This window comes from Cupriavidus sp. H19C3, assembly GCF_049393815.1.
Lineage (GTDB): Bacteria > Pseudomonadota > Gammaproteobacteria > Burkholderiales > Burkholderiaceae > Cupriavidus.
On sequence record NZ_CP184985.1, the window covers coordinates 3,248,893 to 3,304,385 of the forward strand.

55 protein-coding genes (2 of these 55 only partly in view) are annotated in these 55,493 nt (G+C 67.1%); 23 read left to right on the forward strand and 32 right to left on the reverse strand.

What is annotated here, in order from left to right; all coding sequences use genetic code 11:
• The 9 genes from DFLDMN_RS14965 to DFLDMN_RS15005 all read right to left on the reverse strand — a co-directional run.
• A protein-coding gene (locus tag DFLDMN_RS14965) for an N-acyl-D-amino-acid deacylase family protein (protein ID WP_423198429.1) crosses the window boundary here: on the reverse strand, positions 1–1,339 show its 5' portion. It extends 137 nt beyond the left edge of the window; 1,339 of the gene's 1,476 nt are visible here — the first part of the coding sequence; the start codon lies at positions 1,337–1,339; the stop codon falls past the left edge of the window.
• 17 nt (positions 1,340–1,356) lie between these two features.
• Positions 1,357–2,343 carry a Bug family tripartite tricarboxylate transporter substrate binding protein gene (locus DFLDMN_RS14970; RefSeq protein ID WP_423195706.1) on the reverse strand — a complete coding sequence of 329 codons (987 nt, stop codon included), beginning with the start codon at positions 2,341–2,343 and terminating at the stop codon, positions 1,357–1,359.
• 135 nt (positions 2,344–2,478) lie between these two features.
• Positions 2,479–3,189 carry a helix-turn-helix domain-containing protein gene (locus DFLDMN_RS14975; RefSeq protein WP_423195707.1) on the reverse strand — a complete coding sequence of 237 codons (711 nt, stop codon included), beginning with the start codon at positions 3,187–3,189 and terminating at the stop codon, positions 2,479–2,481.
• 147 nt (positions 3,190–3,336) lie between these two features.
• Positions 3,337–4,269, reverse strand: a complete 933-nt coding sequence (locus DFLDMN_RS14980; protein WP_423195708.1) for a PDR/VanB family oxidoreductase — start codon at positions 4,267–4,269, stop codon at positions 3,337–3,339.
• Positions 4,270–4,320: 51 nt separating this feature from the next.
• Complete coding sequence (locus DFLDMN_RS14985) at positions 4,321–4,815, reverse strand: MOSC domain-containing protein (protein ID WP_423195709.1); 495 nt, start codon at positions 4,813–4,815, stop codon at positions 4,321–4,323.
• Positions 4,812–5,213, reverse strand: a complete 402-nt coding sequence (locus tag DFLDMN_RS14990) for a Rid family detoxifying hydrolase (protein WP_423195710.1) — start codon at positions 5,211–5,213, stop codon at positions 4,812–4,814. Before DFLDMN_RS14990 ends, DFLDMN_RS14985 begins: the two co-directional genes overlap by 4 nt.
• Positions 5,214–5,344: 131 nt before the next feature.
• Positions 5,345–6,664, reverse strand: a complete 1,320-nt coding sequence (locus DFLDMN_RS14995; protein WP_423195711.1) for an MFS transporter — start codon at positions 6,662–6,664, stop codon at positions 5,345–5,347.
• A gap of 354 nt (positions 6,665–7,018) precedes the next feature.
• Entirely contained in the window at positions 7,019–7,450 is a 432-nt protein-coding gene (locus DFLDMN_RS15000; protein WP_423195712.1) for a DUF6691 family protein, read from the reverse strand.
• Between the two features lie 2 nt (positions 7,451–7,452).
• Positions 7,453–7,899, reverse strand: a complete 447-nt coding sequence (locus DFLDMN_RS15005) for a YeeE/YedE family protein (RefSeq protein ID WP_423195713.1) — start codon at positions 7,897–7,899, stop codon at positions 7,453–7,455.
• A 195-nt stretch (positions 7,900–8,094) separates the two neighbouring features.
• Here DFLDMN_RS15005 and DFLDMN_RS15010 point away from each other — a divergent pair, with 195 nt between their 5' ends.
• The 3 genes from DFLDMN_RS15010 (at position 8,095) to DFLDMN_RS15020 (ending at position 10,934) form a co-directional block, all read left to right on the forward strand.
• Positions 8,095–9,276 (forward strand): cytochrome P450, encoded by a 1,182-nt coding sequence (locus tag DFLDMN_RS15010; RefSeq protein ID WP_423195714.1) that lies wholly within the window; start codon positions 8,095–8,097, stop codon positions 9,274–9,276.
• 15 nt (positions 9,277–9,291) lie between these two features.
• Entirely contained in the window at positions 9,292–9,639 is a 348-nt protein-coding gene (locus tag DFLDMN_RS15015) for an antibiotic biosynthesis monooxygenase family protein (protein WP_423195715.1), read from the forward strand.
• A 203-nt stretch (positions 9,640–9,842) separates the two neighbouring features.
• Complete coding sequence (locus DFLDMN_RS15020; protein WP_423198430.1) at positions 9,843–10,934, forward strand: alpha/beta hydrolase family esterase; 1,092 nt, start codon at positions 9,843–9,845, stop codon at positions 10,932–10,934.
• Positions 10,935–11,047: 113 nt separating this feature from the next.
• Here DFLDMN_RS15020 and DFLDMN_RS15025 read toward each other — a convergent pair whose 3' ends face one another.
• From DFLDMN_RS15025 to DFLDMN_RS15055, 7 genes are all read right to left on the reverse strand, one after another.
• Positions 11,048–11,338: a 2Fe-2S iron-sulfur cluster-binding protein gene (locus DFLDMN_RS15025; protein WP_423195716.1), complete on the reverse strand. Its 291-nt coding sequence runs from the start codon at positions 11,336–11,338 to the stop codon at positions 11,048–11,050.
• A complete protein-coding gene (locus DFLDMN_RS15030) occupies positions 11,335–11,961 on the reverse strand; it encodes an IMPACT family protein (RefSeq protein WP_423195717.1) in 627 nt (208 codons plus the stop codon). The genes DFLDMN_RS15025 and DFLDMN_RS15030 overlap by 4 nt, the downstream gene beginning before the upstream one ends.
• A 137-nt stretch (positions 11,962–12,098) precedes the next feature.
• Positions 12,099–13,499: an FAD-binding oxidoreductase gene (locus DFLDMN_RS15035; RefSeq protein ID WP_423198431.1), complete on the reverse strand. Its 1,401-nt coding sequence runs from the start codon at positions 13,497–13,499 to the stop codon at positions 12,099–12,101.
• Positions 13,500–13,569: 70 nt separating this feature from the next.
• On the reverse strand, positions 13,570–14,373 hold the full coding sequence (locus DFLDMN_RS15040; RefSeq protein WP_423195718.1) for an aldolase/citrate lyase family protein: 804 nt from the start codon (positions 14,371–14,373) through the stop codon (positions 13,570–13,572).
• A 62-nt stretch (positions 14,374–14,435) separates the two neighbouring features.
• A complete protein-coding gene (locus tag DFLDMN_RS15045; protein ID WP_423195719.1) occupies positions 14,436–15,905 on the reverse strand; it encodes an NAD-dependent succinate-semialdehyde dehydrogenase in 1,470 nt (489 codons plus the stop codon).
• Between the two features lie 60 nt (positions 15,906–15,965).
• Complete coding sequence (locus DFLDMN_RS15050) at positions 15,966–17,489, reverse strand: UxaA family hydrolase (RefSeq protein WP_423195720.1); 1,524 nt, start codon at positions 17,487–17,489, stop codon at positions 15,966–15,968.
• A gap of 20 nt (positions 17,490–17,509) precedes the next feature.
• On the reverse strand, positions 17,510–18,538 hold the full coding sequence (locus DFLDMN_RS15055; protein WP_423195721.1) for a tripartite tricarboxylate transporter substrate binding protein: 1,029 nt from the start codon (positions 18,536–18,538) through the stop codon (positions 17,510–17,512).
• 137 nt (positions 18,539–18,675) lie between these two features.
• Between DFLDMN_RS15055 and DFLDMN_RS15060 the strand changes: the two genes are divergently transcribed.
• Complete coding sequence (locus DFLDMN_RS15060) at positions 18,676–19,692, forward strand: LysR substrate-binding domain-containing protein (RefSeq protein WP_423195722.1); 1,017 nt, start codon at positions 18,676–18,678, stop codon at positions 19,690–19,692.
• Here the strand turns inward: DFLDMN_RS15060 and rclC are convergent.
• Positions 19,604–20,179 carry a YkgB family protein gene (rclC, locus tag DFLDMN_RS15065; protein WP_423195723.1) on the reverse strand — a complete coding sequence of 192 codons (576 nt, stop codon included), beginning with the start codon at positions 20,177–20,179 and terminating at the stop codon, positions 19,604–19,606. The two genes, DFLDMN_RS15060 and rclC, sit on opposite strands and share 89 nt — an antisense overlap.
• 330 nt (positions 20,180–20,509) lie before the next feature.
• On the opposite strand from rclC, the gene DFLDMN_RS15070 reads away from it, so the two are divergent.
• On the forward strand, positions 20,510–21,121 hold the full coding sequence (locus tag DFLDMN_RS15070) for a DUF938 domain-containing protein (RefSeq protein WP_423195724.1): 612 nt from the start codon (positions 20,510–20,512) through the stop codon (positions 21,119–21,121).
• Between the two features lie 471 nt (positions 21,122–21,592).
• Positions 21,593–21,856 carry a hypothetical protein gene (locus DFLDMN_RS15075; protein WP_423195725.1) on the forward strand — a complete coding sequence of 88 codons (264 nt, stop codon included), beginning with the start codon at positions 21,593–21,595 and terminating at the stop codon, positions 21,854–21,856.
• A gap of 131 nt (positions 21,857–21,987) precedes the next feature.
• On the opposite strand, the gene DFLDMN_RS15080 is transcribed toward DFLDMN_RS15075, so the two are convergent.
• Both DFLDMN_RS15080 and DFLDMN_RS15085 read right to left on the reverse strand, forming a co-directional pair.
• Positions 21,988–22,962 carry a Bug family tripartite tricarboxylate transporter substrate binding protein gene (locus tag DFLDMN_RS15080; protein WP_423195726.1) on the reverse strand — a complete coding sequence of 325 codons (975 nt, stop codon included), beginning with the start codon at positions 22,960–22,962 and terminating at the stop codon, positions 21,988–21,990.
• An 88-nt stretch (positions 22,963–23,050) separates the two neighbouring features.
• A complete protein-coding gene (locus tag DFLDMN_RS15085; protein ID WP_423195727.1) occupies positions 23,051–24,013 on the reverse strand; it encodes a LysR substrate-binding domain-containing protein in 963 nt (320 codons plus the stop codon).
• Positions 24,014–24,156: 143 nt separating this feature from the next.
• Between DFLDMN_RS15085 and DFLDMN_RS15090 the strand changes: the two genes are divergently transcribed.
• The 5 genes from DFLDMN_RS15090 (at position 24,157) to DFLDMN_RS15110 (ending at position 32,234) form a co-directional block, all read left to right on the forward strand.
• Positions 24,157–25,329 (forward strand): CaiB/BaiF CoA transferase family protein, encoded by a 1,173-nt coding sequence (locus tag DFLDMN_RS15090; protein ID WP_423195728.1) that lies wholly within the window; start codon positions 24,157–24,159, stop codon positions 25,327–25,329.
• Positions 25,330–25,346: 17 nt separating this feature from the next.
• Positions 25,347–26,180, forward strand: a complete 834-nt coding sequence (locus tag DFLDMN_RS15095) for an HpcH/HpaI aldolase/citrate lyase family protein (protein WP_423195729.1) — start codon at positions 25,347–25,349, stop codon at positions 26,178–26,180.
• A gap of 385 nt (positions 26,181–26,565) precedes the next feature.
• Positions 26,566–27,897, forward strand: a complete 1,332-nt coding sequence (locus DFLDMN_RS15100) for a TolC family protein (RefSeq protein WP_423198432.1) — start codon at positions 26,566–26,568, stop codon at positions 27,895–27,897.
• 22 nt (positions 27,898–27,919) lie between these two features.
• Positions 27,920–29,098 (forward strand): efflux RND transporter periplasmic adaptor subunit, encoded by a 1,179-nt coding sequence (locus tag DFLDMN_RS15105; protein ID WP_423195730.1) that lies wholly within the window; start codon positions 27,920–27,922, stop codon positions 29,096–29,098.
• A 13-nt stretch (positions 29,099–29,111) separates the two neighbouring features.
• Positions 29,112–32,234: an efflux RND transporter permease subunit gene (locus tag DFLDMN_RS15110; protein WP_423195731.1), complete on the forward strand. Its 3,123-nt coding sequence runs from the start codon at positions 29,112–29,114 to the stop codon at positions 32,232–32,234.
• Positions 32,235–32,319: 85 nt separating this feature from the next.
• On the opposite strand, the gene DFLDMN_RS15115 is transcribed toward DFLDMN_RS15110, so the two are convergent.
• Positions 32,320–32,673 (reverse strand): DUF883 family protein, encoded by a 354-nt coding sequence (locus DFLDMN_RS15115; protein WP_423195732.1) that lies wholly within the window; start codon positions 32,671–32,673, stop codon positions 32,320–32,322.
• 253 nt (positions 32,674–32,926) lie between these two features.
• Complete coding sequence (locus DFLDMN_RS15120; RefSeq protein ID WP_423195733.1) at positions 32,927–33,325, reverse strand: hypothetical protein; 399 nt, start codon at positions 33,323–33,325, stop codon at positions 32,927–32,929.
• A gap of 367 nt (positions 33,326–33,692) precedes the next feature.
• On the opposite strand from DFLDMN_RS15120, the gene DFLDMN_RS15125 reads away from it, so the two are divergent.
• From DFLDMN_RS15125 to DFLDMN_RS15140, 4 genes are all read left to right on the forward strand, one after another.
• Positions 33,693–34,679: a tripartite tricarboxylate transporter substrate-binding protein gene (locus DFLDMN_RS15125; protein WP_423195734.1), complete on the forward strand. Its 987-nt coding sequence runs from the start codon at positions 33,693–33,695 to the stop codon at positions 34,677–34,679.
• Positions 34,680–34,705: 26 nt separating this feature from the next.
• Positions 34,706–35,236 (forward strand): carboxymuconolactone decarboxylase family protein, encoded by a 531-nt coding sequence (locus DFLDMN_RS15130; RefSeq protein WP_423195735.1) that lies wholly within the window; start codon positions 34,706–34,708, stop codon positions 35,234–35,236.
• 10 nt (positions 35,237–35,246) lie between these two features.
• Positions 35,247–36,062: an SDR family NAD(P)-dependent oxidoreductase gene (locus tag DFLDMN_RS15135; RefSeq protein ID WP_423195736.1), complete on the forward strand. Its 816-nt coding sequence runs from the start codon at positions 35,247–35,249 to the stop codon at positions 36,060–36,062.
• A 94-nt stretch (positions 36,063–36,156) separates the two neighbouring features.
• Positions 36,157–36,942 (forward strand): SDR family NAD(P)-dependent oxidoreductase, encoded by a 786-nt coding sequence (locus DFLDMN_RS15140; protein ID WP_423195737.1) that lies wholly within the window; start codon positions 36,157–36,159, stop codon positions 36,940–36,942.
• A 117-nt stretch (positions 36,943–37,059) separates the two neighbouring features.
• Here the strand turns inward: DFLDMN_RS15140 and DFLDMN_RS15145 are convergent, their stop codons facing one another.
• Both DFLDMN_RS15145 and DFLDMN_RS15150 read right to left on the reverse strand, forming a co-directional pair.
• A complete protein-coding gene (locus DFLDMN_RS15145) occupies positions 37,060–37,386 on the reverse strand; it encodes a hypothetical protein (RefSeq protein ID WP_423195738.1) in 327 nt (108 codons plus the stop codon).
• A 355-nt stretch (positions 37,387–37,741) separates the two neighbouring features.
• Complete coding sequence (locus DFLDMN_RS15150) at positions 37,742–38,194, reverse strand: hypothetical protein (RefSeq protein ID WP_423195739.1); 453 nt, start codon at positions 38,192–38,194, stop codon at positions 37,742–37,744.
• A 255-nt stretch (positions 38,195–38,449) separates the two neighbouring features.
• On the opposite strand from DFLDMN_RS15150, the gene DFLDMN_RS15155 reads away from it, so the two are divergent.
• The 3 genes from DFLDMN_RS15155 (at position 38,450) to DFLDMN_RS15165 (ending at position 40,961) form a co-directional block, all read left to right on the forward strand.
• The gene (locus tag DFLDMN_RS15155) at positions 38,450–38,770 is read left to right on the forward strand and encodes a DUF3175 domain-containing protein (protein ID WP_423195740.1); all 321 of its coding nucleotides are present in this window, start codon (positions 38,450–38,452) and stop codon (positions 38,768–38,770) included.
• 119 nt (positions 38,771–38,889) lie between these two features.
• Positions 38,890–39,816 carry a LysR family transcriptional regulator gene (locus DFLDMN_RS15160; RefSeq protein WP_423195741.1) on the forward strand — a complete coding sequence of 309 codons (927 nt, stop codon included), beginning with the start codon at positions 38,890–38,892 and terminating at the stop codon, positions 39,814–39,816.
• A 149-nt stretch (positions 39,817–39,965) separates the two neighbouring features.
• Positions 39,966–40,961, forward strand: coding sequence for a Bug family tripartite tricarboxylate transporter substrate binding protein (locus DFLDMN_RS15165; protein WP_423198433.1), 996 nt, complete (start codon positions 39,966–39,968; stop codon positions 40,959–40,961).
• 169 nt (positions 40,962–41,130) lie between these two features.
• Here DFLDMN_RS15165 and DFLDMN_RS15170 read toward each other — a convergent pair whose 3' ends face one another.
• From DFLDMN_RS15170 to araD, 4 genes are all read right to left on the reverse strand, one after another.
• Positions 41,131–41,769, reverse strand: a complete 639-nt coding sequence (locus tag DFLDMN_RS15170) for a LysE family translocator (protein WP_423195742.1) — start codon at positions 41,767–41,769, stop codon at positions 41,131–41,133.
• 47 nt (positions 41,770–41,816) lie between these two features.
• Entirely contained in the window at positions 41,817–42,755 is a 939-nt protein-coding gene (locus tag DFLDMN_RS15175; protein ID WP_423195743.1) for a 2-hydroxyacid dehydrogenase, read from the reverse strand.
• 120 nt (positions 42,756–42,875) lie between these two features.
• Positions 42,876–43,607: a ribonuclease activity regulator RraA gene (locus DFLDMN_RS15180; RefSeq protein ID WP_423195744.1), complete on the reverse strand. Its 732-nt coding sequence runs from the start codon at positions 43,605–43,607 to the stop codon at positions 42,876–42,878.
• A 27-nt stretch (positions 43,608–43,634) separates the two neighbouring features.
• Positions 43,635–45,374 carry an L-arabinonate dehydratase gene (araD, locus tag DFLDMN_RS15185; RefSeq protein ID WP_423195745.1) on the reverse strand — a complete coding sequence of 580 codons (1,740 nt, stop codon included), beginning with the start codon at positions 45,372–45,374 and terminating at the stop codon, positions 43,635–43,637.
• Between the two features lie 259 nt (positions 45,375–45,633).
• Here araD and DFLDMN_RS15190 point away from each other — a divergent pair, with 259 nt between their 5' ends.
• Positions 45,634–46,335 (forward strand): GntR family transcriptional regulator, encoded by a 702-nt coding sequence (locus tag DFLDMN_RS15190; protein ID WP_423195746.1) that lies wholly within the window; start codon positions 45,634–45,636, stop codon positions 46,333–46,335.
• A gap of 28 nt (positions 46,336–46,363) precedes the next feature.
• Here the strand turns inward: DFLDMN_RS15190 and DFLDMN_RS15195 are convergent, their stop codons facing one another.
• From DFLDMN_RS15195 to DFLDMN_RS15205, 3 genes are read right to left on the reverse strand one after another with little or no spacing between them, the layout of a single operon-like run.
• Positions 46,364–46,753 (reverse strand): VOC family protein, encoded by a 390-nt coding sequence (locus tag DFLDMN_RS15195; protein ID WP_423195747.1) that lies wholly within the window; start codon positions 46,751–46,753, stop codon positions 46,364–46,366.
• A gap of 11 nt (positions 46,754–46,764) precedes the next feature.
• On the reverse strand, positions 46,765–47,319 hold the full coding sequence (locus tag DFLDMN_RS15200) for a BON domain-containing protein (protein WP_423195748.1): 555 nt from the start codon (positions 47,317–47,319) through the stop codon (positions 46,765–46,767).
• Between the two features lie 5 nt (positions 47,320–47,324).
• Positions 47,325–48,176, reverse strand: a complete 852-nt coding sequence (locus DFLDMN_RS15205) for an SDR family NAD(P)-dependent oxidoreductase (protein ID WP_423198434.1) — start codon at positions 48,174–48,176, stop codon at positions 47,325–47,327.
• A gap of 377 nt (positions 48,177–48,553) precedes the next feature.
• On the opposite strand from DFLDMN_RS15205, the gene DFLDMN_RS15210 reads away from it, so the two are divergent.
• Complete coding sequence (locus tag DFLDMN_RS15210; RefSeq protein ID WP_423195749.1) at positions 48,554–48,784, forward strand: helix-turn-helix domain-containing protein; 231 nt, start codon at positions 48,554–48,556, stop codon at positions 48,782–48,784.
• Here the strand turns inward: DFLDMN_RS15210 and DFLDMN_RS15215 are convergent.
• On the reverse strand, positions 48,772–50,250 hold the full coding sequence (locus DFLDMN_RS15215) for an SLC13 family permease (protein ID WP_423195750.1): 1,479 nt from the start codon (positions 50,248–50,250) through the stop codon (positions 48,772–48,774). The two genes, DFLDMN_RS15210 and DFLDMN_RS15215, sit on opposite strands and share 13 nt — an antisense overlap.
• A gap of 208 nt (positions 50,251–50,458) precedes the next feature.
• Between DFLDMN_RS15215 and DFLDMN_RS15220 the strand changes: the two genes are divergently transcribed.
• The gene (locus DFLDMN_RS15220; RefSeq protein ID WP_423195751.1) at positions 50,459–51,256 is read left to right on the forward strand and encodes an AraC family transcriptional regulator; all 798 of its coding nucleotides are present in this window, start codon (positions 50,459–50,461) and stop codon (positions 51,254–51,256) included.
• Positions 51,257–51,297: 41 nt separating this feature from the next.
• On the opposite strand, the gene alkB is transcribed toward DFLDMN_RS15220, so the two are convergent.
• Positions 51,298–51,966: an alpha-ketoglutarate-dependent dioxygenase AlkB gene (alkB, locus tag DFLDMN_RS15225; RefSeq protein ID WP_423198435.1), complete on the reverse strand. Its 669-nt coding sequence runs from the start codon at positions 51,964–51,966 to the stop codon at positions 51,298–51,300.
• 302 nt (positions 51,967–52,268) lie between these two features.
• Between alkB and DFLDMN_RS15230 the strand changes: the two genes are divergently transcribed.
• Together DFLDMN_RS15230 and DFLDMN_RS15235 are read left to right on the forward strand one after the other, a co-directional pair.
• Positions 52,269–54,659: a di-heme oxidoredictase family protein gene (locus tag DFLDMN_RS15230; protein WP_423195752.1), complete on the forward strand. Its 2,391-nt coding sequence runs from the start codon at positions 52,269–52,271 to the stop codon at positions 54,657–54,659.
• Positions 54,656–55,493, forward strand: partial view of a glycoside hydrolase family protein gene (locus DFLDMN_RS15235; protein WP_423195753.1) — the 5' portion only. 167 nt of this gene lie beyond the right edge of the window; the window shows 838 of its 1,005 coding nt (coding positions 1–838); the start codon lies at positions 54,656–54,658; the stop codon falls past the right edge of the window. Before DFLDMN_RS15230 ends, DFLDMN_RS15235 begins: the two co-directional genes overlap by 4 nt.

Sequence of the window (55,493 nt, forward strand, 5' to 3'; positions counted from 1 at the left end):
CGCCCACTGCCGGCTGCCGCGGATCTTCGAAGGTGGCGCGATCCTGGATCGTGGCGGGATCGAACACGGTGATGTCCGCGACATGGCCGATGCGCAGTTCACCGCGGCGTTCGAGCCCAAAGCGTTGGGCCGCCAGTCCCGTCATCTTGTGTACCGCGCGTTCCAGCGGAAACAGGCCCAGCTCCCGCGAGTAAAGGCCAAGCACGCGCGGAAACGTGCCCCACAGCCGCGGATGCGGCGTCTCGTCGGATGGAATCCCGTCGGAGCCCACCATGGTGTCCGGGTACGCGAGGATATCGCGCACGTCGCCTTCATCCATGATGAAGTACACGGCTCCGCCCGGCAGCAGGGCCTGCGCAACTTCCCGGCGCGGACGACCCCATTCCTCCGCGAGGTCTTCCAGATAGCGCCCGGCGGCCTCGGGATGCGTGGCCGACCACGTGATGAGAATGCGGTCGCATTGCGTGACGCGCTCGGGGCGCAGCATGGTGGACGATGCCGCATAGGGATAGCAGTCGAGGCAGAGCGGCATGGTGCGAGCCAGCTCGCCGATCTGGGCCAGCGTTTCGCGACTGCGTCCATGGTTCTGCTTGCCGACCAGCTTGTGATGCGAGATCACCGTGGAGACCCCGAGTGCCTTGCCGATGCGCGCGGTTTCGTCGATCGACTCGCGCACCCGGTCGCTTTCGTCGCGCATATGCGAGACCAGCACGCCACCGAGGCGTCGCATCGGCTCGCACATGCGCACGATTTCGTCTTCCGGCGCGGCCGAGGACGGCGGATAGAAGGTGCCGGTCGACACGCCGATCGCGCCCTCGCGCAGCGCGGTTTCCACATCGCGGCGCATCAGCTCGGTCTCGTGCGCGCTGGCCGGCGCGACCAGTTGCTTCACGTGCCGGGCGCGCAGCGTGGATTGACCGACCAGCACCGCGACGTTGACGGCTGCCGGATGTTCGGCAAATGCTTCGCGGTAGGCCTGCACCGATTCGAACCGGTAGCCGCCGCGCATGATGTCGAGCGGCGCCGGCGGGATGGTGTCGGTCACCAGCGGAAACAGGCTGATGCCGCAATTGCCGGCGATGATGGTGGTGACACCCTGGGTTACCTTCGACAGCATCTCGGGGGACTGGAACACCATCCAGTCGTCGTGCGTGTGGGTGTCGATGAATCCTGGCGCCACCGCGAGTCCGCGCGCATCGATTTCGGTTTGCGCGTGCGCGCCGCCAAGATCGCCGATCGCTGCGATTTCGCCATGACGGATGGCGATATCGGCGGTGCGCCGCGGGGCGCCGGTGCCGTCGATCAGGTCGCCATGGCGAATGATGAGGTCGTATTGCATTGCCATCGTGCGTTTCCTCAGTCGACCTTGGCGCCGCTCTTGCGCACGAGTTCGCCAAACTTCACGGTCTCGGACGAGATCAGGGTCTGGAAGTCGCGCTGGCTGCCACCCAGTGGCTCGAACGACAGCTTGTCCAGCTGGGCACGAAACGCGGGATCGCGAATGACGGCGTTGACTTCGCGGTTCAGACGCTCGGCCGCCTCGGCCGGTATGCCGGGGGCGGCGACGAGGCCCGCCCAGGCGGTCAGCTCATAGCCGGCCAGGCCGGCCTCGGCCATGGTCGGCAGATCGGGATATTGCGGCGACCGCCTGCTCGATGTCACCGCGAGCGCGCGCAGCCGATGCGAGGCGACATACGGTCCGATCGACGGCACGTTGTCGAACATCAACTGCACGTTGTTGCCCACGAGGTCCTGCAGGGCCGGCGTGCTGCCCTTGTATGGCACGTGGGTGATATTCAGGTTGGCCATGACCTTGAACAGTTCGCCGCCCAGATGGCTGGTGGTCCCGTTGCCGGCCGAGCCCATCGACAGCTGGCCGGGATGCGCGCGCGCGTAGGCGATCAGCTCCTGCGTCGACTTCACTGGCAGCGAAGGATTGACGGCAAGGATGTTGAACGTCGTCACCAGTCCGACGATCGGCACCAGCTTGTCCGGGTCGTAGGGCAGCTTCTGGTACAGGAAACGGTTGGTGGAGAGCGTTGCATTGTTGCCATAGGCGATGGTGTAGCCATCGGCCGGCGCGGCCATCAGGGCTTGCATGCCGATGTTTCCGCCGGCGCCGGGACGGTTCTCCACCACCACGGTCTGGCCCAGCCGTCGCGACAGCGCATCGCCAAACAGCCGCGCCACGATGTCGGGCGCGCCGCCCGGTGCGGTCGGCACGATCAGGCGCACCGGCTTCTCCGGCCAGGCAGCATGGGCCACCGCCGACCCCAGCGCCGACCCCAGTGCGAACAGGCCCATGGCGGCACAGGCCACCGCTTTCCTTGCAGCATTCTTCATTCCATCCTCCCCTTGTTTCCGGACTTGGTCGCAACGAGTATCCGCGACGGATGGCACGGGGGCTAATGAAGTTTTATGCGCAATAGTTTCCGCCACGGAATACTGGCTGGTGGATCCGGGGTTGCGATCCGGCGTTCAGGCCAGGGTCTCCTTGTCCGTAGCCGGTGCGTACATCACCATCAACGCCTTGGTGGAGCCGGACAGGCTGCGGCCGCGGTGGGGGATGCGTGAGTCGAAGTGGATGGTGTCGCCGGGCTCCAGCACGTACTTGTCCATGCCGATCTGCCATTCGAGCTTGCCTTCCAGCACGTGGATCAACTCCTCGCCGTCGTGCTCGAAGAACACGTACTTGTCGATTTCCTCGGGAAAACTGAACAGGAACGGTTGCAGCGCGCGGCCGTGCGAGGCGTTGCTGACGGACAGGTAGTTGTAGCCGAACGCGGTGCCGCCGAGCACGGTGGGACGATGTTCGTCGTGCCTGACCACACTGACACCGCGCCATGCGGGCGCTGGCGCTCCCTGGCCGCCGCTTTCCGCCAGCAAGGTGCCGGGCTCGACGTTCAGTACCGCCGCGATGCGGGCCAGGGTGGCGATCGGCGGTACCTTCCTGCCGTTCTCGATCCGCGACAGGTAGGCCTTGCCGAAGCCGCAACGCTCGGCAACTTCGGCCAGCGTCATCCTTGCCTCGAGCCGATGCTGCCGCAGGCGCCGGCCCAGCGCGCCATGGGCCGAGTCGCTGCCGCCATCCTGACCGACGTCGCCGTCGTTGGAGGCGACGGCAGGCGCGGATGTTGCCGCCGCCGGCGATGACCGTCGTTTGCCTTTTGGGATACGGGCTGGTTTCATGCGTGCACTGCGGGTTGCCTGAGTTGCACGCAAGTTTACCGCCTCCCGCGCGCACCGCCAAAATCCCGGTCGCTGCCGCAGGTGGGGAAGTCCGCGCGCCGCGGGCCGCGCGTGCCGGACCGCCCGCGTTCGGCGAAGCGACCCCCGCTAGACGTCCAGCGTAACGCTGACGCGCGCGCGGGACACGCACAGGGCCAGCTTTTCCTGCCGGCGCGAGGCATCGAGGAAGGCGTCGCGGTGAATCACGATGCCGTCGCTATACCCGCACACGCACGATCCGCATACGCCCATCTCGCATGACGCCGCCAGCGGAAAGCCACGCTCGCGCAATACACTCAGCGCGGATTCGTGCGCCGGTACGCGAATCACCTCGCCGGTGGAGGCGACCCGGATATCGAACGGCTCGGGTTTGAAGTTCTCGTCCGGCGCTGGCGCGAACACCTCGAAATGGATCTGCTCGGCGGGCCAATGGGCGGTCGCTGCGCGGACCGCTTCGACCAGGCCCGCAGGGCCGCAACAGTAGATGTGCGTGCCCGGCTCCGGACCTGGCAGGGTGGTTGCATCGAAGCGTCGTCCACCGGGGGCGCGGCTGAACCAGCCACGCAGCTGTCCAGGCTGGCAGAGCGTTGCGAGTTCCGCGTATAGCGGCGCCGTGGCAGCGCTCTGGGCACAGTAGTGGAGCGTGAAGTCGCCGCCCGTGGCACCCAGGTGCCGCACCATCGAGACGAACGGTGTAATGCCGATGCCACCGGCGACAAAGACATGCCGTGCCGCATCGCGCGCCAGACCGAAGTTGTTGCGCGGTGCCGTGACCGGGAGTTCCATGCCGGGCGCCAGTTCCTCATGCAGCCACCGCGAGCCGCCGCGCCCGTCCGCCTCGCGTTTGACCGCGATGCGATAGTGCCCCGGCGCCGCCGGATCGTTGCAGAGCGAATACTGGCGAATCTTGCCGCCCGGGATATGGACGTCCACATGGGCGCCGGGCTCGGCCGCGGGCAGCGCCGGGCGCCGGGGATGCCGCAACGTGATGACGCGGACATCGGGGGTGTCGTCGCTGATGCTGTCGACGACAAGTTTCATGATGATGCGTGCAGACATGGTGCGTGTGGCGTTAGGCAGTCGGTGCGTGAGTCAGTCGTCGAGGGGTTCGATCGGATCGCCTTGCTGGATCCATCCCCCTTCCACGATCGAGCAGTTGAGCCCGGAACGGTTGTACAGCGGCAGATAGAGCGGCATGCCAAGCAGTTCCTCCAGATACTTGCAGGGGAAGTTGAGGCGTCCGCCCTTGAGCACCACGTTCCCCACGCGGAAGCGCTTGCCGACCAGGAAGTCGAGCGGCACGCCGGACACGGTGAGATTGCGGCGGTGCTCCTCGGGTTTGAGAATCAGCGGACCCTGCTGCAGCGGCGGATCGTTGCGCGCCAGTGCATCGAGGACTTCCGTCGCGAACAGCGTGACCTCGCGCACGTCGGGTTTCGGCGAATAGGTGCCGGTGCCGAGAAAATAGCGGTCGCCGACGATGCCCTTGCCGGCCACCAGCTCCGCGCGCTGGAGTTCTTCCATCTCGTACGACGCGGATGGCGCGATATGAATATGGCGCAGCCGACCACCGCTCCACCGCATCATGGTTGCGTCTCCCGCGGCAGCACGGCGGCGATGGCTTCGACTTCCACCAGCACGTCGCGCGGCAGGCGCGCGACCTCGATGGTCGAGCGCGCTGGCACGGTGTCGCCAAAGCACTGCTGGTAGACCGCGTTCATCGCGGCGAACTGGTTCATGTCCTTCAGGAAGACGGTGGTCTTGACCACGCTGGCCAGTCCCGCGCCGCCGGCCGCGAGTACCGCCGCGACGTTGGAGAGCGACTGCCGCGTCTGGGCCTCGACATCGGCCGGGATCTCGCCCGTCACGGGATCGATGGGCAACTGCCCCGAGCAGAACACCAGATCGCCAAGCCGTACGCCTTGCGCGTAGGGCCCGACCGCTGCCGGCGCGTGGTCGGTACGGAGAGTGGAAATTTGCGACATGTTCGAAAGGTTGGTTTGCAACGCCTGAAGACAACTCGCAATTGCGTAAGTTGTCCAATGGGAAACATTAGTCTAGCAGGTGTACGCACTTGCCGCCAGCGACGCGGCAAGTCGTCGCGGCCGGCGCGGCGCTACGCCTGGGAGATGGAGGTATGGCGGGTTTCCCGGGCAAACAGCGCGGCAACGAAGGTGATGACCGCCACGCCGATCAGCAGCCACGAGACCCCCGCGGTGCCGCCCAGCTTCTCCACCAGCAAGGTCGCCGCGAGCGGCGTGAGCCCGCCGCCGATGGCCGCCGCCACCTGGAAGCCGAACGAGGCGCCCGTATAGCGCGCCCGGGCGCCGAACAGCTCCGGGAAATAGGTGGCCTCGATGCCGAACATCATGCCCTGGCCGAGAATCAGCGCGAGCGAGATGGCGGTCACGATCATGACCGGGTCGCGGGTGTCGACCATCCAGAACAGCGGGTAGGCAAAGAGAACGGTGAAGCCGGTGCCGATAAAGAACAGCGGGCGCCGGCCGATGCGGTCGGCCAGCAGTCCGAACAGCGGCATGATGAAAACCTCGATCACCGCGGCGATAAAGATGGCGTTGAGCATCGCCTTCTTGGGCAAGCCGAGGTGCGTGGTGGCGTAGACCACCAGGAAGACCGTCAGGAGATAGACCCAGGACACCTCGCACAGCTTGAGGCCGATCGCCACCAGGAAAGACTTGCGGTGGCGCGTAAACACCTCCTTGAGCGGATTGGCCGCGATCTCGTTGTTCGCCTTCATTTCCTCGAAGACCGGAGACTCGGTGATGCGCATGCGGACAAAGCTGCCGAGCCCGACCAGCACGATGCTGGCAAGGAACGGCACACGCCAGCCCCAGCTCATCAGCGCGTCTTCCGGCAACGAAGATACGGCCCAGAACACTGCCGTGGAGAGGATCAGTCCAAGCGGAAAGCCAACCTGGACGAGGCTGCCGTAGAGGCCGCGCCGGTGCCTGGGCGAGTGTTCCAGCACCATGAGTGCGGCGCCGCCCCATTCGCCGCCCAGGCCGATGCCCTGCACGATGCGCAGCAATACCAGCAGGATCGGCGCCCAGATGCCGATCTGCTGATAAGTGGGCAGCAGTCCGATGGCAAAGGTGCCCACGCCCATCAAGAGCAACGACATCAGCAGCATGGACTTGCGGCCGAGCCGGTCGCCCATGAAGCCGAATACGGCGCCGCCAAACGGCCGCGCGAGAAAGCCCACTGCGGCGCTACCCAGTGCGGCGAGCGTTCCCAGCGTGGGGTCGGCGGCGGGAAAAAACAGCTTGTTGAAGATCAGCGCGGCAGCAGTGCCGTAGATCAGAAAGTCGTACCACTCGATGATGGTGCCAACGGAGCTCGCAAAGAGCACGCGCGCGAGGTTGGAGGATTCGGCGACGGCCGGGATCGGCGTCGAGACGGCAGTTGGATAAGTCACGATGGCACTCCCACAGGTTTCCCAAAGTTTCCCGATGTTTACTGCGATCGCCTGTACGCATGACCTATGCCAGGCCACGCCGGGTATGGGAAAGCGGGAATTCGTGGGCGCACTCATCACATGGAAAGGCCAGAAATAGCCGGTATCCGTGCCTGTTAAGGGTGCGCCAGCACTAGACGAGTGCGCGTCGGCACCACGATCGCCAGCGTGGAAACCGCGGCGCGTACTCGCAAGAAGTGTTTTCTGTTGGGAAACTTAAGCGGAAGGGCGCGCGCAAGGTGGGAGGCTGGCGTGCCCTGGGGGAAGCCGGCCGGCGCGCAGCGAGGGGCAGGCGCCGGATGCAGGCGTGGCAACTCAGGCGTGTTGCATGCGCGTCCTGGTTCGTTCGACGAGCTCGAACACCAGCATGCCCGCCACCATGGCGGCAACGAAGCCAACGGCCTTGGGATACCCGGCACCCAGCGCGACCAGTGCGGGGCCGGGGCAGAAGCCGGCGACGCCCCAACCGATGCCGAACAGGGCGCTGCCGGCGACCAGGCGAAAGGTCACGACCGTATTGCCCGGCAATTGCATGGGAAACCCGAGCAGCGAGCGGGTGCGGCGCTTTGCCATGGCAAAGGCCAGCGTGCCGACGGCGATCGCGCCGGCCATGACGAAGGCGAGCGACGGATCCCAGGTGCCGGCGAGGTCGAGAAATCCGAGCACCTTGGCCGGGTTGGCCATGCCGGACACCATCAGGCCGAGGCCGAAGATCAGGCCGGCGACCAGCGCAGTAATAGCACTCATTTTCAGCCTCCGATCAGGTGTCGTTGCACGAACACGGTCAGGAAGCCCGTCGCCATGAAGGTCACGGTGGCGACCAGCGAGCGGATCGAACCGCGCGAAATGCCGCACACGCCATGGCCGCTGGTGCAGCCGCTTGCGTAGCGCGTGCCGATGCCGACCAGAAAGCCGGCGACCAGCACCGCGCCCCAGCTCGCGTCGATATCGGCGAGGAGCGGCCGCCCGATCAGGCTGGCGATGACCGGCGCGACGATCATGCCGGCGAGGAATGCGATGCGCCACAGCGCATCGCCGCGCAGGCCACCAGACAGACCACCAAGCAGGCCGCCCAGGATGCCACTGATGCCGGCGATGCGGCCATTGAAAAGCACCAGCACCGCTGCGGCGGCGCCAATGATGAGCCCACCGACCAGCGACAGGCCGGGTGTGAAGTGGGCGAGGTCGACGGACATGACAGTCTCCGAAGTGTTAATGCCAGGCAAGTGATGGAACGGGGGCGCTACCGATTATAGGGCGCGGCGCGCGCGGGCCGGGCTCGCGCGCGCGCATTCGATCTTTCATGACACCGTGAATCTTTGGCCGCGTCGTACCGGCATAGTGAACCGGCTGATGCGATCCGCTGGCTCCGCCCTGTTTCCACTGCCATCATGTACCCAACCGACCCCATCGACGCCGTCACCCATTCCGATCCATACCCGTACTATCGCGCCCTGGCACGGCAGCAGCCATTCTTCCGCCACGAGCGATTGCAGTTGTGGGTCGCCGCCGGTGCGCCGGAAGTGGCGGCCGTACTCGAGCATCCGGCATGCCGCGTGCGGCCGGTGGCGCAGCCGGTGCCGCCGGCACTGGCGGGCAATGCGGGCGGCCAGTTGTTCGGCAGCCTGGTACGCATGAACGATGGCGCCGCGCATGGACCGTTGAAGTCGCTCCTGCAGGAACAGTTGATGCGGCTCGACCTTGCGGCGGCGACACGGCGCGCGACGCGCATGGCCGCCGGGCTGCCGCACGTGGACGGCGACGATGCGTGTGCCGCCAATCGCTGGATGTTCGCGCTGCCGGTGCTGACGATGGCGGACCTGCTTGGCATGCCGTTGGGCGGCGATGACGCTGCCCACGTGTCGCTGGTGGTGGCGGAGCGCGTAGCGGCCTTCGCGGCAGCCATGTCGCCGCTTGCCACGGCAACCGAGGTGGAGGCCGGCGTCGCCGCGGCGCGCTGGCTGACGCAGTGGATGGACACGCAGGTGCATGCGCAGGACGGGCTGTACGCCCGCCTGTGCGAGGCCGCGTCGGCGCCAGGCGAGCCTGCGGGACATGTGGGCCGCGCCACGCTGACGGCCAATGCAATCGGTCTCATGGTCCAGGCCTGCGAAGCGACCGCGGGCCTGGTGGGCAATACCCTGGTGCGGCTGGGGCGCGACGTTGCTGCCGTCGATGGTGGTGCTGGCGATAACGGCGCCGTCGAGCGCCTCGCCGACCATGCCGGCGATCTCGCCAGGTTGGTGGCCGACGTCGCACGATCCGATCCGCCCGTGCAGAATACCCGCCGCTTTCTCGCCGCCGATGCCATGCTGTGCGGCACGCCGGTGCAGGCCGGCGACGTCGTGCTGGTGCTGCTGGCCGCCGCGTCGTACGATCCCACGCAGGCTGCCGCGCCGCATCCCTGGACCTTCGGCAACGGCCGCCATGCGTGTCCGGGCGCAGCCCTCGCGCATGTGCTCGCGACCTGTACGGTGGCGGGACTGCTGCGCCATGGCGTGCGGCCCGCACGCCTGGTGCAGGCGTTCCGCTATCGACCGTCGGTCAACGCCCGCATACCGTTATTTCTATAAATCGAGACAGATCCCATGATCGCCGTCATCTTTGAAGTCGAACCTGCCGAAGGCAGGAAGAATGCCTACCTGGATCTCGCCGCCCACCTGCGGCCCGTGCTGGAAACGGTGGACGGATTCCTGTCGGTCGAGCGTTTCCAGAGCCTGACCAACCCCGGCAAGATCCTTTCGCTATCGTTCTTCCGCGACGAGGAAGCCGTGCAGGCATGGCGCAATACCTTCGAGCATCGTCGTGCCCAGGAGGCCGGCCGTGGCGGTGTGTTCGCCGGCTATCGGCTCCGTGTGGCGCAGGTATTGCGCGACTACGGCATGGAAGAGCGCGCGCAGGCGCCGGCCGACAGCCGCGCGGTACACGACCGCTAGGGGCTGGCAGGCGCGGCACGCAAGCGTCGGCGGGTACCACCGGCTTTCGCATGCGCGGTGCCGATCCAGCGTGGCGCGGCAGCCTCTGACACCCGCCGCCGCGAAAAGCTGACATATTCCTGCTTCACACTGATACAACATGGCGCGTGGCGTCACGCGGGCCACGGGATCGGTCATCAACGGAGGGGGAAGTCGGCATGAAGCTGAAGCGGCGCATGGGCGGCACCAAACTCTGGGCCACGCTTGGCAAGCAGGCGGCGCGCAGCGCGCGCCAGTTCCAGCGTAGCGTGACCGACACCGTCCTGCGCAGCGCGCGCCAGCAGAGCACCGCCGTGGGCAAGGCCGTGGGCCAGGCCATGGGCAAGGCCGCACGGCAGGCCCTCTCCGGCGTGGTCACGCCGGCGCGGGCACCGGTCAGCCGCGGCGGCGGGTTCTGGGAAGAAGGGTTGTGGGGCTTCGGTCTCGGGCTCGGCCACACGCAGCGCCGCTACCGTCTGTATGTGCCCCCGGGGGTCAGTGCCGCACGGCCCGCGCCGTTGCTGGTATTGCTGCATGGCTGCGGGCAGGATGCCGCCAGCTTTGCCGCCTGTACGCGCGTGGCCAGCGTCGCGCGCGATGCGCGCTGGGTCGTGCTGATGCCGGAACAATCGGTACAGGCCAATTCCCAGCGATGCTGGAACTGGTTCCGGCCGGGCGCGCGCGGTGCCGCCGAGGCAGCCCTGCTGATGTCGATGATCGACCATATCTGCCGGCGCTATGCGATCGTCGGCGAACGGGTCTGCGCCTTCGGTCTGTCCGCCGGCGGTGCCATGGCGATGATGCTTGGCTTGCGGTATCCGGACCGTTTTGCCGCCATCGGTTCGCACTCGGGGGCCGTGCCCTACAGTGCCAGCAATGCCGCGCAGGCCCCGCGTGCCATGCGGGGCGAACGCAGTCCCGATGCGCTGGCCGCGCGCGGTGCGCTGGCGGGACGGCGCCCGCCGCCGTTGCTGTTGCTGCATGGTGCCGACGATACGGTGGTGGTCTACGACAATGCCACCAGCGCGGCCGCGCTCTGGCTCGACCTGTTGCCGGCCGGTTCGCCGCCGCCGGCGGCGCTGCCGCCCAAACGCATACGGCGCGGCACGCGTCGTGCCATCGATGTGTTCGACTGGCAGGCCGGCATGCGGCCGTTCCTGCGGCTGGTAAAGGTGGAGGGCCTGCGCCATGCGTGGAGCGGCGGCGCGCCCGGGCAGGCGTTCTCCGATCCGACCGGGCCCGACGCGCTCAAGATTGCCTTGCGGTTTTTTCGGTGAACGGGCGCGGGACTGACTGACCGCGGTCCGCGCCTTCAGCCTTCAGCCTCCAGCCTCCAGCCTCCAGCCTTCAGCCTTCAGCCTCCAACTCTCGGCCTTCAGCCCCCAGCACGTCAGACCGGACCTACCGGTTCGAACACGACATTGGCCGTGGGACATGCCACGCAAGGCAGGATAAAGCCGTCTTCCTTTTCGTCGAGGCTGAGGCCGGGCCAGGCGATGCGATAGCGTACGGTTCCCGCGTGCAGCTTGCTCATGCAGGCGCGGCAGGTGCCATTGCGGCAGGAGCTCGGCAGCGGCAGGCCCGCCAGCAGGCCGGCCTCGAGCAGGCTCAGCTCCGCCGGTGCCTCGAAGCTGGTATCGGTGGGCAGGAACGTGGCGGTGAAGGTCTCGGGCTCGCTCATGGCTGCGTTTGCCCGCTGTCGTCACCGTCGTCGGGAAACCGCGCCCGTCCGTGGGTCGCGTCGCGCAGTGCGATGATGGCCTGCGCGCGCAATGTCGCCGGCAGGCGGATCACGAGCCGCGCGAGCGCGCCGTACGCCGTGTCCACCAGCGTGCAACCGTCATCGGCGGCCTGCTCCAGCCAGCGCCGCACGCGGGGTTCGTCGGCGTACTCGACCTCGATCGCGAGGGTTGCGTAGGCAATGCGTTCGATGCGCACCGCCTGCTTGAGCGCACCCGCGATGGCATCCGTATAAGCGCGCACCAGACCGCCGGCACCGAGCTTGACCCCGCCGTAGTAGCGCACCACGGCGGCCAGCACGCCGTCGAGATCATGATGGCGCAGCACTTCGAGGATCGGCCGGCCGGCGGTACCCGACGGTTCGCCATCGTCGGACATGCCCGACTGGCCACCGGCCAGCAGCGCCCAGCACACGTGCGTGGCGGCGGGATGTTCGGCGCGCAGCTGCTGGATCACCGCCATGGCGGCGTCACGATCCGCCACCGGCACGGCCAGTGCGATAAAGCGGCTCTTGCGGATTTCGATATCCGCGTGAACCGGAGAGGCGAGGGTGTAGGTGGGCAAGACGGCGCTTCGACGGAAAAGAGCTGGCAGAGCCAGGCACCGGGCACCGGAATGCCACGGGCGAAGCGCGAGTGTAGCGCAGCCTCGGAGCGGCCCGCCCCCGGGCCCGCGTCGTCTCGCCTGGCGATGCCGGTCCGTCAGTCGATACGCGGCAGCAGGCGCCCGGGGTTCAGCAGGTTCTTCGGGTCGAGCGCGCGCTTGACCTGCCACATCAGCTCCAGCTCCACCGACGATTTGTACTGCAGCAGATCGTCGCGCTTGGCCACGCCGATGCCATGCTCGGCCGAGATCGAGCCATGCTCGGCATGGGCCAGGCCGTCCACGAGGTCGGAGACCGGCTTGTACCATTGCGCAAGAAACGACCTGGCGTCGCGATCGCGCGGCCGCAGCGGGTTGAAGTGCACGTTGCCGTCGCCCATGTGGCCGTAGATCACCATGCGCGCGGCCGGCTCCAGCGCGAGCACTTCCGCCGAGGCGCGCTCGATGAACTGCGCGATGCGCGACACCGGCACCGAGATATCGCATTTGATGCTGCCGCCGGTGCGTGTCTGCGCGTCCGAGATTTCTTCGCGGATGCGCCAGAACTGCTGCACATCGGCCAGGCTCGCCGCCACTGCCGCGTCGACCACCAGACCGCTTTCGAGACCGCCTTCGAGAATCTCCATCAGCGTGGCGGTCAGGCTCGCCTCGTCGGTGCCGGACGTCAGTTCGATCAGCACCATCCATTCGTGCCGGCTTGCCAGCGGCGAGGGCATATCGCCAAGGTACTCGAGCACGAGTTCCAGCGCGGGCGCGGAGATCAGCTCGAACGCCGTGACGGCGCCGCCCGACAGCGCCCGTGCGCGGCCGAGCAAGGCCACCGCCGCGGCCGGGTCCTGTACCGCGACGAAGGCCACCGCCGTCGAACGCGGTTGTGGCATCAGCTTGAGCACCGCACCCGTGATGATGCCGAGCGTCCCTTCGGCGCCGATAAACAGGTGCTTGAGGTCGTAGCCCGTATTGTCCTTGCGCAAGCCCTTGAGCGACGACAACACGCGGCCATCGGGCAGCACCACCTCGATGCCGAGCACGAGGTCGCGCATGTTGCCGTAGCGCAGCACGGCCGTGCCGCCCGCGTTGGTCGACAGGTTGCCGCCAATCTGACAGGAGCCTTCCGAGCCGATGCGCAGCGGGAACAGGCGCCCGGCCTCATCGGCCGCGGCACGCGCGGCGGCGAGCGTTACGCCGGCCTCCACCGTCATGGTGTCGTTGGTGGTGTCGATCGCCAGCACGCGCTGCATCTTCTTGAGGCTGATCACCACCGCGGTGCCGCTGTCGTCGGGCACCGCGCCACCCATCAGCGACGTGTTGCCGCCCTGCGGCACCACCGGCACATCATGCGCGTGGCACCACGCCATTACGCGGCTGACCTGATCGGTGGTGGCGGGCATGACCACCAGCGGCGACTTGCCGCGGTACAGGCGCCGATAGTCCGTGACATAGCCTTCGGTGTCGGCCGCGTCGGTCAGGCAACTGCCAGGGCCGACGATCTCCTGCATGGCGGCAAGCAGGGTGGCGGGGGTGGCGGGGAGGGGAGCAGCGGTCATCGTGGCTTGACGGTCAGGCAAATCAGTAAGCGGCGCCGGGCGCCGCAATGTTGGCCGCGCGGTCCGGCAGGAACTCGGCGGCGAGCCGGCGCGCGGCGTTGGCGTAGACCAGTACGTCGACGCCGGTGGCGACGAACGTGCAGCCCAGCTCCAGATAACGGCGCGCCAGCGCGTTGTCCGAGGTCAGCGTGCCCGCGGCCTTGCCGCTCGCCACGATCGTGCGCATGGCGGCTTCGATCTGCGCCTGCACTTCCGGGTGGCCCGGGTTGCCGCGATGGCCCATCGACGCGGCCAGGTCGGCGGGGCCGATAAACACACCATGCACGCCGTCCACCGCGCAGATGGCATCCAGGTTCTGCATCGCGGTGACGGTTTCGGCCTGCACCAGCAGGCAGACCTCGTCGTCGGCCACGGCCAGGTAGTCCTTGCGCGCCGACCATTGGGAGACGCGTCCCACGGCGCTGCCCACCCCGCGCACGCCAGTTGGCGGATAGCGCGTGGCGCGCACCAGCGCGGCGGCCTGCCCGGCGGTATCGACCATCGGGATCAGCAACGTGCGCGCGCCGATATCGAGCAGTTGCTTGATCAGCGCGGTCTCGCCGGAGACCGCGCGCACCACCGCCTGCGAACGATAGGCGCCCAGCGCCTGCAGGGTCTGCAGGATCGAGCGCACGTCGTTGGGCGCGTGCTCGCCGTCCACCAGCAACCAGTCGAAGCCGGCGGTCGCGCTGACCTCGGCCAGGTACGGCGACGCGGCGGACATCCACAGGCCGATCTGGGCCTGGCGTGCCGCCAGCGCGGCCTTGAACGGGTTATGGGCGGGCATGGGGTCTCCTGGAATTCGGGTTCTTGGGGGGTAGCTTTCCGTTACAGCGTGGCTCGGTCCGACTAACCGAGCTGCCCCTGGCACAGATACTTGGTATGCATGTAGTCGTCAAGTCCATGGCGCGAGCCCTCGCGGCCGTAGCCGGACTCCTTTACGCCACCGAACGGCGCTGCCTCCGACGCAAGCGCGCCCTCGTTGATGCCGACGATGCCGGTCTCCAGCGCCTGCGCCACGCGCCAGATACGCCGCACGTCGTTCGAGTAGAAGTAGGCGGCCAGCCCGAACGGTGTGTCATTGGCATCGCGGATCACCTCGTCCTCGTGCGTGAAGCGGAAGATCGGCGCCACCGGCCCGAACGTTTCCTCGTCGGCAAGCGCCATCGCGGGCGTAGCGCCGGCCACCACGGTGGGCGCGTAGTAGTGCGGGCCCAGGTCGGCACGCACGCGTTCGCCGCCGACCACCACGCGCGCGCCTTTCTCCACCGCATCGCGCACATGCCGATCGATCTTGTCCACCGCGCGCGCATTGATCATCGGCCCGATCTGCGAGGTCTCGTCGCCGGCTGGCCCCACGCGTAGTGCCGCCACGCGCGCGGCCAGCTTGTCGACGAATACGTCATGCACGCCAGCCTGCACGTAGACGCGATTGGGGCATACGCAAGTCTGTCCGCCATTGCGGAACTTGGCTGCCATCAGGCCGTCGACGGCGGCGTCGAGGTCGGCATCGTCGAACACGATGAAGGGCGCGTTGCCGCCCAGTTCGAGCGACAGCTTCTTGAGCGTGCCGGCCGACTCGCGCGCGAGATGCTTGCCCACCGGCGTGGAGCCCGTGAACGTGATCTTGCGCACGCGGCTGTCCGCCAGCCATGCATCGACCACGGCCGGGGTCCGTGCGCGCGAGGCCGTGACGATATTGAGCACGCCGTGCGGCAGGCCGGCCTGTTCGGCCAGGTAGACCAGCGCGAGCGCCGTCAGCGGCGTGTCCTCGGCGGGCTTGCACACCACCGTGCAGCCGGCGGCCAATGCCGGTGCAATCTTGCGCGCGATCATGGCCAGCGGAAAATTCCATGGGGTGATCGCCGCCACCACGCCGACGGGTTCCTTGAGCACGATCATCTTGCGGCCCGGCACCGCTTCCGCCACCACATCGCCGCAGATGCGCGTGGCTTCCTCGGCAAACCACTCGACGTACGACGCGCCATAGCGCACCTCGCCCACGCTCTCGTGCATCGGTTTGCCCTGTTCCGCCGAGACGATGCGCGCGAGGTCCTGCTCGTGCGCCAGGATCAGTGCATGCCAGCGCTTGAGGTACTGCGCGCGTTCGCGTGCGGTACGGCGGCTCCATGCCGGAAAGGCGGCGGCCGCGGCATCCGCCGCTGCCCGCGCGTCGGCGGCATCGCTATCGGGCACGTCGGCGATGATCCGACCCGTGGCCGGATCGGTCACGTCGAAGCGCGCGCCGCTGTCGCGCCATTGCTGTTCGATGAAGTTCTGTTGGCGCAGCAGGTCGCGCCGGGTGAGAGTGGTCAGCATGATCGTTCGTAGAGGCGGGAGCCGGGAAGGCAGGAAGGCCGCAAGCAGGGCAGGGCGAGGTCAGCTCACGATGCCGACGTGCCAGGGCACGAATTCGTGGTCGCCCAGACCGAGCAGCTCGCTCTTGGTAGGCTCGCCGGATGCGGCGCGCAGGATATGTTCGAAGATCCGCTCGCCCAGTTGCGCCACTGTCAGTTCGCCATCGAGCACCACGCCGCAGTTGATGTCCATGTCTTCCTCGAGCCGCCGGAACATCGGCGTGTTGGACGCCAGCTTGATCGTCGGCGCGGGCTTGGAGCCGAACATCGAGCCGCGCCCCGTGGTAAAGCAGATCAGGTTGGCGCCGCTCGCGATCTGGCCGGTCGCGGCCACCGGGTCGTAGCCGGGCGAGTCCATGAAGACAAAGCCGGCGCGGTCGATGGGCTCGGCATACTCGTACACCGCCTGCAGCGGCGTGGTGCCGCCTTTCATGGCCGACCCCAGCGACTTCTCGAAGATATTGGCCAGGCCGCCCTGCTGGTTGCCGTGGCCGACCACGCCGTTGAACTGGGCGTTATGGCCGGCTGTATAGCGTTCCCACCAGGCCAGCCGGTCGAGCAGCTTCTGCCCGACTTCGGGCGTGACCGCGCGGCGCGTCAGCATGTATTCCACGCCGTGGATTTCGGGGGTTTCCGACAGGATGGCGGTGCCGCCATGACGCACGAGGATATCCATCGCCGCGCCGAGCGCGGGGTTGGCGGTAATGCCCGAAAAGCCATCCGAGCCGCCGCATTCGAGCCCGATCTTGAGGTGGCTCGCGCTGACGCGCTGGCGCGTGCATGCGTTGGCGCGCGGCAGCATCGACGCCACCGCGCGAATGCCGGCCTCGATGGTGGCGCGTGTCCCGCCGGTGTCCTGCATGACGAGCGTGTGCAGCTGCCCGCCCGGCACCAACCCCTGCGATTCCACCAGCGCGCCAACCTGGTTGCGTTCGCAGCCGAGACCGACGATCAGCACGCCCGCAAGGTTGGCATGGCGTGCATAGCCGGCCATCGTACGGCGCAGCAGGTCGAAGTGTTCGCTCGGCGAGGACATGCCGCAGCCGCTGCTCTGGGCAAAGGCGACCACGCCGTCCACGTTGGGATACGCGGCCAGCCGCTCGCGCGTGAAATGCGCGGCGATATGCTTGATCACCGTGGCCGAACAGTTGACCGAAGCCAGGATGCCGATGAAGTTGCGCGTGCCGACGCGGCCATCGGGTCGCACATAGCCCAGGAACGTCGCGCGCTCGGCTTCGGGTACATAGTCGATCGGCCGCACATCCTGGCAGAACGCCGGATCGCGATAGAAATCGACCAGCCGCAGGTTGTGGCTGTGCACGTGTTCGCCCGCGGCGATGTCGCGATCCGCCACGCCGATCACGGTGTCGTACTTGCGAATCTGCTCGCCGCGCGCAATGGCACGCGCGGCGATCTTGTGCCCGGCCGGCACCTGGGCGCGCATGCGTACGCCGAGTGTCTCGAGATGCTGGCCCAGCGTGAGATCGCTGCGGGCGATCAGCACGTTGTCATTGGCATGCAGGCGGATGACGGGGGTCTGGGTCACGATCGGGTTGGCGTTGCAGGTCAGCTCTGCTTGAGCATTTCCTTGAGTTTGAGGCGCTGGATCAACTGCGTTTCCTGCTCATAGACCTCGGCGATGTACTTGCGGTACTCGGGGCCGTCCAGGTACATGACCGGCGCATCGAGGCGCGCCGCCACGGTCTTGAATTCGGCGCTCAGCACGGCGCCATGGAAGGCTTCGCGCAGCTTTTTCTCGACCTCGGACGGCAGGCCCCTGGGCGCGCCGATGCCGTTGGGCGCTTCCACCACCACGTTGTAGCCGAGCTCCTTGAGCGTCGGTGCGTCCTTGAAGCGTGGCGTGCGTTGCTCGCCCCAGGTGGCCAGCAGGCGCATCTTGCCGGCCTCGACGTGCGGCGCCCACGAGCTGGAGTCCGCCAGCAGGTCGACCTGGTTGGCCAGCACGTCCTGCAGCGCCGCCGAGCCACCCTTGTAGGCGATGGCGTTGAACCGGATGCCGGCCGCCAGCGCAAACTGCTCCATGCCCACGTGCGTGGCGCCGCCGATGCCGGCATGCGCATAGGTGACGCGGCCCGGGTTGGTCTTGGCTTCCGCCACCACGTCGGCCAGGGTCTTGAAGCGCGACTGCGCCGGCACCGCGATGCCGAAGGTCTGGCCCGAGGTGCGCGCCAGATAGGTCAGCTCCGTGCGCGGGTCCAGTTGCAGCATGCCCAGTTGCGAGAAGCGCGTGACCGAGATCGGAATCTGCCCGATGGTATAGCCGTCGGGTGTCGCGCGGGCCAGTGCCTTGGTGCCGATCATGCCGGATGCGCCGGCCCGGTTCTCGACCACGATCGATTGCTTGAGGATGCCCGACGCCACCTGGCACAGCGCCCGCATCGACTGGTCGGCCGTACCGCCGACCGGCCACGGGCAGATAAAGGTGATGGGACGTTCGGGATACGCGGCGGCAGCGCGCGCCACGCGCGGGGCGAGCAGGCTGGCGGTACCGGCGGCAGCGGCGGCGGCGGTGGCGGCGGCGCTGCCCAGCAGCAGGCGGCGGCGCATCGGGCTCGCGGGATGGCGATCGGTCATGGGGAAGGTCTCCTGGTCTGTCGTGGCCGATTCTTGCCGGCCGCGGTCGTGCAGCAGATTGTCGGTGCGCACGCCATAACCATCCAATAGATTATTGGCATTGCTTCATAACCTGCAGGTTAGGTAGACTCGCGAGCATGGCTCATATCGATCGTGCGTTCCGCTCCAATATCAAGCTGCGTCACCTGCAACTGCTGGTCGCGCTGGACGAATTTCGCCATCTTGGCCGCACCGCGGAGTTTCTGTCGGTCAGCCAGCCGGCCATCTCGAAGGTGCTGGCCGAGATCGAGAAGATGCTGGGCATGACGCTGTTCACGCGTTCCACGCGCGGTACCGAACCCACCGCTGCCGGGGAATCGCTGGTGCGCTTTGCGCGCTCGGTGCTGGCGCAATACGACGTCACGCGCGACGAGATCGAGGCCGTGGCCAGCGGTGCGGCCGGCCGCGTGCGGATCGGCTCGATGGGAGCGGCGTTGCCGGTATTGCTGACGGAGGCGGTGGCGCGGCTCAAGACGCGGTCGCCGCGCGCGACCGTGCTGATCGAGGAGGGCGATCTGACCCACCTGCTGCCGCGCCTGCGACTGTCCGAGCTCGATGTGGTGGTGGGCCGGCTCGAGCCGGCCTATGCGGCGCCCGACCTGTTGACGGAAGCGCTGTACGAGGAGCCGATGGTGGCCATCGTGGCGGCGGATCATCCGCTCGCGCGCAAGCGGCGGCCGGCATGGTCGGACCTCGCGCGTCATCCGCTGGTGGTGCCGCCGCCGTGGGCATCGTTGCGCGTGAAGATCGAGCAGGCGTTCGTGCGGCATGGGCAGGTCTTGCCCGCCGGCCTGATCGAGACCTCGTCATACCTGGCGGTCACCACCTTCGTCACCCAGCGGCAGGCCGTGGGATTTGTGGCGCGCTCGGTAGGACAACATATGCAGGCCGCGGCCCGTCTGCATGTGCTGCCGATGGCGGTCGAGGTGGAACTGCCGCCGATCGGCCTGATGATGCTGCGCGAGCGGCGGCCCGCGCCCGGTGTGACCGGGCTGATTGCGTGCCTGCGCGAAGCGGCGGGTGGGCTCAGCGCTGGCCGGCCTCGTCCTGCAGGACCCGCCGTGCCGAGTCCGCGATCATCACCACGGCGCCCGCGAGCATCAGCACGTCCTTGAGCACCAGCCGACCCGCGCCGGACAGGTACGGGAAGCCGAAGTTGGCATCGCCCAGATTGGCCACCCAGGCTTCGGGCGTAGTGATCAGGAACGACAGCGTGACGATCGGCGTGAGAAACGCCAGCACGGCACCGACCAGACCCAGGCGATTCGAGAAGAGGTAGGACAACACCAGCAGGCCGATCGCGATTTCCACCACGCCGAGGCCATTGGAGAAGGCATAGGTGTGGTTGGTGACCTGCCATGCGCGCTGCACCAGATCCAGCTGGCCTTCATGCGTCAGGTGCGCGTGGTACGCCTCGGGGTGGGCATAGAAGAACGACAGGAACGGGCTGTTGGCAACGAACGGTGTAATGCTGTCGGCCTCGTAAGGCACGAACTTCAGGGCCCCGATCCACAGGAAGACGATGGCGACGCCAAAGCGCACCAGCGGGATGCCGATGCGGTCGAGCCGACTGGCGACGGTGAGGAGATTGCGCGTGTTCATCTGGATGACTCCTTGCTGAGAGGTAACGGCGCGATGCGCGCCGGCTTGTCTCCATGCTATGCAAGGGCCTGCAGGCGGAAGCGACCGTTCCGCTCAGGATTTGTCTCGATCGTCTCAGCGCCCGCGAAGGTGGCCCGAGGTCGGGCGCAGACGCCGGATCGCGTGCCGAGGCTTGCGCCGGCACAGGTCGCGAGGCTCTGCTACGCTTGCGACTGCATGCGCCCGCACGGGAGCGGGCATACCGCCGACGATGCCCCCGCGCCCCCGCGCCCATACGGCCATACGGCCATACGCTCAAACGCCCATACACCGACAGGCCAATCCTCATCCATGAACCATCCGGACCCCGATGCGCGCCGCATGGCGCCCGCCACCGAACGCAATCGCGAACCGATCCTCGCCGTACTGCGCGAGGTATTGCCCGCGACCGGCACTGTTCTCGAAATCGCCAGCGGCACCGGACAACACGCCGTGCACTTTGCCGCGGCATTGCCGGGCGTAACCTGGCAACCCAGCGATCCCGATGCCGCCTCGCGCGCGTCAATCGCCGCCTGGACCGCGCATGCCGGTCTCACCAATGTGCGGGCGCCGCTGGCGCTCGACGTCCGCGTGCAGCCGTGGGGCCTGGAGCAGGCCGACGCCATGGTCTGCATCAACATGATCCATATCTCGCCGTGGGCCTCGGCCGAAGCGCTCTTTGCCGGCGCGGGCGCCGTGCTGAGCGCGGGCGGGGTGCTGTATCTCTACGGACCCTATCGTCGCGACGGCGCACACACGGCGCCGAGCAACGCCGCGTTCGATGCGCAGCTGCGGGCCGCCAATCCGGAATGGGGGGTGCGCGAGATGGAGGCAGTGATCGCGTTGGGCGCGGCACAGGGCCTGCGCTGCGATGCGCCGATTCCGATGCCGGCCAATAACTTCAGCCTGGTGTTCCGGCGCTAGCGATGCTCACCGGATCCTCTGCGCGTCATCACCAGATGGTGACGAACTTATCGGGACCACGATCAGGTAGAACATTTACGAATTATTAGTTTTGCGCATATGCGTGCGCCGAAGCCTGTTTTGTCTTTGTCCTATGGACGCGGGTGCGCGTGCAAATGTAAGATGCGTCGCACAGACCTCATGGTGCGGAAAGCTGCCAACAGAGCGCCCAACAGAGCGGCCAACAGTGCGGCCAACAGAGCGGCCAACAGAGCGCCACGGAAGCACCAGCATAAGCAGAGCCCGTGCGGTCGGCAGGGTGGCGCGGATCGCGGAGTCCGCGCCAATCCCGATCAGGGTGGGACAGTATTTTCAGGGTGGCACTACGCCCAGCACCTATCCCCACGCTGCACGTTTCATCCGCTCCATCCGCTCCATCCGTTCTACCTGTTCCACCTGCTCCTTACCCAAAGCCACGGGCTGAATATTTTTATGGGCCTTTCCACCGAACAGCGAAAGATTCTTGAACTGGTTTCTGCTGGCTACAGAATGGTCGTGGTGAAGTCTCCGCTTACCGAACAGGCCGTTTATGTTGCGTTGGTGGACCCGACAAGCGGGCGGTCGGAACGCGATATTCCATTATGGCGTGCCAGACGCCTATTGGCGGCGGGGGTCGTCCAGGCCGATAGCGCTTGCCTGGAAACGGCAACCGAATTGCAGATCGTACCGCCTGCGGTCAAGCCGCCCAGCGAGTAGATGCGCGGCGGTACGGGCGCGCCAGCAGGGACGCAACGAGGGACGCAGCGGGATCGGGGCAGGGCAGCAGGGGACGAGGCGATACCCCTGACCCCTGCGCGCGACGGCGACGGTGCCAGGGGCGGGTGAACTCAATCCACCTGCGCGCCGGAGGCCTTGACGATCTTGCCCCACTTGTCGATATCGCCCTTGAGCATGGTGGCGAACTGCTGCGGCGGGGCACTGAGGACTTCCGCGCCCTGCGCGGCCAGCTTGTCGCGCAGGGCCTTGTCGTTGAGCGCGGTCTGCAGCGTGCTCGTCAGTTTCTGCGTCACCTCCTTCGGCGTGCCGCGCACCGCGAACAGTCCCACCCACAGGTCGCCGCTATAGCCGGGCACGGTCTCACCGATGGCAGGAATGTCGGGCGCAAACGGCGAACGTCTGGCCGAGCTCACGCCGAGCGCGCGCACCTTGCCCGCCTTGATGTGCGGTAGCACGGAAGGCAGGCTGGCAAACGCCATCGGCACCTGGTTGCCGAGCACATCGTTGAGCGCCGGCGCCACGCCTTTGTATGGCACATGCTCGAGCCTGATGCCGGCCATGCTGTTCAGCATCTCGCCGAGCAGATGGTTCAGCGTGCCGTTGCCGGCCGAGGCAAAGCGATAGTAGTCGGGCTTGGCACGGGCCATGTCGATCAGTTCCTTGAGCGACCTGGCCGGGAACGCCGGATTGACCACCAGCACATTGGGCACCGTGGCGACCGGGCCGATCGGATCGAAGTCCTTGATCGGGTCGAACGGAATGGTCCGGTACAGGGTCGGATTGATGGCCTGCGTGCTGCTGATGGTCATCAGCAGCGTATAGCCGTCGGGCGTGGCACGCGCCGCCGTCTGCGTGCCGATATTGCCGCCGGCACCCGGGCGGTTTTCCACCACCACCTGCTGACCGAGCCGCTGCGACAGATCGGCCGCGACGAGGCGCGCGACGATATCGTTGGTCCCGCCGGGTGCCTGCGGCACGATCATCTGAATGGGTTTGACGGGATAGCCGTCAGCGAAGGCCGTGCCGCTCGTGGCCATGCTGAATGCCATGGCAAGGCCGGCCAGGGCAGGGAGGGTGCGACGCATGTTGTCTCCTGTTTTTTGATCGCGCCCACTCTAGCCCAGCGCGCCGGCACAGTGAAATTAGATTACTGACTACCGGCATAAGAATTACTTATTGTCGGGGCGGGCCCGAGACCGGTGGCGGCGCCAGCGAGCCTCCCTGTGCAATGCGTGCCGCGACGATTTCGCGCAGGATGGCCGCCACCGCTTCGGCCGCATTCGAGCTGGGCAACGCGCGCGGCCAGCACAGCGACAGCGTGCGGCGCAGCTCGGGCAGGATCAGGCGGCGCGGCACGGCCGCGTCGTTCTCGCCCAGCGACGACGCGGGCAGGATGGTGCAGGCCAGGCCCTCGCGCGCAGCGGCCAGCAGAAACGGCAGTGAATCGAGGTCGGCCACCACATTGAGGGCGATACCGGCCTTGGCAAAACTGCGCTCGACCACCTCGCGCAACCCCTGCGAGCCGCTTGGCAGGACCAGCGGCATGCCGTCGAGCGCCTTGAGCGCGATCGCTGCCGATGCCGCGGCGCGGCCCCGGCGCGGGTGGCGCACGGCCCCCTCCGGCGGCGTGCCCACCAGGCACAGCGGCTCGCTCGCGAGCGGCTCGGGCTCCACCGCGCGTGACGGCGTATCGCGGAAGAGGATGGCGAAATCGAGCCGGTTCTGGTTCAGCAGTTCCGAGATATAGCCGCTCATGCTCTCGAACAGTTGCAAGCGGATCTGCGGATGGCGCTGGCGCACGGTGCGCACCAGGGCCATGCCAAACGCGGCGGCGGCGGTGGTCGGCAACCCGACGGCGACCGTGCCGGATAGCTCGGCGCCGGCCAGGCGCACCTCCGCCCCCGCCACCTCGGTCTGGCGCAGGATATTGCGCGCATGCCGGTAGAGCGTCTTGCCGGCCTCGGTCGGCCGTACGCCCTTGGCACCGCGATGCACCAGCGGCACGCCGAATTCGTCCTCGAGCGCGGCAAGCTGCTGGCTCAAGGCCGGTTGTGCAACGCACACGATCTCGGCCGCGCGCGTCAGGCTGCCCTGGTCGACGATCGCCACGAAATAGCGCATGGCGCGGATGTCCATGGTTTCCTCCCGATGCTGAGGGTATTGATTCTACTTATGGTGCCTTCCGCAATCCCTATTTCACACGCGGCGGGCGCGCGGGTAGATTGACGGCATCGCCCCCGCCGGGCTTCCTGACCGGGCATTATTTCGCCCCACCCGCCATGTCCCGACCCCTTGCAGGCATTACCGTCCTCTCACTCGAACAGGCCATTGCGGCGCCGTTCTGTACCCGCCAGCTGGCCGATCTGGGCGCGCGCGTGATCAAGATCGAGCGTCCCGGCCCCGGCGATTTCGCGCGCGCCTACGACACGCGCGTACGCGGCATGTCGTCGCACTTCGTCTGGACCAACCGTTCGAAGGAAAGCCTGACGCTCGACGTCAAGGCGCCCGATGCCGTGCCGCTGCTGGAGGCGCTGCTCGCGCGGACCGACGTGCTGGTGCAAAACCTCGCGCCGGGCGCGGCCGCGCGGCTGGGCCTGGATTTCGACACGCTCTCGCAACGCTATCCGCGCCTGATCGTCTGCGACATCTCGGGCTATGGCGGCGACGGTCCGTATCGCGACAAAAAAGCGTACGACTTGCTGGTGCAGAGCGAATCGGGCTTTGTCTCCGTGACGGGCACGCCGGACGAGGGCGTCAAGGCCGGTGCCTCGGTGGCGGATATCGCCGCGGGCATGTATGCGTATAGCAATGTGCTGGCGGCCCTGATCGAACGCGGCCAGACCGGCCGTGGCAAGCGCATCGACGTGTCGATGCTGGAATCGATGGTCGAGTGGATGGGCTTTCCGATGTATTACGCCTTCGACGGCGCGGCGCCGCCGCCGCGTGCCGGCGCCGCCCATGCCACCATCTACCCGTATGGTCCGTTCCCGACCGGCGACGGCAAGACCGTCATGCTCGGCCTGCAGAACGAGCGCGAGTGGGCCGTGTTCTGCGACATGGTGCTGCAGGACCCGGCGCTGGCCACGCATGCCGACTTTGCCACCAACTCGCTGCGCAGCGCCAATCGCGCGCGTCTGCGCGAGCGCATCGTCGAGGCGTTCGCGCGCCTGACGGCGGCGCAGGTGGTCGAGCGGCTGGAAGCCGCCAGGATCGCCAATGCCAACGTCAATACCATGGCAGACGTCTGGCAACACCCGCAGCTTGCCGCGCGCGAACGCTGGCGCACGGTCGACTCGCCCGCCGGCGAGCTGCCGGCCTTGTTGCCGCCGGGCCAGACCGATGCCTGCATGAAGCCGATTCCGGCGGTGGGCGAGCACACCGATGCCATCCTTGCCGAGCTCGGCTACACGGCGCAAGAGACGGCGCGCCTGCACGCCAACGGCACGATCTGAAAGAGGAGACCCACGCGATGGAGCCCCGCACCCCCCGCCCGCCGCGCAGCTATCTGTTCGTGCCGGCAACGCGCCCGGACCGCATTGGCAAGGCCATCGCCGCCGGCGCCGATGCCGTGATCGTCGATCTCGAGGACGCCGTCGCGCCCGCTGACAAGGACGCCGCGCGCGGCGCGCTGGCCGCTCCCTGGCACGACCTGCGGAGACAGGCCGAGGCCGCGGGCGTGTCCCTGCTGGTGCGCGTCAACGGCGCCGATACGGCGTGGTTCGCCGACGATCTCGCCTGGTGCGAGGACGCCGCGGTGGCGGCCATTGTGCTGCCCAAGGCCGACGTAGCCGCGCTCGCGCGCCTGCGCCAGGTGTTGCCGGGCACGCCCTGCCTCGCGTTGCTGGAGACCGCGGCCGGCTTTGCCGACCTGCGCGACGTGGCGCGCGCGCCGGGCGTGCAGCGGCTGCTGTTCGGCAGCATCGATCTGATGTTCGATCTCGACGTGGCCGATGACGGCCTGCCGCTCCATCATTGCCGCAGCGAACTGGTGCTGCATTCGCGCGCGGCCGGCCTGCCGGCCCCCGTCGATGGCGTGTGCACCGCGATCGGCGATGACGGGGCCCTGGCGGCGGAGACGGCGCGGGCGCGCCAGTTCGGCTTCGGCGCCAAACTGCTGATCCATCCGAGCCAGGTCGCGGGCGTCCATGCGGCGCTTGCGCCGGCGCCGGAAGCCGTGGCCTGGGCGCGGCGCGTGGTGGAGCAGGCTGCGGCCGCCAACGGCGCGGCGATCGCCGTGGACGGCAAGATGGTGGACCGGCCGGTGCTGGAGCGCGCCCTGCGCATCGTGGCGGCGGCGCCATAGGCCGGTGCCGGGTGCCCGCCGGACGCACTTGGAACGCACTTTGGCCCCCGCCGCCGTATCGCGGCGGCCAAATATACCCGGCGGAAGGCAAACGCGCGGGCACGCCATACGGGTTTTCCCTCTGCGCGGATTAGGGCGGATTTGCTGCCATTTGGCCGCTAGATGAAAGCCATTTGTAATGAGATTCGGTTGGAATACGCACGGGGGATCGTGTCCGGTCATCAACCGGCGGATATCAGGCAGGAGGCTTCCGGAATAAAAGGCGCATAAAAAGAAAGTTGCCATTCCGGTGCACCGTTCGGCTGGCACGGTCGTTTACCTCTGACCGTTGTCGAATTGAGCCAGATCGATCGTGCATTTTTCTGTTACCCGAGTCGCCGTGGCGATGCTCGTTGCCCTGGCGGCTACCGCCGGCCATGCGGCCAGCGAGCCTCTGCCGCCAGACGGCCCGTGCGTGGCGCCACCGGCCAAGGCCACCCTGACGCTGTCCCAGGCCCGTCTCGACGCCCAGCGTTGCAACCGTGACGTCATCGTGGCCCGGCGTGGCGAGGAAGCCAGCCAGGCCGATATCGAAATTGCCTCCCAGCGGCCCAATCCCGTCCTGAGCCTCGGCGTCGCCAATATCAACCCGAGCCTCGGGGTTGGCTCGGGCAACCTGCGCAGCAAGACCGTCGACTCCACGCTGCGCGTGGACCAGGTGATCGAGACCGCCAACAAGGGCGGCCTGCGTGTGGACGCCGCGCGCAAGGCCAGCGCCGCCGCCGGCGAACAATTGCAGGCCGTGGTGGCGCAGCAGCTGGGCCTGGTGGACCAGGCCTGGTACGAAGCCGTGGTCAGCCAGGAGCGTGTCGGCGTGCTGACCGACACGGTCGGCCTCTACAACCGTACCCAGCAGGCCAACGAGGCACGGCTCAGGGCCGGTGATGTCTCGCGGGCCGATGTGACCAAGCTTCAGCTGGAAACGCTGCGCGCGCAGAACGACCTGCGCGCGGCCCAGGCCGACCACGCACGCGACAAGGCGGCGCTGGCCGCCACCATCGGCGTGCCCGGCACGCTGCTCGACAATCGCCTGATGCCCGACTGGCCGGACCTCGATACCGAGGTGCCGCCGGTCGATCCGAACTTCCTCCAGCGCCGCCCCGACGTCACCGCCGCCGAAGCCCGTCTGGCGGCTGCCGCCGCCGCGCGTGACCTCGCCCGTGCCGGCCGCGTGCCCGACGTGACGGTGGGCGCGCAGGCCGAGCACTATCCGATCTCGCAGAGCAACCCGACCGGCAGCGGCAACAGCTTTGGCGTGTTCGTCTCGATTCCGCTGTTCGTGCGCCACAGCTATGGCGGCGAGGCGCGCCGCGCGGAAGTGGACTACTACGCCGCGCTCGACGATCGCAACCGCATCCTGCTGGCCGCGCAGAACGACATCGAACGGCTGCGCTCGCAGCTGGAGTCCGCGCGCGCCACGCTGCGCCAGATGCGCGACACCGTGCTGCCGGCCGCGCAAAGCGTGGCCAACAGTGCCGAGTTCGCCTACGGCAAGGGTGCCTCGGGCGTGCTCGATCTGCTCGATGCGCGCCGCGCGCTGCGGCAGACCCAGCTCGACGCGGTGGAGGCGCAGGGCGCCTACGCCAAGGCGCTGTCGGCCTACCGCACGGCCCTGCAGGCCACCAATACCGATATCAACACGTTACCCCAGGTCCGTACCGATGCGTCGCGCCCATAACAGCATGCAGAGAATTACCGAGATGTCCGTCCTGTCCCGCGTGGGCGCGGTCCGGCTGGCCGCGGCCGCGTTGTGCACGCTCGCGCTCGTGGCGTGCGGCAAGAAGGAGGCCCCCGAGGCCGACGACGATCCCAAGGTTTCCGGCCAGACCATCACGTTCCCGGAAAGCGTACGTACGCTGCCGGGTATTGTCGGCCAGCCGGTCAAGGCCGGCGGCGAACGCATGATCAGCATGCCGGGCCGCCTGGTGTGGGACGAGGACAAGACCGTGCGCGTGTCGTCGCCGTTTGCCGGGCGCGTGATGGAAATCCTGGTGCAACCCGGCACCGCGGTGAAGGCGGGCCAGCCGCTGGCGCTGCTGACCTCGCCCGATTTTGGCGTGGCCCAGGCCGATGCGCGCAAGGCCGCCGCCGACAGCGCCTATGCGCAGAAGTCGCTCACGCGCCAGCGCGAGCTCTACGACGCCGGCGTGATCGCGCAGAAGGACTTCGAGCAGGCGCAGGCTGACAGCGCGCGCGCCATGGCCGACCTGCAGCGCACCCAGGCGGCGCTGCGCATGTACGGCAACGCCGGCGACAATGTCAACCAGCGCTTCTCGCTGCGCAGCCCGATCGACGGTCTGGTGGTCGAGCGCAATATCAATCCGGGCATGGAACTGCGTCCCGACCAGCCGCCCGGCGCGCCGCTGTTCCTGATCACCGATCCGGGCACGCTGTGGGCCCAGCTCGATGCCACCGAGGCCGATCTCAGCCTGTTCAAGCCCGGCGTGACGGTGCAACTGAGCAGTGCCGCCTATCCGGGCGAGACCTTCCCGGGCACGGTGGTCAAGATCGCGGACTATGTCGACCCCGCCTCGCGCAGCGTGAAGGTGCGCCTGCTGGTGCCTAACGCCGATCGTCGTCTCAAGGCCGAGATGTTCGTCACGGCCAGGCTGCAGGCGAGCTCGTTCAAGGGCATCTCGGTGCCGTCGAAGGCCGTGTTCCTGGCCGACAACAAGAACTATGTGTTCGTGCGGCCGTCGCAGAATTCGTTCGAACGGCGCCAGGTCAAGCTCGGCGTGACGATTCCGGGCACGGCCGAAGTGGTCGAGGGCCTCAAGGATGGCGACGTGGTGGTGACCGACGGCAACCTGTATCTGCAGGACATCCTGCGCGACGCCACCGCGGTCAACAACGCGCGGGCTGCCGCCGCGAAGCAGTGAGGACGGCGGCCACATGATCTCGCGCATCGTCAGTTTTGCGCTTCACCAGAAGCTGTTTGTCTGGCTGGGGCTGATCATCTTTATCGCGGGCGGCCTGGCTGCCTTCAAGAACCTGCCCATCGAGGCCTTCCCCGACGTGTCGGATATCCAGGTCAACGTGATCACGTTGTACCCGGGCCGCGCGGCCGAGGAAGTGGAGCGTCAGGTCACGATTCCGATCGAGACCGCGCTTGCCGGTACGCCCAATTCGGTGCGCGTGTTCTCGCATACCCAGTTCGGCCTGTCGTTCATGATGGTGACCTTCAACGACAAGGCCACCGACGTGACCGCGCGCCAGCAGATCCTGGAGCGCCTGCGCGGCGTGGACCTGCCCGACGGCGTCAGTCCCGAGCTCGCGCCGCTCTCCACCGCGATCGGCGAAATCTATCGTTTCCGCCTGACCGGCAAGGGATATTCCGCGCAGGAGCTGCGCACGCTGCAGGACTGGGTGGTCGAGAAGAACCTGCGCCAGGTGCCCGGCGTGGCCGACCTCGTGACCATCGGCGGCACCATCAAGCAGTACGAGGTGAATCCCAATCTGGCGCGCATGCGCGATGCCAAGATCTCGCTGTCGCAGCTGTTCACCTCGCTGCAGCGCGCCAATGCCAACGCCGGCGGCGGCGCGGTGAGCCACGGCCGCCAGCAGTACCTGCTGCGCTCGCTCGGCAGCTATCGCACCTCCGCCGATATCGCCAATACGGTGGTGGCCGAGAACAATGGCACGCCGATCCTGGTCAAGGATATCGCCGAGGTCAAGATCGGCTCGGCGCCGCCGCAGGGTTTGATGGGGCAGGATGACGAGGACGATATCGTGTCCGGCATCGTGGTCATGCGCAAGGGCGAAAACCCGTCCATCGTGCTGGACGCACTGAAGAAGAAGATCGAGCTGCTCAACGATTCGATCCTGCCGAAGGGCGTGAAGATCGTGCCGTACTACGACCGCTCCACGCTGATCGACAAGACGCTGCATACGGTGTTCGGCAACCTGGTCGAGGGCGCGCTGCTGGTCATGGCCGTGCTTTACCTGTTCCTCGCCAACGTGCGGGCGGCCGCGATCGTGGCGCTGGTGATTCCGCTGGCGCTGCTGTCCACCTTCATCGGCCTCACCTGGGTCGGCATTCCGGCCAACCTGCTCTCGCTCGGCGCGATGGACTTCGGGATCATCGTCGACGGCGCGGTGATCGTGGTCGAGAATATCTTCAAGCGGCTGGGCGAGCTCAAGGCCCAGCAGATCCAGGACAGCAAGGCGCGGCTCTACGCCATCCTGCAGGCCACCACCGAGGTGGGCCGGCCGACCGTGTTCTCGATGATCATCATCATCGCCGCGCATATCCCGATCTTCACGCTGCAGCGGCACGAGGGCAAGATCTTCGCGCCGATGGCCTATACGGTGACCGGCGCGCTGGTCGGCTCGCTCATCATCTCGCTGACGGTGGTACCGCTGCTGTGCCACCTGTTGCTCAAGAAGAACATCGCCCACGACGACAACTTCATCGTGCGGCACTGCAAGCGCCTCTACGAGCCGATGCTGCGCTGGGCACTCGGCCACAAGAAGGCCGTGATCGGCATCGCCCTCGGCCTGCTGGTGGCGACGGTCGGCGTGGGCAAGTTCCTCGGCAGCGAGTTCCTGCCGGAACTCGATGAGGGCTCGATGTGGGTCAGCTTCGACCTGCCGGCGTCGGTCTCGATCGACGAGGCGCGCGACCAGGCGCGCATCCTGCGCTCCGTCATCCGCCGCACGCCGGAGGTCAACACTACCATCTCCAAGGTAGGCCGCCCTGACGACGGTACCGATCCCAAGCTGATCAACACGGTGGAAATCCTGGTCGACCTCAAGGGCGAGAAGCAGTGGCGCGCGGGGTACGACAAGCGCAGGATCATCGAGGAGATCAACCGCAACCTGCGTCAGCTGCCCGGCATCGAGCCCAATTTCTCGCAGCCGGTGCGCGACAACATCCTGGAGAGCATTTCGCAGATCAAGGGCCAGATCGTCATCAAGGTCCAGAGCGACAGCCTCGAGCACAACAAGCAGGTGGCCGACCAGATCCTGGCCAACGTGCAGTCGGTCAAGGGCGTGATGCGCGCATTTATCGACCGTGACGGCGAACTGCCGCAGTATGTGCTCGAGTTCGACCGCGCGCAGGCCGCGCGCTACGGTATCAACGTGGCCGACGTGCAGGATCTGATGGAAACCGCGCTGGCAGGCAAGGCCGCGACCGAGCTGTGGGAAGGCGAGCGGCACTTCAGCGTGGCGGTGCGTCTGAAGCCCAACGAGCGCGAACTGCCGAACCTGCCCAACATTTTCCTGCAGACCGCCGACGGCGCGCAGGTGCCGCTGTCGCAGCTGGTGACGTTCCGCGCCGCGTCGGGGGCCATGAACATCAGCCGCGAGAACGGCCAGCGCACCACGTCGATCGGCATCTTCATCCACGATCGCGACATGGGTAGCGTGGTCAAGGACATGCAGGCGCTGGTCAAGCGCAATGTGAAGGCCGACGACGTCAAGATCAGCTGGTCGGGCGAATTCGAGAACCAGGAACGCGCCATGGCGCGCCTGTCGATCGTGGTGCCGCTGTCGGTGCTGCTGATCTTCCTGCTGCTGTTCAATGCGTTCAAGTCGTTCAAGAGCGCCACGCTGATCATTTCGAACATTCCGTTCGCGCTGATCGGGGGCGTGTTCGCGCTGTTCCTGACCGGCATTCCGCTGTCGGTGTCGGCCGCCATCGGCTTTATCGCGCTGTTCGGCCAGGCCGTGCTCAACGGCGTGGTGATGGTGACCTACTTCAACCAGTTGCGCGACGAAGGCATGCCGCTGCGCCAGGCCGTGATCACAGGTTCGATGGATCGCCTGCGCACGGTGCTGATGACGGCATTGCTGGCGATGCTGGGGCTGTTTCCGATGGCGGTGTCACGCGCCATTGGCTCGGAGACGCAACGTCCGCTGGCCATCGTCATCATCGGCGGCCTGATCACGGCCACGCTGCTGACGCTGATCGTGCTGCCGACGCTGTACGAATGGATGGTCGGCCGCAGCTGGCCGGACGAGGAAGTCGAGCCGCCGTCCGATGGCCGCCTGTCGGATTCGCTGGCGTCCTGATGGCACTGAGGGTCCCGAGGGTCCGAGGGGTCCCAAGGGTCCGGGGGAAGCAGGCGATCGGCCTGCCCCCCGTTTTTCACCGGGCTCAATCCCTCCCATGCGGCCGGCACAACACCGCGCCGAGCAGCACACCCACGCCAAGCGCCATGCCGAGCGCGCGCATGGGCTGCTGGTGCACGTAGTCGTTCACGCACTCCTGCGCATGCTCCATCCGGTGGCATGCGTTCTCCTTCATCGCATGCAACCGGCTGCTGCCTTGTTCGGCCTTGGCCAGAAACGAGCGCTTGGCCGCCTCGACGGCTTCTCCGGTGAGGCTCGGCAACTGCGTGAGCAGGTCGTCGAGGTCCTTTGCCAACTGGTCGGTACTCGCGCGCAGATTCGATTTGGCCGCCGATGCCGAGGCCGCCGGGTCATTCGGATTGATATCGTTCGGGTCCATGACAAGTCTCCGTTGAGCGGGGGAGCCTTGACCGGCGCACGTTCCGTACCAGCCCGGGGCGCGCGGCAAGACCGTGCGCGCGTGCAAGAAGGCGCGTCTGCAAACGGCATGCCCTTGTAATTTTGGGCAAGGACGGGCGTGCGGCCGCGGAGCGCCGGGGCGAGGTGTGACACCAAATTCGCAAATGCCGATGGCATGAACGCCACGGCGGAAGGGCGGAAGGGCGGAGCGATCTGGCTCCGCCCCGGTCGTCTCACGCCTTCTGGTGCGCGTCCTGGTCCAGCGCCACTTCGGCCTGATTGCCGCTCAGGCCCTTGTAGTACAGGTGCACGCCGATAGCGAGGGAGTCATGGCGGATTTCGTTCAGTGCCTTCCACGCCTTGACCGGATCCCTGAACACCAGATAGTGCGCCTCCTTCTCGATCAGCTCCGCCACCTGGTGCAGGCCATGCACATGCAGCGCATTGACCAGTGCGTCGAGGCTGCGGTGCGTGCGTGCATCGGTGCGCGGATAGAGCATGTGCAGCACGGCGACACGTTCGGCGGCCATCGTGGCGGACCACGCTGTCACGATATCCTGGTGATGGACCGCCGTAACGACGTCGTCGGTGTTGGTCGAGTTCGGGAGCAGGGACTCAGGGGTGAGGCGCATGATCGTTTTCCTTGTCGTAAGCGATGAAGCCCGCCATGTAGCCAGCCATGAAGCCAGCCATGAGCGATGGGAGTCCCTAATTTATGCCAAGCGCCGCGCGGAAGAAACTCGCTGGCGTTAATTCACTGTTTCGGTGTTTGAACAAATCGATGGGGAACTTCAATCGCCCCGATCGCCTTGTGCTATGGACGCTTGCGCGCGGGGGCAGGGCACCGCGCGCGGTCATGCAACGCGGCGCTCTCATTCCAAAACAGAATCAGACGATTTCCAAATCCATATTGGACGAAAGAAAACCACGCCTGAATAATGGTCGCCTGCCGTCACCCAAGAACGGCACCGATATGCCGCTTGACCCCAGGAGACAACCTTGTCAGCACCCCGCCGTATTGCATCGGCGCGCCGCATTGTGCGCGCCGGTTTCGCCCTGCTCCCATTTCTTTTCGCTTCGCACGCTTTTGCCGCCTATCCGGAAAAACCGATCCGGCTGATCGTGCCATATGTGGCCGGTGGCAACGCCGACGTGCTGGCGCGCTATATCGGCAAAGGCCTGGCGGAAGCGATGGGGCAGCCCGTGGTGGTCGATAACCGCACCGGGGCGGGTGGCATGATCGGTGCGGAGCAGGGCGTGGCGGCCAGGCCAGACGGTTACACGCTGACGCTGATCTCTTCGAGCTATACCGTCAACCCAAGCCTGTACAAGATGCGCTTCGATCCGGTGAAGGACATCACGCCGATCGTCCAGGTGTCGAAGGGACCGTTGCTGGCAGTCGCCATTCCCAGCCTGGGTGTGAAGACGCTGCAGGACCTCACGCGTCTGGCCAAGGCGCACCCGGGCAAGATCACCTACGCGTCGTCCGGCCAGGGCAGCGCCCTGCATCTGGCGGCCGCCTTGTATGCGGACCGGGAAGGTATCCAGATGATCCATGTGCCGTACAAGGGTGGTGGCGCGGCCGTGACCGACCTGCTGGGCGGACAGGTCGATGTCTACTTTGCCGGACCCACCAGCGTCCTGCCCCATGTGCGCAACGGCAAGCTGGTGGCGCTGGGCGTGACCACCGACCGCCGCCTGCCCACGCTGCCCAACGTGCCGACGCTCGCCGAATCGGGCCTGCCGGGCTACGACGTGGCGCTGTGGTACGGCGTGATCGGTCCCAAGGGCATGCCGCCCGAGATCGTGCAACGCCTCAATACCGAGATCAACAAGATCCTCGCCAGCAAGGAGACCGGCCCCAAGCTCGAGGCTGACGGTACCTATGTGGCGGGCGGCTCGGCGGCGCAGTTCGGTGCCGCCATCGCGAGGGAGATCACGCAATGGCACGGCGTGGTCGCCAGGCTCGGCATCAAGCTCGATTGAATTCCTACGACAACCTCCTCGACGTCATGACGCAGAAACCCGCACGTATCCCGTTTGTGGAACCCGGCACCCGGCCGGAACTGGCCGAGATCGAAGCCGGCATCCTCGCCGAGCGCGGCCGCATTTCGATCCTCTACCAGGCCTTGCTGAACAGCCCGCCGCTGGCTGCGGGATGGGAGAAGCTGCTCACCGCCGTGCGCAATCAGAACTCATTGCCGGCCGATTTGCGCGAGCTGATGATCATCCGCGTGGCTGTGCTCAACGGTGCCGATTTCGAGTACCACGCGCACGTGCCGCATGCGCTCAAGGCCGGTATGGCGCAGGAGAAGATCGATGCGTTGCGCCTGGTCGCCGTGCCGATGGAGATTTACACGCCAACCGAACAATTGCTGATCCGCCTGACCGATGCGATGACGCGGCAGATCGTGGTGCCGGAAGAGATCATGGACGGCCTCAAGGCCACCTTCGACGCGCGCGGCGTGCTCGAGGCCGTGGCGACCGTCGCTTCGTACAACATGGTGTCGCGCCTGCTGGTGGCGCTCGACATTTCGCATTGAGCGGCGCGTCATGCATGACACTCGTATCGCCTCGGGCAAGCTGAGGAACAAGGTCGCCATCATCGTCGGCGCGGGACAACAGCCGGGCGGCACCATTGGCAACGGCCGCGCCACGGCCGAGCGCTTTGCGCAGGAAGGCGCCGATCTGCTGCTCGTCGATATCCAGGGCGAATGGGCCGAAAACACCCGCGCCGCGGTGGCGGCATCCGGTGTGCGCGCGGAAGTCTGCGTGGCGGACATCACGCAGGAAGCCGATTGCAAGCGCATCGTCGATACCTGCATCGCGCAGTTCGGCCGCATCGATATCCTGCACAACAATGTGGGCCGCTCGCAGGGCGATGCGAAGACCGCGGACCTCGATGCGAATGTGTGGGATGGCCTGATGGCGATGAACCTGCGCGGCATGGTGCTGACGTGCAAGTACGCGCTGCCGCATATGGTGGCGCGCAAGCAGGGTTGCATCATCAACGTCTCGTCGACGGCCTCGCTGGCGGCGCGGCCGACGGTGACCTACAAGACCAGCAAGGGTGCCGTCAACGCGTTCACACAGCACCTCGCGATGGAAAACGCGGCGCACGGCATTCGCGCCAATGCGCTGCTGCCGGGGCTGATCGATACGCCGATGGCGATCGAACGGCGCGCGCGGGAACGCGGCGTGCCGGCCGAGGTCATCCGCGCCGAGCGCAATGCCAGCGTGCCGATCGGCCGCATGGGCAGCGCCTGGGATGTCGCCAATGCCGCCGTGTTCCTGGCCTCCGACGATGCGGCGTATATTACCGGCGTGCTGCTGCCGGTGGATGGCGGCCTGCTATGCAAGCGCGGCTAGGCCGCAGCGGTCGAAGCCACAGGCAGCGGCGGAAGCAACGCAAGCCACAGGGACAACAGGACAACAGGACAACAGGGCAAACGGACGGGAAGCGATGGATCTGAAACTGAAGGACAAGGTCGTGCTGATCACGGGCGGCAGCAAGGGCATCGGTCTGGCCTGCGCGCGTACGTTCGCGCAGGAAGGCGCCCGGGTCGCGATTGCCGCGCGCAATCCGGCCGGCCTCGATGCCGCGGTCAGCGCGCTTGCGCGGGAAGGCTGGAGCGTGCAGGGCTTTGCCGCGGACCTGAGCGAGCCCGCGCAGGCAGCCGACCTGCGTACGCGCGTGGAAGCGGCACTCGGTCCGATCGACGTGCTGGTCAACTCGGCCGGCGCCGCCAAGCGGACGCCGGCCGAGCAACTGACCGCTGCGCACTGGCATGCCGCCATGGAGGCCAAATACTTCACCTATATCCACATGATGGAGACGGTGCTGGCCGGCATGGCGGCGCGCCGCACCGGCACCATCGTCAACGTGATCGGCGTCGGTGGCCGCGTAGCCTCCACCATTCACCTGGGCGGCGGCGCCGCCAATGCCGCGCTCATGCTGGCGTCGACCGGCCTGGCCAATGCCTACGCGCGGCATGGCATCCGCATCAACGCCGTCAACCCGGGCACGGTGGAAACCGATCGCTATCACGAGCGCGTGGCGGTCGAGGCCGCGGCGGCCAACGTCAGCAAGGAACAGATCATCAGCCAGATGACCGGCAAGCTGCCGATGGGACGCTTGGCCCAGGCGGACGAGGTGGCCGATATGGTCGTGTTCCTTGCCTCGGGTCGCGCAGCCTATGTGAACGGGGCCATCGTGTCGATCGACGGCGCCGCCAACGCGGTGCCCTGAGCCGTTCGGCAAGATACCGGCGCACCAATGCAAAGACCCCCGGGGTTGTCGCCAACCCCGGGGGTCTTGCCATCTACCTTCGGTCCTGCGCCAGGCGGCTACCGCCGCCCGCTGCCATTACTGCTTCTTGTTGGCGCCGTCGGTGTACGGATCGGGCTTGCCTGACTTGGCGCCGTCGGTGTACGGGTCGCGCGTGCCGCTGCGCGCGCCTTGCGTGTACGGGTCACGCTTGTCGTTGACCAGGTTCGAGCGCGTCGACGACTTGGCACCGTCGGTGTACGGATCGAACTTGCCCGACTTGGCGCCGTCGGTGTAGGGGTCGGGCTTGCCGGTCTTGGCGCCCTGGGTGTACGGGTCGACCTGCTTCTGCTGGGCGATAGCCAGCGGCGCGGCCACCACCGCCGTGGCGGCAACGATCAGACTGGCGAAATGGGTCTTTTTCATGGGAGGTGCCTCGCGATATCTTGGTTGGGGCGCGATCTGAATACCTGTGTCGACTGCGCCCCGCGTCGATCGAACAGGCAGCTTGTTACCATGCGAATTTTTTCTGGCCATGCAATGACGGCGCTACCCCGCCGACGTTACAAGTACTGAGTTACTAGCACTGAGTTACTAGTACTGAGTTACTAGTACTGAGAATAGTCCCTTCCCTGCGTGGTCAGAAGTCTATCCATTGGTCGGAGCGTAGCATGCATCGGCCATGCCAGTCCGATTGTGCCGCATATGGCGGCTTTTGGAGCGGCAACTTGTAGGTTGTACGTGTAGATGTGGCGCCAACGCAGCATCTACACGTTTCCGCTCAATGGGACTTGCTTTTCGCGCCGCGTGGGTGTGGCGTCTCCCGGATGCGCGTGTGTGGCACGTCCTCCACATTTCTGGCGCCAGGCTGGTCGGCCGGGGCGGTACCCATCAGTAGCGACGGCATGCCGAGCCAATGCCCCCAGGTGTCCATCCACACGCGCTGCGACTGGCATCCCAGTTCCATCAGCGCCGACGCGTAGTGGAGCGGAATGCTCAGCATCGGCACCTGGTTGGTCATCTGGCGTACGTAGAGTGACTCGGGGTCCTGCGGCACGAACATCGACGCCCAGTCGAAGCGGGCTTCGTCGAACATCGAGCGGGCGAAGTCGGTGTTCAGCCCCATCCACCTGCTCCAGTTCTCCGTCAATTGCTGCCCGTCGGCGGAGGCGAACGCTTGCAGGTGAGGAAAAAATGCCGTCATGGGCCACAGGGTCGGTGGAATGCTTTGCATAGGGAGCTCCGGTGAGATGCGCTGTGGTGAAAGATGAAGGATGCAGCGGGCAGGCAGCCAAAGAGGTGAAGGCTGGACCGCGCGCGTGCCGCCTTGCGATGTCGCGCTGTGATGTTGACTTCACGGCGGGCTTCGCGCGTCGATGCCACAAGCTTATGCGCATTCGCACGGGGGTCAACCAGTGGTTGTGTGGGTTGCTTGCTGGCATGTTTGTCGCACCGCTTCCGCCATCGCCGTCCCTATCAGGAGAATGTCATGGCCACCACCCGTCATCGCCCCGCCAGGGGGGCATCGCGCCGCAAGGCACGGCGCTGGTCGCAGCACGTCACCGAGACCAGCGATGCCTTGGACCTCGAACACGACATCTTCAAGACCGGTACCGCCGAGGAAGTGGCCGCATCGCTCAAGCGCTCGGCCACGCATAGCCGGCGGCGCAAGGGCTCGCCGTTTCAGTCGGCCATGTCGATGCTCAACTTCTATATCAATCGCGCGGGGCGCAACCTGCCCAAGGCGCGCAAGGCGACGCTCCAGCGCGCCAAGGGCAAGCTGCGCGAGGCGTTTGGCCGCACCGGCTGATACGCGCACCCTTTGTCCTCGTTCCGCGTTGCCGGCGGCTGCCCGAGTCCCCGCCATGAGCGCTCGCCCGGGTGCGTGGTACAAGGCACAATACCGGCTGTCGTACTTGGGATGGGGACATGGAACTGCGGCAACTGCGGTATTTCGTGCACGTGGTGGAGCTCGGCAGCATGGGGCAGGCGGCCCAGCGGCTGGGCGTGGTCACGTCCGCGCTGAGCCAGCAGATCAGCCGGCTCGAGAGCGAGCTGTCGACGCGATTGCTGCAGCGGACGTCGAGCGGCGTGGTGCCCACCGACGCCGGCCTGGCGTTCTGGCGCCAGGCGCAGCTGGCCCTGCGCCATGCCGACGACGCCATGCGCGCGGCACAGCTGGCGCGGCTCTCCGGTCATGTCAGCGTGGGCATGGCACCGAGCACGATCGCGGTGCTCGGGCTGCCGTTCATGACCGCGATGCGCGAGCGCTATCCGGAGATCCGCCTGCACCTGGTGGAAAATCTCTCAGGCAATCTCGCCGCCATGATCGGGGCACGGCAGCTCGATCTCGCCGTGCTGTTTCAGACCGAGAGTGTGCAACGCTGGAGCATGGCGCCGCTGCTCGACGAGCGCCTGTTCGTGATCGCGCGGCCGGACTTCGCCGGGATGCCGGCCACGCCGCAGGTGCGGCTCGACGCGCTGGGCGACCTCCCGCTACTGTTGCCGAGCAGCGTGCACGGCCTGCGCTCGCTGTTGAATACCGCCTTCGCGCGTAGCCAGCACGCGCTCCATATCGTGGCGGAAATTGACGGGCTGGCCATGCTGATGGATGCTGTGCGCGCCGGGCTTGGCGCCACCATCCAGCCCGGTGCCGCGGTGGCACGCCATATCGGCGCGCCGCTGGCGATGGTCGAAATCATCGATGCGGGCGTGCAACGCCCGAATGTGGTGGTAAGCCTGTCGGACGACGAACTGTCGCCCGCCGGCCTGGCCGCGCGCGGCGTGCTCGACAGTGTGGCGCGCGACCTGGTGCGCGCCGGACGCTGGCCCGGCGCTACCCTTCACGATTCGTGAACCCCCCTTGCCTGGACAGGGGTGGCGCCGGCATGCGGGGCTCCGTACAGTGGCGCCGTTCCGTCGGCTGGAATTGGCAACACCGTTCGCCCGTCCGTGCCGGCCCAGACATATTCCAATCGTCCTCAAGGAGACAAGCAATGAAATCGATGCCGCGCCATCTCGCGCGCCATGCGCTCAAGGCCGTCATGGGCGTCGCTCTCGCGACGGCCGGCGTAGCCGCTCATATGACGGCATACGCGGCGGATGCATGGCCGTCCAAGCCGATCACCCTGGTCGTGCCGTTCGCCGCGGGCGGCACCACCGATATCGTGGGTCGTGAAGTGGGCCAGCGGCTGGGCCAGGCACTGGGCCAGCCGGTGGTCGTCGACAACCGCCCCGGTGCCGGCGGCACCATCGGCGCCGCCAACGTGGCGCGCGCCCAGCCGGACGGCTACACGTTCCTGCTGGCCACCATCGCCCACACCATGGCGCCCGGCATCTACAAGTCCCTGCCGTACGATTTCCAGAAGGACCTGGAGCCGGTCGGCATGGTCGCGCTGACGCCCAACGTGCTGCTCGTCAACCAGTCGATTCCGGTGAAGACGGTGCAGGAACTGGTGGCCTACATCAAGGCGCATCCGGGCAAGGTCAACTACGGTTCGGCCGGTATCGGCAGCACCGAGCACCTGTCGGGCGAGCTGTTCCGCGCGCTGACCCACACCGATATCTCGCACGTGCCCTACAAGGGCGGCGCGCCGATGATGACCGACCTGATCGCCGGCCAGATCCAGATGGCCATCGAAACCAGCCCGTCGGCCTATCCGCACGTCAAGAGCGGCAAGGTACGCGCGCTGGCGGTGACCTCCGACAAGCGCTCGAGCGCCTATCCTGGCGTGCCGACCGTGGCGGAAAGCGGGGTCCCGGGTTACGAGGTGGTGACGTGGTACGCGCTGATGGCGCCGCACGGCACGCCGGACGCGATCCGGCAGCGCATGGGGGCCGAACTGACCAAGGTGCTCAAGCAGCCTGAAGTGCTCAAGCGCTTCGAGGAGCAGGGCGTGTCCGCCGGCGACATGAATGCCCAGCAGCTGGCGGCGTTCATCAAGACCGAGACCACCCGATGGATCAAGGTGGCCAAGGACTCGGGCGCCAAGGCCGAGTAATCCAGCTCGGCAAACACGCTCGACGCGGCAGGGCTGGCTCGCCGGGGCTGCCCGCAGAAGGTGGCCCCAACAAGGTGGCCCCAACAAGGTGGCCCCAACAAGGTGGCCCCAACAAGGTGGCCCCAACAAGGCGGACCCAACAAGGCGGCCCCAGGAAGGCCCCAACCGGTCAGAGCGCGCGGCGGATCTCCACCGCGCCAAACGCGGCCAGCGCCAGGCCGGCCGCGCGATCGATCCAGCGGCGCATGCGCATGCCCAGGGCATGCCGTGCGCCTGACACCAGCGTCACCAGCACGCACCACCACGCGATCGACCCGCAGAAGACCCCGGCCACGGTGGTCATGGCGACGCTCGTCGAAAATGCGCCACGCGGCGCCAGCGTGGCGAACAGGGCGGCAAACATGATAATGGTCTGCGGATTGGTGAGGGTCAGCAACATCGCGCTGGCCCACGCGCGCCCCGCCCCGCCGTTACTGTCGCGCAGCCTCGCGGCCGCGTCCCCCTCGTCGCCCTCCGCGCCGGGCTTCTGCAAAACCGTACGCAGGCCCAGATAGAGCAGCACCAGCCCCGCCACCAGATGCAGCGGCTTGTCATAGGCAAGCATGAACTGCGACACCCCCACCAGGCCGAGCGCCGCCACCATGCCATAGCACGCATCGCCACAGGCAATGCCGAGTCCGATCGCCAGCCCCGCGCGCGGCCCGCTGGTCAGCGTCCGGCGGATGCACAGCATGGCCATCGGGCCGACGGGTGCGGCCACGGCCAGGCCGCCACCGGCCGCGGTCAGGAACAGGGTAGGCAGGGACATGAGGGCTTTCCTCCGGGACTCGTAAGGTCGCTTCCAGGCCGTCCCGCCTACAGCGCGGATTTGAGTACCGCGCCCGTGGCGAAGAACGCCTGCAGGTTGTCGAACACCAGGTCGGCCATGGCCTGGCGCGTCTCATGCGTGCCGCTGGCCACGTGAGGCAGCAGCACCACGTTGTCGAGCTGGTACAGGGCCTCGGGCACATGCGGCTCGTTCTCGAAGACATCGAGGCCGGCGCCGGCAATGCGCCGGTGGGTCAGGGCATCGATCAACGCGGCTTCGTCGACCACCGTGCCGCGCGCGATATTGATCAGGTAGCCCTTGGGCCCGAGGGCTTCCAGCACGCGCGCCGAAATCAGGTGACGCGTGGACGGGCCACCCGAGGTCGCCAGCACGAGAAAGTCCGCCCAGCTGGCCAGCGCCTCGATCGAGGGCTCAAAGCCGTACGGCACATCGTCGACAGGTTTGCGGCCGAAGTATCGCACTTCCATGTCGAAGCCGCTGGAGCGCCGGGCGATGACACGCCCGATGCGGCCCAGGCCGACGATGCCGAGGCGCTTGCCACTGACGCGCGTGGTCAGCGGATACGGCGCCTTCGGCCATTCGCCACGGCGTACGTAACGGTCAGCCGCGCTCACCTGGCGCGCGGCATCCATCAGCAACGCCCATGCGGTATCCGCCACGCAGTCGTTGAGCACGTCGGGCGTGTAGCCCACCGCGATGCCGCGCGCGCGGGCCGCCTCGAGATCGATCTTGTCGAGCCCCACGCCAAAGCTCGAGATCACGCGCAGCGCCGGCATCGCCGCCATCATGCCCGCGTCCACACCGGTGGCCGCGCGCGCGGTCATCGCCGCGAACTCGCCACCGTGCTGCGCAAGGTAGCCGGCCGGGTCGGTCTCGGCCCAGAACGGATGCACGTCGAAATGTTCGGCGAGCCTGGCTTCGATGGAGGCGGGCAGGCGGCCGTGCTGCAGAAGGCGGGGTTTCATGCGAGGGATTCCTGAAGGAGAGTGAGAGAGCGGTGCGCCGTCGTTGCCGTGCCGCGCTGCCGCGCGGCACTGATTGTGGGACGTATTCCTTGCGACCGGCTTGCGGTGCGCGCCGGCCGTTCAGCGCCCGTGGACCTGCCGCCAGGCGGCAAAGTCCGCGCGTGCCTGCTCGGTCGTGGGCGGATAAAGGCCGATGATCGAGCGGCCCTTGCGCACCTCCTCGGTGACAAAGTCCTCGAACGCCGTCATCTCCACCGCCTCGGCGGCGACTTCCTCGGCAAGGTGGCGCGGCACGATCACCACGCCTTCGCCATCGCCGACGACCACATCGCCGGGAAACACGGCCACGTCGCCACAGCCGATCGGCACATTGAATTCGAGCGCCTGGTGCATCGTCAGGTTGGTCGGCGCCGCCGGCCGATGATGGTAGGCGGGCATGTCGAGCCGCGCGATCTCGGGCGAGTCGCGCAGGCCGCCATCGGTCACGATGCCGGCGCCGCCACGCTGCATCAGGCGCGTGACGAGGATCGATCCCGCCGAGGCCGCGCGCGCATCCTTGCGGCTGTCGATCACGAGTACCGCGCCGGGCGGGCACTGCTCGATGGCCTGGCGTTGCGGATGTTGCGGGTCCTGGAACACGGTGATCGGATTGAGGTCTTCGCGCGCGGGGATATAGCGCAGCGTGAACGCCTCGCCCACCATCACGCCATGCTTGGCGCAGTGCAGCGGATCGAGCGGATGCACGTCCTGGATAAACTGGTTGCGCAGGCCGCGCTTGAACAGCGCGGTGCAGAGCGTGGCGGTGCTGACGGTCCTGAGCGCGGCACGCACGGAAGCGGAGAGTTCGGTCATGGGGCGATCCTCTTGCGGGGAGGGCAATCAGTAGATGCTCGGTTCGCCCGTGGGCTCGCCGAAGTCGGTCTGCAGGAAGTCGAAGTCGCAGCCATCGTTGGCCTGGCGGATATGCCGCGAGAACATCCAGCCATAGCCACGCCCGAAGCGCGCCGGCAGCGGCGTCCACGCGGCGCGTCGGCGCGCGAGCTCTTCGTCGGACACTTCGAGGTGGATGCTGCGCCGTTCGATATCGATCGAAATCATGTCGCCGGTCCGCACCAGCGCGAACGGGCCGCCGATATACGATTCAGGCGCGACATGCAGGATGCAGGCGCCATAGCTCGTGCCGCTCATGCGCGCATCGGACATGCGCAGCATGTCGCGCACGCCGGCCTTTACCAGCTTGCGGGGAATCGGCAGCATGCCCCACTCGGGCATGCCGGGGCCGCCTTGCGGGCCCGCATTGCGCAGGATCAGCACGTGGTCCGCCGTGACGTCGAGGTCGTCCCGTTCCACCGCCGCCTTCATCGACGGATAGTCATCGAAGACCAGCGCCGGTCCCGTATGCCTGAAGAAGCGCGGCTCGCACGCGCTCGGCTTGATCACGCAGCCATCGGGCGCGATATTGCCCTTGAGCACCGCGAGCGCGCCTTCCTGGTACAGCGCGTTATCGCGGGTACGGATCACGTCGTCGTGGTAGACCTCGGCGCCGGCGATATTCTCGCCGAGCGTGCGGCCCGTGACGGTGGGCGCGTCGAGATGGAGCTTGTCGCGAATGCGGCTCATCAGCGCCGGCAGTCCGCCCGCGTAGAAGAAATCCTCCATCAGGTACTTGTCGCCGCTCGGCCGGATATTGGCGATCACCGGCACATGGCGGCTCATGGCATCGAAGTCGTCGAGCCCGATATCGTGTCCGGCGCGCCGCGCCATCGCAATGACATGGATGATCGCGTTGGTCGAGCAGCCCATCGCCATTGCCACCGCAATCGCGTTCTCGTACGCGGCGTGGGTCTGGATGCGCGCGGGCGTGAGGTCTTCCCACACCATCTCGACGATGCGCCGCCCCGATTCGGCACACATGCGGATATGGTTGGCATCCGCGGCCGGAATCGACGAGGCACCCGTCAGCGACATGCCGATCGCTTCGGCGATGGCCGTCATCGTGCTGGCCGTGCCCATCGTCATGCAGGTGCCGTGGCTGCGGGCGATACCGGCCTCGATGCCGATCCATTCGGTCTTGCCGAGATTGCCGGCGCGGCGTTCATCCCAGAACTTCCAGGCGTCCGAACCGGAACCCAGCACCTGCCCCTTGTAGTTGCCGCGCAGCATCGGTCCCGCCGGCACATAGATGGCCGGCACGCCCGCGCTGGTGGCACCCATCAGCAGGCCCGGCGTGGTCTTGTCGCAGCCGCCCATCAGTACCGCGCCGTCGATCGGGTGGGAGCGGATCAGCTCCTCGACCTCCATCGCGAGCAGGTTGCGATACAGCATGGTGGTCGGCTTGACCGAGCTCTCCGACAGCGACATCGCCGGCAGTTCGAGCGGAAAGCCACCCGCCTGCAGGATGCCGCGTCTGACGTCGTCCACGCGCTGCTTGAAGTGCGCGTGACACGGATTGATATCGGACCAGGTGTTGATGATGGCGACGAGCGGCTTGCCCATCCACTCGTCGGGCGCGTAGCCCATCTGCATGATGCGGGAACGATGGCCCGAGGAGCGCAGGTCATCGGGAGCGAACCACCGCGCGCTGCGCAGTGTGTCCGGCGTCTTCTTGCGTGCCGTCATGGTTGTCTCTTCCACGGGTAAAGCGCCATGACGGGGGGCAATGGGCCCACGGCATGGCGGCTTGCAAGGCTGCTGTGGTTGACCGCTGTTGGCGACCGGAGCGCGCGGGGTGCGCGCGGCCAACCTTATGGTGTGTGTCGGTGTGCGTCGGTGTGTGTCGCGGTGCTGGCGGAGGTCTTGCTGCTGGCGATTAAAGCACTAATATATTAGTACGTCAATTCAGCGCCCGAGCACCCGCTTCCGCTAGAATCGCGCCCCAATGGAAACCTTGCTGCCCGAACCGTCCACCGTGTTTCAGTTCGACCGCACCCGCCAGGCGGCGCCGCAGGTGTTCGAACATATGCGCCACCAGATCATTGCGCTCGCGCTGCCGCCCGGCACGGTGCTGTCGCGGCCGGAGCTGGCCACGCGCTACGGCATCAGCCAGACGCCGGTGCGCGATGCCCTGATCCGGCTTGCGGAGGAGGGCCTGGTCGACGTCTTCCCGCAGCATGCGACGCGCGTCAGCCGCATCGACGTGGCACTCGCGCGGCAGGCGCACTTCCTGCGCCGCTCGGTCGAGATCGAGATCGTGCGCACGCTCGCCGCTGCCCCGGACGCGGCGCTGGTCGAGCGGTTACGCGCCACCATCGTGCGCGCCACGCGCCTGCTGGCATTGCAGGACCTCGGCGAATTCAGCGAGAACGACCAGGCATTCCATCGCGCGCTGTACGAGGCGGCGCAGGTGCCTGACCTGTACCAGCTCGTGCATCGGCAAAGCGGACATCTCGATCGCCTGCGTCGGCTGCATCTGCCCATCGCCGACAAGGCCGGCGCGGTGTTGCGCGACCATACCGCCATCGTCGAGGCGATCGCCGCTGGCGACGGCGCGCGCGCAGAGGCCGTGCTGCGCGCGCACCTGTCCGGCACGCTGGCCCATCTTGACGAGATTCGCGCGCGCCATGCGGACTACCTGCGCTAGCGGCCCACGCGCACGGCAGGCCGCGCGCTTATCGGCCCGGCCCTTCCGCCTCGATGACCGAGAGAATATTGCCGGCCGGATCCTTGAACCACGCAATGGTCGGACCGTTGTCCCGCATGATGCCGCGCGCATCGGTCTTGAGGTCGGGCTCGTCGTAGAGCTCGAAGCGCACGCCGCGCTGGCTCAGCGCATCGACGGCGTCGTCCACGCTGTCCACCGGAAAATTCAGCACCGTGAACGTGGCCGGCGCATGGTTGGCCTTCGGGTAGATCAGCACGTGGTGGCCGCCCGCCAGATGAAGGGTCAGCATGCCGTTCTCTTCCGTGACGTCGAGGCCGAGCGTGTCGGCGTAGAAAGCCCGCTCCATCGCGATATCGTTGGCCGAAAAGCCGCTGAATGCATGACTGCTGCCGAGCATGGCACCTCCTTTCAGCGCGAGGTGCGTCCCTCGGACACGTCAATCTCGCTCCGTACGTAATAGTCGCTCAGGCATCCCTTGGCAATGCCTTCGACCGCCTTGCGCGTGGCGGCGTCGCGCACGGTGCCGCGCAAGGTCACCGCGCCGTCGACCATGTCGACCTTGACCACGCCCGGGTCGATCACCGTCGCCAGGCGCTCATGCAGTACCTCGAGGCGCTGCACATCGGAGAGCGGTGCCACGGGACGCATATCGTCACCGTCGAACTGCCCCAGCGAGGCCGGTCCCGGCAACGGCCTCTGCGGTATCGTCCCGGCGCCGGGCGCCGGCTGGCTCGCCGCCTCGGCGCCAGGGGCCACGCCGTACATGCCATAGCGCTCGACACCGGGCGGTTCGTTCGAGCCGGGCTGCGGCCGGTATGGTTGGGCCGGCATGTTGCGGTGCGACTTCGGTGCCGGATCCTCGTCGGGACTGACCGGAGCGTGTCTTTCGTGGTCGTCGTCCTGCACGCCGCTATGACTGCCGTAGTGGAAATTGGTCAGGGACGGTGGTGGTTTCTGTTCCATGATGGTCAGCGGGTGGTGGTGTGGCTGGAAGGGCTGTCGATGCGCGGCGCAACAGGGGACGGCGCGGCGCCGCCGCTCATCGGCTCGGCCATGCGGCGGTGTTGCTCGGCCAGCACGTCGGACGGTGTGATCATCGCGATGGCGGCACGCAGCTTGTTCTGCCAGCCGGTAATCACATCGCCCTCGCCGCGCATCATGGCGTCAAAGCCGAGCCGCGCCACTTCGGCCGGATCGGCCTTCTTCTCCTGTCCGATGCGTGTGTCCAGCATGTTGGCGCGCTCGAAGAACTCGGTCTCGGTGGCCCCTGGCATCAGGCACGTCACCGATACGCCGGAATCGCGCAACTCGTGCCGCAGTGCAAAGGCGAACGAATCGAGAAACGCTTTGGTGCCGTTGTAGACGGCCTGATAGGTACCCGGCATAAAGCCGGCGATCGACCCCGTGATGAGGATGCGGCCCTCGCCGCGCTCGCGCATGGCGCGGCCGACGTGATGCAGCAGGTAGAGCGTGCCGGTCACGTTGGTTTCCACCACATGCTCGATATCGCCAAACGCCTGGTCCAGGAACGCATGGCCGAGTCCGCGGCCGGCATTCGCGCACAGCACATGGACCGCGCGGCCGCGTATGGCGGCAATCAGTTTGTCGACGCCCGCCGGTGTGGAGAGGTCGGCCACCACGGCTTCCACGGTGGTGGTCTCCACGTGGAGAGACTTCGCCGCGGCGTCGATCTGTGGCTCGTCGGCCACGATGATCAGGTCCATGCCGTGGTCCGCGCAGCATTGTGCGAGGTGATAGCCGATGCCGGTCGAGGCACCGGTCACCACTGCCAGCCCGCGCGTGCTGGCGGTCGCAGGCAGGTCGGTCTCGATGCGATCATCGGTGCGGCCATCGGTGCGGCCATCGGTGCGGGTAGCGGGCTGGTCGAGGGTCGGTTCCATGGGCGTCTCCTTTGCCGGTTCGCGAGGAGCGCTGCAAGGTCTGTTCCACTCGTGCGGTCACGCGCGGCCGACCGACGGCGGGGAACCGGATGCGAGCGGCAAAGCCCACGCTGACAGCATCACCGAGGCTGCACGCCGCAATACCCCCGGGGCCCGTCCCGGGCATGCCGCCACCCTGTAGGAATTGCAAGGCCGTGCAGTCCGCGCGCGAGGCATCTATTGCAACGGCGCGGCGCGCCTGCTAAATGGGAGCAGGCGCGCACGCGGAACAGCGCGCATAACAGGGGAGGCGCAAGGTGAAACAACAAATCTCCACCATGCTCGAGCTTGGCCAGGTGCTTCAGGGGGCACGGGCGATTGCCGGGATGACGCAGGCGGAGGCCGCGGCACGGCTCAATCTGAGCCAGAGCACGGTCTCTCATATGGAGCTGAATCCGGAGACCGTCAGCGCCGCGCAGTTGCTGGCGCTGCTGCAGCTTTACGGCTTCGCGCTCTACGTACAGGACGCGGCGGATCAGGGCAGGTAGCCGAGCACACGCCACCACAGATAGTCGAGCGGCAACAGCACCAGCAGCGTGATGGCCGCGAGCGCCAGGCAGAGCCGTGTACCATGACGCAGTCCGACCCCGCCGAGCTGCATCGCGATCATGATCGGCGGCGACTGATAGGGCAGGAACACGGTCGAGAACACCGGTACCTGCAGCATCAGCACGGTTTCCAGCGGCAGGCCGGTGGCGGTGGCAAGGTCTTTGGCCAGCGGCGTCAGTACCGCGGGTAGCGCGGGCAAGGTCGACATCAGGCCCAGCGCCGCCCCCATCGCGCTCAACGCCCCCACGTTGCCGGCCGTGTGGCCCGGCGCGAGCGGCAGCCAGTGCAGCAGCGCGCCGCTGATTGCGGTGCCCAGGCCAGTCGATTCGACCACCGCGCCGAGTCCGAGAAAACCCGCCACATACAGCAGCGGAATCAGCTGAACCTGTTCGGTCAGCGTTTTCGAGGAGACCAGGCCGATGCCGGGCAGCAGGCAGATGATGCACGCTGCGAGCGAAATCCACGCCGGCGAAATGCCGTGCCATGAATCGGTGGCGAAGCCGGCCACCGCAATCGCGAGAATCAGCGCGAGCTGTCGTTCGGGCCGGCTCATCGCCTCGCGCGCGGTGGCCTCCTGCGGCGGCATCGGCCCGCGCTCCGGAAACAGCTTGCACACCAGCCACACCAGCACGATGGTCTTCAGCAGCCCGAGCACCGGAAAATGCAGCAGCAGGTAGCTGCCGTAGCTGAGGGTGACGCCATAGAGCGAGCTGGCCGCGCCGAGCAGCACGCTGTTCGGGATATTGGCCGGCAGGATCGTCGTGGGCGGCATGTAGCTGGCCGCGGCGACCGTCAGCACCATGCCGATGCGGCCGTTGGAATGCGGCGCAAAGCCGAGCCGGTCCGACAGCGCCAGCACGATCGGCATCAGCAGCAGCACGCGGCCGGTGGTCGACGGCATGAAGAACGCGAGCCCGACCGCGCTCGCGGCGACCGTGGCGATCACCTGCGGATAGGTGTTGGCACGCCGGTGGAAGATCCGGTCCGCCAGCCGTAGCGCCAGCCCGGTATTGCGCAACGCGACGCCGGTGACGGCGCCGCCGAACATCAGCCACCAGGCCGCGGACGAAAAGCCGGAAAACACCACGCCGGGTGGCGCGATATGCAGGATCACCGCGCCCAGGAAGAACAGCAGCGTGGTGGTCGGCTCGGGCAACGCGCCCACGGCCCAGCAGCAGACCGTCGACAGCACCAGCGCGGCCGCCATGATCAGCTTCGGCGAAGCGCCGGCGGCGATGCCGCCCACGGCCGCCACGGCGATGCAGACCAGGATCAGCAGCGCGGCGCGCAGGGTATCGGCCGGGCGGCCGGCCAGGCTGGCCGTGGGGTGGCGCGGCGGCTGCGTCGGTGGCTGCGTCGGCGGCTGGCTCGGCGGACGGTTGGTGGGCGAGGTGGTGGCGGTCATGTCGCGTGTCAGGAGGGTGGCGCCGTCCACGTGGGCGGCGGCGCCTGTATCGGTTATGGCGCCATCGTAGGCGCGGGCGCGCTGGCCGGGTTACACTTTTCAGGCAATTTCTTACGAAATACGGTCACGGGCCCGGCCGCGCTTGCCGCTTGCGCGCGATCGGGTCGTTTGCCCGTGCGCCGCACCGCCTGCTCCCCGCCGGTCCGTCATGCCCTCCACCCTGCACCGTCCGCTGTTCGATCCCGCCCCGCGCACGCGCCCGACCGCGGCCCAGCCCGTGATCGCGCACCTGCGCCTGCCGCCGCCCAACGCGATGATTCCGCGTCATCGCCATGCATGGGCCCAGATCTCGTTTCCGGTCAGCGGCAGCATGCGCATCACGGCTGCCGATACCACGTGGATCGTGCCGCCGCTGCGCGCGGTCTGGATTCCACCCGGGGTGCCGCACGAGGTCGTGACGCAGGGCCACGTGCGTTTCTATGCGTGTTACCTCCATCCCGACGCCTGCGCGCTGCCGGCGGATGCGTGCATGGTGCTCGAGGTCTCGCCGCTGGTGCGGGAACTGATGGACGCGCTGGTGCGCGCGGCGGACCGTAGCGAACGGCGCCGCCAGCTCGCGGCCAGCCTGCTGGTGGAAGAACTGGCGGTGGCGCCGCCGCTGTCGCTTGGGCTGGCGCTCCCGTCCGACCGCCGCCTCAAGGCGCTGTGCGATGCGTTGATGGACGATCCCGGCTCCGCCGCCAGCCTGTCCGACTGGGCTGTGCGGACCGGTGCCAGTGAGCGCACGCTCGCGCGGCTGTTCCATACCGAGCTGCGTACCAGCTTCGGCAGTTGGCGCCAGCAGGTGCGGCTGGCCCATGCCATCGACCTCATGGGCCGTGGCAAGCCGCTGGCCCATGTCGCGGCGGAAACCGGCTATGCCAACGCCGGGGCGTTCTCGACCATGTTCCGCCGCGCGCTGGGCCAGGCGCCGCGCGACTTCATGGCACAACGGCGCGAGCGCTAGCCGGCCTGGCGTGACCAGACAGGCGGGCAGAAAGTCAGGACTTACCTTGCCTTGCGGAACGTCAGATTGATGCGTTCGTGGCCGAGCAGCGGATGGTCGCCATCGGCCAGCGGCGCAATGCCGTGGAAGGCCAGCCGCGACGGACCGCCCCAGACCACCACATCGCCATGGGCGAGGCGGACCCGGGTGGGGCGCTCGGCGCGCCGCAGGCCCCCGAACAGGAAGGTCGCGGGCAGCCCCAGCGACACCGACACGATGGGCGCGCGCAGGTCCTGCTCGTCGCGGTCCTGGTGCAGGGACAGGCGCGTACCCGGCAGATAGCGGTTGATCAGGCAGGCATCGGGAATGAAGCCGTCATAGCCGGCGGCGGCGGCGGCCTCGGCGGCAAGCGTGGTGAACGGTGCCGGCATCGGTGGCCACGGCTGCCCCGAGGCGGGATCGACCGGGTCATAGCGATAGCCGCTCCGGTCCGATACCCAGCCGTATGCGCCGCAGTTGGTCATGGCCACCGACATGCGCAATCCGCCGGGCGTGATCAGGTGTCGCCATGGCGCTGCCGCCGTGACCCCGTGTACGGCGTCCAGCAATGCCAGCTCTACCGGCGTGGCGAAGCGTCGCAGCAACACTGCGCCGGGAGCGAGCGGCTCGCTGGTCTGACCGTCGGGATGGTCGGGGTCGGCGGGAAGCGTGTCAAAGAGATCGAAAGTCATCTTGATTGAGCGGGATCCCCCACGATCGAAGGGGGTCATGGCGATCTCCGCCAGCGTGCTGAATTATGCCTTTTCTGGTATGTCAGAAATATTTAAAAAGGCATGACGGAAACCGGAGGGCCTCTCTTCACAAGCCGTGTGATTAATTTATCATCCGGCTGTCACGTCAAGGCCTGTTAATTCGTCTACTGGAATTGGATGGTTACCGTTGCCAGGTGTCCATTCATTTTCGTGCGGATATCCAAGGGCGATGACGAGGTGTGCGAATTTATAAAAAAACGGCGCACCGATAAAAAGGGTCAATGATGGATCATAACAATCAGGCGCCGTCGCGCTGGACGACGGTCGCCCGCGGCTGGCTGGGCGCTGGCGTGATGACGTGCATGCTTGCCTTGTCGGCCTGTGGCGGGGGCGATGGCTCCGGCGCAGCGGGCACTAACTCACCCAACGGCAGCGGCGGCAACGGTACGCCTGCTGTGCCGCTTCCGGTCGGCGCCTTCCAGCCGCTTAGCTGGTCGAATCTCGAGCCTGCCACGCAATACGCGCTGGCGGACGGCACCTTGGTCACGCGCATTGGCGGGCGCGTGCGCGATCGCCACGCGCGCGAGCAGTCCGAAACCGGCACCAATGCCGGCGGCGATCTGTATGGCATTTTCGCGCCCCATTATTTCGAGCGGCGCACGCACGCCATCACCATTTACGACAATGTATCGCCGACCAATCCGGCAGAGCGAATCCTCACATTAGTGGTGGTGCCGCAATGGTGGATGTACGGTACCAATTTCCGCTTCGGCTTTATCGGCCGCCGCGATGGCGACGATCCCGGTCCGACCGCGGTGGCGCTCTACGGCGACAACGGCGGCCTGAAGCGTCTGCCGGTGGGCATGCTCAAGAATGGGCAGGAGCTCAAGACGCCGCTGGCCAGTTACGACAGCCTGGGTGAGGATCCCGACAGCAATTACGACACCGATCTCAACGTGCCGCCGCAGGACGGCGAGTTCGTGCTGGTCAAGCAGATCAAGACACTGCCGCGCCTGAACCGCGGTCTGCAGAACGGCGATCTCGTCGAATTCGAACTCGGCATCTTCCTCGCCGGCAACCAGGGCGATGCGCTCGGCCGCTTCAACTACTACGCCGACGTCATCACCTACAAGGTCGGCGCGACCGGTGTGGTGCCGTGGTTCCGCGGCCCCTGCTGCGACGCCGCGGCGATTCCATGGGATACCCGCCTGCTGCCGGTCGAGGCGATGGCCGGTGGCCCGCTGATGACGCTGCACGAGGACACCTCGCACGAGCCGGAGATGCAGTTGCTGCAAGCCGCGCCGAATATCGCCGGGCGCAATATCCAGCCGTTCGTCGAGGGCCGCCGCCTGTTCCATTCGTCGTTCCTGACCGGCGCACACGTGGAGGCCGGCAACCCCACGTTGTTCGACAAGCTGGCCAACCGTGCCGGCCCGAAATTCCAGGAGGCGGCCTGCGTGCAATGCCATACCAACAACGGCAAGAGCACGCCCGGCTTCAACCTGCCGCTCAACAATATGGTCGTGCTGACCGGCAGCACCGACCCCAATGGCAACGTGGTGCCGGACAGCCGCTTTGGCGGCCGCATCTGGCAAGGCCTGGTGACCGATGGCGGCAAGACCTACGACGGCCGCAACGGCATCCTGCGCATCACCAGCTACAGGAACACCGACGGCAAGTATGCGGACGGCACCGCGTACACGCTGCAGACACCGGTCTATACGCTGACCGACGTCAACGGCAACGTGCTGCCGCTGCCGGAGCGCCTGTCGGTACGCAGCTCGCCCCACCTGGTCGGCATGGGCCTGCTGGAAGCGGTACCCGAAGCCACGCTGGTGGCGCTCGCGCAGGCCAGCGCCAGCGATCCGGACGGCACCGTGGGGCGCGTGCAGATCGTGCCCGATGCGCGGGACCCGCGCATTCCGCGCGTGGGCCGCTTCGGCTGGAAGGCATCGTCGTCGACCGTGCTGCAGCAAACCGTCGACGCGCTCAACGGCGATATGGGGGTGACTACCAGCCTGTTGCCGCAGCACTTCTGCGGACGCGCCACCGGCGGCAGCGATTGCCGCGCGGCCGATGCCAGCAGCCCGGAGCTTGGCGATGCCGACGTGGACCTCATCACGCATTACCTGAGCCTGCTGGGCGTGCCGGCACAGCGGCACTTCAAGGGCCAGCAGTTCAATGGCGTGGCGGCGCCGGCCATCGTCGAGCAGCTCAAGCAGGGCGGCGGCGCGGTGGTGGCCGCTCAGCAGGCCGAGAGCCGCGCGCAGGATCGCGTCGCGCGTGGCGCGCAGCTGTTCGCGCAGGCGCGCTGCGCATCGTGTCATACCGCATCGCTGACCACTGGCGGCGCCCACAAGTTTGCCGAACTGCGCAATCAGCTCATTCATCCGTACACGGACCTGCTGCTGCATGACATGGGGGCCGAGCTCGCCGACAACTATCCGCAGGGCAATGCCTCGGGCGCCGAATGGCGCACGGCGCCGCTGTGGGGGCTGGGCCTGCTGGCCAGCATCGATCCGAACACGCGTTATCTCCACGACGGCCGCGCCCGCACCGTCGCGGAAGCCATCCTGTGGCATGGCGGGCAAGGCAGCGCGGCACGCGACCGCTTCAGGTCGATGAGCGCCGATGACCGTCAGCAACTGATTGAATTTATCAACTCGCTATGAACCAGACCTGGAAATGGGCCGCCCGCTGGCTAGGCGCCGCGGCCATCGTGATGACCCTGGCCGCGTGCGGCGGTGGCGGCGATGATGCTGGCGCCGGGGGTGGCGGCAATGGCGCGCCGGCCTCGGACGGCAACGGCAGCACCGGTGGTAGCGGCGGCACGGGTGGCAGCGGCGGCACGGGCGGTACGGGTGGCAGCGGTGGCAGCGGCGGCACGCCCGGCGTGACCAAAAGCGCCAAGCGCGGCGTGGCCTACGACCTTCGCAGCGCCAACGACTTCAAGGCGCTCGCCCCCGGGGTGAGCTGGTGGTACAACTGGGGCTCGCAGCCCAACGGCACGGCCGCTGCCGATACCACCACCGCGTACGGCATGGACTACATTCCCATGCTGTGGAATGGCAACTTCGACGCCAACGCCGTGGAGACCTACCTGCGCGCGCACCCCAACATCAAGTACCTGTTGCTGCTGAACGAGCCCAACCTCGGCGGGCAGGCCAACCTGACCCCCCACGACGCCGCCGCGCTGTGGCCGCGATACGAGGCGGTGGCCGCGCACACCGGCGTCAAGCTGGTCGGGCCCGCGATCACGTGGGGCGACATGGGCAACGGCTTCAACGACCCCGTGGTGTGGATGGACACGTTCTACACCGAATACCGCGCGGCCAATGCCAACCGCGATCCGCAGATCGACTACATCGCGTTCCACTGGTACGACTATGGCCTGTCCGGCCAGCTCGACCGGTTGAGAAAATACGGCAAGCCGTTCTGGGTGACCGAGTTCGCCAACTGGCATACCGGCGACGGCGCTGCCGCGATCGACACGCCGGAAAAGCAGA

Coding starts and splice junctions, on each gene's coding strand:
- DFLDMN_RS14970 (WP_423195706.1), bottom strand. CDS start 2,343: ATGAAGAATGCTGCAAGGAAAGCGGTGGCCTGTGCCGCCATGGGCCTG.
- DFLDMN_RS14975 (WP_423195707.1), bottom strand. CDS start 3,189: ATGAAACCAGCCCGTATCCCAAAAGGCAAACGACGGTCATCGCCGGCG.
- DFLDMN_RS14980 (WP_423195708.1), bottom strand. CDS start 4,269: ATGAAACTTGTCGTCGACAGCATCAGCGACGACACCCCCGATGTCCGC.
- DFLDMN_RS14985 (WP_423195709.1), bottom strand. CDS start 4,815: ATGATGCGGTGGAGCGGTGGTCGGCTGCGCCATATTCATATCGCGCCA.
- DFLDMN_RS14990 (WP_423195710.1), bottom strand. CDS start 5,213: ATGTCGCAAATTTCCACTCTCCGTACCGACCACGCGCCGGCAGCGGTC.
- DFLDMN_RS15000 (WP_423195712.1), bottom strand. CDS start 7,450: ATGAGTGCTATTACTGCGCTGGTCGCCGGCCTGATCTTCGGCCTCGGC.
- DFLDMN_RS15005 (WP_423195713.1), bottom strand. CDS start 7,899: ATGTCCGTCGACCTCGCCCACTTCACACCCGGCCTGTCGCTGGTCGGT.
- DFLDMN_RS15010 (WP_423195714.1), top strand. CDS start 8,095: ATGTACCCAACCGACCCCATCGACGCCGTCACCCATTCCGATCCATAC.
- DFLDMN_RS15015 (WP_423195715.1), top strand. CDS start 9,292: ATGATCGCCGTCATCTTTGAAGTCGAACCTGCCGAAGGCAGGAAGAAT.
- DFLDMN_RS15025 (WP_423195716.1), bottom strand. CDS start 11,338: ATGAGCGAGCCCGAGACCTTCACCGCCACGTTCCTGCCCACCGATACC.
- DFLDMN_RS15035 (WP_423198431.1), bottom strand. CDS start 13,499: ATGCAGGAGATCGTCGGCCCTGGCAGTTGCCTGACCGACGCGGCCGAC.
- DFLDMN_RS15040 (WP_423195718.1), bottom strand. CDS start 14,373: ATGCCCGCCCATAACCCGTTCAAGGCCGCGCTGGCGGCACGCCAGGCC.
- DFLDMN_RS15045 (WP_423195719.1), bottom strand. CDS start 15,905: ATGCTGACCACTCTCACCCGGCGCGACCTGCTGCGCCAACAGAACTTC.
- DFLDMN_RS15055 (WP_423195721.1), bottom strand. CDS start 18,538: ATGACCGATCGCCATCCCGCGAGCCCGATGCGCCGCCGCCTGCTGCTG.
- DFLDMN_RS15060 (WP_423195722.1), top strand. CDS start 18,676: ATGGCTCATATCGATCGTGCGTTCCGCTCCAATATCAAGCTGCGTCAC.
- rclC (WP_423195723.1), bottom strand. CDS start 20,179: ATGAACACGCGCAATCTCCTCACCGTCGCCAGTCGGCTCGACCGCATC.
- DFLDMN_RS15070 (WP_423195724.1), top strand. CDS start 20,510: ATGAACCATCCGGACCCCGATGCGCGCCGCATGGCGCCCGCCACCGAA.
- DFLDMN_RS15075 (WP_423195725.1), top strand. CDS start 21,593: ATGGGCCTTTCCACCGAACAGCGAAAGATTCTTGAACTGGTTTCTGCT.
- DFLDMN_RS15080 (WP_423195726.1), bottom strand. CDS start 22,962: ATGCGTCGCACCCTCCCTGCCCTGGCCGGCCTTGCCATGGCATTCAGC.
- DFLDMN_RS15085 (WP_423195727.1), bottom strand. CDS start 24,013: ATGGACATCCGCGCCATGCGCTATTTCGTGGCGATCGTCGACCAGGGC.
- DFLDMN_RS15090 (WP_423195728.1), top strand. CDS start 24,157: ATGTCCCGACCCCTTGCAGGCATTACCGTCCTCTCACTCGAACAGGCC.
- DFLDMN_RS15095 (WP_423195729.1), top strand. CDS start 25,347: ATGGAGCCCCGCACCCCCCGCCCGCCGCGCAGCTATCTGTTCGTGCCG.
- DFLDMN_RS15100 (WP_423198432.1), top strand. CDS start 26,566: ATGCTCGTTGCCCTGGCGGCTACCGCCGGCCATGCGGCCAGCGAGCCT.
- DFLDMN_RS15105 (WP_423195730.1), top strand. CDS start 27,920: ATGTCCGTCCTGTCCCGCGTGGGCGCGGTCCGGCTGGCCGCGGCCGCG.
- DFLDMN_RS15110 (WP_423195731.1), top strand. CDS start 29,112: ATGATCTCGCGCATCGTCAGTTTTGCGCTTCACCAGAAGCTGTTTGTC.
- DFLDMN_RS15115 (WP_423195732.1), bottom strand. CDS start 32,673: ATGGACCCGAACGATATCAATCCGAATGACCCGGCGGCCTCGGCATCG.
- DFLDMN_RS15120 (WP_423195733.1), bottom strand. CDS start 33,325: ATGCGCCTCACCCCTGAGTCCCTGCTCCCGAACTCGACCAACACCGAC.
- DFLDMN_RS15130 (WP_423195735.1), top strand. CDS start 34,706: ATGACGCAGAAACCCGCACGTATCCCGTTTGTGGAACCCGGCACCCGG.
- DFLDMN_RS15135 (WP_423195736.1), top strand. CDS start 35,247: ATGCATGACACTCGTATCGCCTCGGGCAAGCTGAGGAACAAGGTCGCC.
- DFLDMN_RS15140 (WP_423195737.1), top strand. CDS start 36,157: ATGGATCTGAAACTGAAGGACAAGGTCGTGCTGATCACGGGCGGCAGC.
- DFLDMN_RS15145 (WP_423195738.1), bottom strand. CDS start 37,386: ATGAAAAAGACCCATTTCGCCAGTCTGATCGTTGCCGCCACGGCGGTG.
- DFLDMN_RS15150 (WP_423195739.1), bottom strand. CDS start 38,194: ATGCAAAGCATTCCACCGACCCTGTGGCCCATGACGGCATTTTTTCCT.
- DFLDMN_RS15155 (WP_423195740.1), top strand. CDS start 38,450: ATGGCCACCACCCGTCATCGCCCCGCCAGGGGGGCATCGCGCCGCAAG.
- DFLDMN_RS15160 (WP_423195741.1), top strand. CDS start 38,890: ATGGAACTGCGGCAACTGCGGTATTTCGTGCACGTGGTGGAGCTCGGC.
- DFLDMN_RS15165 (WP_423198433.1), top strand. CDS start 39,966: ATGCCGCGCCATCTCGCGCGCCATGCGCTCAAGGCCGTCATGGGCGTC.
- DFLDMN_RS15170 (WP_423195742.1), bottom strand. CDS start 41,769: ATGTCCCTGCCTACCCTGTTCCTGACCGCGGCCGGTGGCGGCCTGGCC.
- DFLDMN_RS15175 (WP_423195743.1), bottom strand. CDS start 42,755: ATGAAACCCCGCCTTCTGCAGCACGGCCGCCTGCCCGCCTCCATCGAA.
- DFLDMN_RS15180 (WP_423195744.1), bottom strand. CDS start 43,607: ATGACCGAACTCTCCGCTTCCGTGCGTGCCGCGCTCAGGACCGTCAGC.
- araD (WP_423195745.1), bottom strand. CDS start 45,374: ATGACGGCACGCAAGAAGACGCCGGACACACTGCGCAGCGCGCGGTGG.
- DFLDMN_RS15190 (WP_423195746.1), top strand. CDS start 45,634: ATGGAAACCTTGCTGCCCGAACCGTCCACCGTGTTTCAGTTCGACCGC.
- DFLDMN_RS15195 (WP_423195747.1), bottom strand. CDS start 46,753: ATGCTCGGCAGCAGTCATGCATTCAGCGGCTTTTCGGCCAACGATATC.
- DFLDMN_RS15200 (WP_423195748.1), bottom strand. CDS start 47,319: ATGGAACAGAAACCACCACCGTCCCTGACCAATTTCCACTACGGCAGT.
- DFLDMN_RS15215 (WP_423195750.1), bottom strand. CDS start 50,250: ATGACCGCCACCACCTCGCCCACCAACCGTCCGCCGAGCCAGCCGCCG.
- DFLDMN_RS15220 (WP_423195751.1), top strand. CDS start 50,459: ATGCCCTCCACCCTGCACCGTCCGCTGTTCGATCCCGCCCCGCGCACG.
- alkB (WP_423198435.1), bottom strand. CDS start 51,966: ATGACTTTCGATCTCTTTGACACGCTTCCCGCCGACCCCGACCATCCC.
- DFLDMN_RS15230 (WP_423195752.1), top strand. CDS start 52,269: ATGATGGATCATAACAATCAGGCGCCGTCGCGCTGGACGACGGTCGCC.